Origin of the sequence: Roseobacter sp. HKCC-CH-9351 (assembly GCF_037830295.1) — a bacterium.
Taxonomy (GTDB): Bacteria; Pseudomonadota; Alphaproteobacteria; order Rhodobacterales; family Rhodobacteraceae; genus M30B80.
Genome location: NZ_JBBLYM010000001.1, coordinates 396366 through 451954 on the forward strand (window position 1 = coordinate 396366; position 55589 = coordinate 451954).

At 55.5% G+C, this 55589-nt stretch carries 65 protein-coding genes and 1 tRNA gene (2 of these 66 cut by a window edge); 13 read left to right on the forward strand and 53 right to left on the reverse strand.

The features are described from left to right. From glcF to AAC632_RS02030, 3 genes are all read right to left on the reverse strand, one after another. Positions 1–246, reverse strand: the start of a protein-coding gene (gene glcF / locus AAC632_RS02020) for a glycolate oxidase subunit GlcF (RefSeq protein WP_340299860.1). 1077 nt of this gene lie to the left of the window's left edge; the window shows 246 of its 1323 coding nt (coding positions 1–246); the start codon lies at positions 244–246; the stop codon falls past the left edge of the window. 18 nt (positions 247–264) lie between these two features. Continuing rightward, a complete protein-coding gene (locus AAC632_RS02025; RefSeq protein ID WP_340298782.1) occupies positions 265–1404 on the reverse strand; it encodes an FAD-binding protein in 1140 nt (379 codons plus the stop codon). Between the two features lie 63 nt (positions 1405–1467). Beyond that, on the reverse strand, positions 1468–2907 hold the full coding sequence (locus AAC632_RS02030; RefSeq protein WP_340298353.1) for an FAD-linked oxidase C-terminal domain-containing protein: 1440 nt from the start codon (positions 2905–2907) through the stop codon (positions 1468–1470). Between the two features lie 122 nt (positions 2908–3029). On the opposite strand from AAC632_RS02030, the gene AAC632_RS02035 reads away from it, so the two are divergent. Further along, the gene (locus tag AAC632_RS02035; protein ID WP_340259793.1) at positions 3030–3440 is read left to right on the forward strand and encodes a CopD family protein; all 411 of its coding nucleotides are present in this window, start codon (positions 3030–3032) and stop codon (positions 3438–3440) included. Here the strand turns inward: AAC632_RS02035 and AAC632_RS02040 are convergent. The 4 genes from AAC632_RS02040 to AAC632_RS02055 are packed head-to-tail and all read right to left on the reverse strand — an operon-like array spanning position 3427 to position 10211. Then, on the reverse strand, positions 3427–5517 hold the full coding sequence (locus AAC632_RS02040) for a hypothetical protein (RefSeq protein WP_340298352.1): 2091 nt from the start codon (positions 5515–5517) through the stop codon (positions 3427–3429). The genes AAC632_RS02035 and AAC632_RS02040 overlap by 14 nt on opposite strands. Before the next feature lie 3 nt (positions 5518–5520). Further along, positions 5521–8316: a DUF4159 domain-containing protein gene (locus AAC632_RS02045; protein WP_340298351.1), complete on the reverse strand. Its 2796-nt coding sequence runs from the start codon at positions 8314–8316 to the stop codon at positions 5521–5523. Then, the gene (locus tag AAC632_RS02050) at positions 8313–9209 is read right to left on the reverse strand and encodes a DUF58 domain-containing protein (RefSeq protein ID WP_340298350.1); all 897 of its coding nucleotides are present in this window, start codon (positions 9207–9209) and stop codon (positions 8313–8315) included. The genes AAC632_RS02045 and AAC632_RS02050 overlap by 4 nt, the downstream gene beginning before the upstream one ends. Next, a complete protein-coding gene (locus tag AAC632_RS02055; RefSeq protein ID WP_340298348.1) occupies positions 9210–10211 on the reverse strand; it encodes an AAA family ATPase in 1002 nt (333 codons plus the stop codon). It abuts the gene before it with no gap. 112 nt (positions 10212–10323) lie between these two features. Between AAC632_RS02055 and AAC632_RS02060 the strand changes: the two genes are divergently transcribed. Next, positions 10324–10890, forward strand: a complete 567-nt coding sequence (locus AAC632_RS02060; protein WP_340298781.1) for a DUF1285 domain-containing protein — start codon at positions 10324–10326, stop codon at positions 10888–10890. A gap of 86 nt (positions 10891–10976) precedes the next feature. On the opposite strand, the gene AAC632_RS02065 is transcribed toward AAC632_RS02060, so the two are convergent. Together AAC632_RS02065 and AAC632_RS02070 are read right to left on the reverse strand one after the other, a co-directional pair. Beyond that, positions 10977–11053 (reverse strand) — tRNA-Arg (locus AAC632_RS02065). Between the two features lie 47 nt (positions 11054–11100). Next, complete coding sequence (locus AAC632_RS02070; protein ID WP_340298347.1) at positions 11101–12492, reverse strand: sensor histidine kinase; 1392 nt, start codon at positions 12490–12492, stop codon at positions 11101–11103. 243 nt (positions 12493–12735) lie between these two features. Here AAC632_RS02070 and rpmH point away from each other — a divergent pair, with 243 nt between their 5' ends. The 3 genes from rpmH (at position 12736) to yidD (ending at position 13577) form a co-directional block, all read left to right on the forward strand. Then, positions 12736–12873, forward strand: coding sequence for a 50S ribosomal protein L34 (gene rpmH, locus AAC632_RS02075; protein WP_317657449.1), 138 nt, complete (start codon positions 12736–12738; stop codon positions 12871–12873). Between the two features lie 95 nt (positions 12874–12968). Further along, positions 12969–13328 carry a ribonuclease P protein component gene (gene rnpA, locus AAC632_RS02080; RefSeq protein ID WP_340298346.1) on the forward strand — a complete coding sequence of 120 codons (360 nt, stop codon included), beginning with the start codon at positions 12969–12971 and terminating at the stop codon, positions 13326–13328. Continuing rightward, positions 13329–13577, forward strand: a complete 249-nt coding sequence (yidD, locus tag AAC632_RS02085; RefSeq protein WP_317657447.1) for a membrane protein insertion efficiency factor YidD — start codon at positions 13329–13331, stop codon at positions 13575–13577. It begins immediately after the preceding gene. Here the strand turns inward: yidD and AAC632_RS02090 are convergent. Further along, positions 13559–14083 (reverse strand): DUF3833 domain-containing protein, encoded by a 525-nt coding sequence (locus tag AAC632_RS02090; protein WP_340298344.1) that lies wholly within the window; start codon positions 14081–14083, stop codon positions 13559–13561. The genes yidD and AAC632_RS02090 overlap by 19 nt on opposite strands. 129 nt (positions 14084–14212) lie before the next feature. Here AAC632_RS02090 and ttcA point away from each other — a divergent pair, with 129 nt between their 5' ends. The 7 genes from ttcA to AAC632_RS02125 all read left to right on the forward strand — a co-directional run bounded on the left by ttcA (position 14213) and on the right by AAC632_RS02125 (position 20532). Continuing rightward, positions 14213–15058 (forward strand): tRNA 2-thiocytidine(32) synthetase TtcA, encoded by an 846-nt coding sequence (gene ttcA / locus AAC632_RS02095; protein ID WP_340298780.1) that lies wholly within the window; start codon positions 14213–14215, stop codon positions 15056–15058. A 105-nt stretch (positions 15059–15163) separates the two neighbouring features. Then, complete coding sequence (gene yidC / locus AAC632_RS02100) at positions 15164–16987, forward strand: membrane protein insertase YidC (RefSeq protein ID WP_340298343.1); 1824 nt, start codon at positions 15164–15166, stop codon at positions 16985–16987. Further along, on the forward strand, positions 16984–17730 hold the full coding sequence (locus AAC632_RS02105; protein WP_340299861.1) for an MOSC domain-containing protein: 747 nt from the start codon (positions 16984–16986) through the stop codon (positions 17728–17730). The genes yidC and AAC632_RS02105 overlap by 4 nt, the downstream gene beginning before the upstream one ends. Beyond that, positions 17727–18383 carry a ribosome biogenesis GTP-binding protein YihA/YsxC gene (gene yihA, locus AAC632_RS02110; RefSeq protein ID WP_340298341.1) on the forward strand — a complete coding sequence of 219 codons (657 nt, stop codon included), beginning with the start codon at positions 17727–17729 and terminating at the stop codon, positions 18381–18383. Before AAC632_RS02105 ends, yihA begins: the two co-directional genes overlap by 4 nt. Positions 18384–18473: 90 nt before the next feature. After that, complete coding sequence (gene argB / locus AAC632_RS02115; RefSeq protein ID WP_340298340.1) at positions 18474–19337, forward strand: acetylglutamate kinase; 864 nt, start codon at positions 18474–18476, stop codon at positions 19335–19337. A gap of 41 nt (positions 19338–19378) precedes the next feature. Further along, positions 19379–20029: a ferredoxin gene (locus AAC632_RS02120; protein WP_340298339.1), complete on the forward strand. Its 651-nt coding sequence runs from the start codon at positions 19379–19381 to the stop codon at positions 20027–20029. Next, positions 20026–20532: a SixA phosphatase family protein gene (locus AAC632_RS02125; protein WP_340298338.1), complete on the forward strand. Its 507-nt coding sequence runs from the start codon at positions 20026–20028 to the stop codon at positions 20530–20532. Before AAC632_RS02120 ends, AAC632_RS02125 begins: the two co-directional genes overlap by 4 nt. Before the next feature lie 6 nt (positions 20533–20538). Here AAC632_RS02125 and AAC632_RS02130 read toward each other — a convergent pair whose 3' ends face one another. The 27 genes from AAC632_RS02130 to rpmC form a co-directional block, all read right to left on the reverse strand. Beyond that, the gene (locus tag AAC632_RS02130; protein ID WP_340298337.1) at positions 20539–21339 is read right to left on the reverse strand and encodes an amino acid ABC transporter ATP-binding protein; all 801 of its coding nucleotides are present in this window, start codon (positions 21337–21339) and stop codon (positions 20539–20541) included. Between the two features lie 12 nt (positions 21340–21351). Further along, a complete protein-coding gene (locus AAC632_RS02135) occupies positions 21352–22668 on the reverse strand; it encodes an amino acid ABC transporter permease (protein WP_340298336.1) in 1317 nt (438 codons plus the stop codon). Between the two features lies 1 nt (position 22669). Beyond that, a complete protein-coding gene (locus tag AAC632_RS02140) occupies positions 22670–23866 on the reverse strand; it encodes an amino acid ABC transporter permease (RefSeq protein WP_340298779.1) in 1197 nt (398 codons plus the stop codon). A gap of 98 nt (positions 23867–23964) precedes the next feature. Beyond that, positions 23965–24984 carry an amino acid ABC transporter substrate-binding protein gene (locus tag AAC632_RS02145; protein WP_340298335.1) on the reverse strand — a complete coding sequence of 340 codons (1020 nt, stop codon included), beginning with the start codon at positions 24982–24984 and terminating at the stop codon, positions 23965–23967. A gap of 250 nt (positions 24985–25234) precedes the next feature. Continuing rightward, positions 25235–25948, reverse strand: a complete 714-nt coding sequence (locus AAC632_RS02150; protein ID WP_340298334.1) for an ATP12 family chaperone protein — start codon at positions 25946–25948, stop codon at positions 25235–25237. Next, positions 25945–26628 carry an HAD-IA family hydrolase gene (locus AAC632_RS02155; RefSeq protein WP_340298333.1) on the reverse strand — a complete coding sequence of 228 codons (684 nt, stop codon included), beginning with the start codon at positions 26626–26628 and terminating at the stop codon, positions 25945–25947. The genes AAC632_RS02150 and AAC632_RS02155 overlap by 4 nt, the downstream gene beginning before the upstream one ends. After that, on the reverse strand, positions 26625–27689 hold the full coding sequence (locus AAC632_RS02160; protein ID WP_340298332.1) for an RluA family pseudouridine synthase: 1065 nt from the start codon (positions 27687–27689) through the stop codon (positions 26625–26627). Before AAC632_RS02160 ends, AAC632_RS02155 begins: the two co-directional genes overlap by 4 nt. Beyond that, a complete protein-coding gene (gene crcB, locus AAC632_RS02165; RefSeq protein WP_340259772.1) occupies positions 27686–28066 on the reverse strand; it encodes a fluoride efflux transporter CrcB in 381 nt (126 codons plus the stop codon). The genes AAC632_RS02160 and crcB overlap by 4 nt, the downstream gene beginning before the upstream one ends. Positions 28067–28121: 55 nt before the next feature. Then, the gene (locus AAC632_RS02170; RefSeq protein WP_340299863.1) at positions 28122–29441 is read right to left on the reverse strand and encodes a replication-associated recombination protein A; all 1320 of its coding nucleotides are present in this window, start codon (positions 29439–29441) and stop codon (positions 28122–28124) included. 118 nt (positions 29442–29559) lie between these two features. Beyond that, entirely contained in the window at positions 29560–29979 is a 420-nt protein-coding gene (gene rplQ / locus AAC632_RS02175) for a 50S ribosomal protein L17 (protein ID WP_317657430.1), read from the reverse strand. Between the two features lie 118 nt (positions 29980–30097). Beyond that, positions 30098–31114: a DNA-directed RNA polymerase subunit alpha gene (locus AAC632_RS02180; RefSeq protein WP_317657429.1), complete on the reverse strand. Its 1017-nt coding sequence runs from the start codon at positions 31112–31114 to the stop codon at positions 30098–30100. A 110-nt stretch (positions 31115–31224) separates the two neighbouring features. Further along, positions 31225–31614 (reverse strand): 30S ribosomal protein S11, encoded by a 390-nt coding sequence (gene rpsK / locus AAC632_RS02185; protein WP_317657428.1) that lies wholly within the window; start codon positions 31612–31614, stop codon positions 31225–31227. A gap of 14 nt (positions 31615–31628) precedes the next feature. Further along, on the reverse strand, positions 31629–31997 hold the full coding sequence (gene rpsM, locus AAC632_RS02190; protein WP_317657427.1) for a 30S ribosomal protein S13: 369 nt from the start codon (positions 31995–31997) through the stop codon (positions 31629–31631). A 178-nt stretch (positions 31998–32175) separates the two neighbouring features. Continuing rightward, the gene (locus tag AAC632_RS02195) at positions 32176–32832 is read right to left on the reverse strand and encodes an adenylate kinase (protein ID WP_340298330.1); all 657 of its coding nucleotides are present in this window, start codon (positions 32830–32832) and stop codon (positions 32176–32178) included. Continuing rightward, complete coding sequence (gene secY / locus AAC632_RS02200; RefSeq protein ID WP_340298329.1) at positions 32829–34205, reverse strand: preprotein translocase subunit SecY; 1377 nt, start codon at positions 34203–34205, stop codon at positions 32829–32831. Before secY ends, AAC632_RS02195 begins: the two co-directional genes overlap by 4 nt. A 129-nt stretch (positions 34206–34334) precedes the next feature. Next, entirely contained in the window at positions 34335–34808 is a 474-nt protein-coding gene (gene rplO, locus AAC632_RS02205; RefSeq protein WP_340254027.1) for a 50S ribosomal protein L15, read from the reverse strand. Between the two features lie 106 nt (positions 34809–34914). Beyond that, on the reverse strand, positions 34915–35103 hold the full coding sequence (rpmD, locus tag AAC632_RS02210) for a 50S ribosomal protein L30 (protein ID WP_213675014.1): 189 nt from the start codon (positions 35101–35103) through the stop codon (positions 34915–34917). A 12-nt stretch (positions 35104–35115) separates the two neighbouring features. Beyond that, positions 35116–35679 (reverse strand): 30S ribosomal protein S5, encoded by a 564-nt coding sequence (gene rpsE / locus AAC632_RS02215; RefSeq protein ID WP_317657423.1) that lies wholly within the window; start codon positions 35677–35679, stop codon positions 35116–35118. A 120-nt stretch (positions 35680–35799) separates the two neighbouring features. Continuing rightward, positions 35800–36159 (reverse strand): 50S ribosomal protein L18, encoded by a 360-nt coding sequence (gene rplR / locus AAC632_RS02220; protein ID WP_340298328.1) that lies wholly within the window; start codon positions 36157–36159, stop codon positions 35800–35802. Between the two features lie 11 nt (positions 36160–36170). Next, positions 36171–36704 (reverse strand): 50S ribosomal protein L6, encoded by a 534-nt coding sequence (rplF, locus tag AAC632_RS02225; RefSeq protein ID WP_317657421.1) that lies wholly within the window; start codon positions 36702–36704, stop codon positions 36171–36173. 13 nt (positions 36705–36717) lie between these two features. After that, on the reverse strand, positions 36718–37110 hold the full coding sequence (rpsH, locus tag AAC632_RS02230; protein ID WP_317657420.1) for a 30S ribosomal protein S8: 393 nt from the start codon (positions 37108–37110) through the stop codon (positions 36718–36720). Between the two features lie 13 nt (positions 37111–37123). Then, entirely contained in the window at positions 37124–37429 is a 306-nt protein-coding gene (gene rpsN, locus AAC632_RS02235; protein ID WP_340244635.1) for a 30S ribosomal protein S14, read from the reverse strand. A gap of 21 nt (positions 37430–37450) precedes the next feature. After that, the gene (rplE, locus tag AAC632_RS02240) at positions 37451–38014 is read right to left on the reverse strand and encodes a 50S ribosomal protein L5 (protein ID WP_317657418.1); all 564 of its coding nucleotides are present in this window, start codon (positions 38012–38014) and stop codon (positions 37451–37453) included. Continuing rightward, positions 38014–38319 (reverse strand): 50S ribosomal protein L24, encoded by a 306-nt coding sequence (gene rplX, locus AAC632_RS02245; protein WP_340244637.1) that lies wholly within the window; start codon positions 38317–38319, stop codon positions 38014–38016. Before rplX ends, rplE begins: the two co-directional genes overlap by 1 nt. Position 38320: 1 nt before the next feature. Further along, a complete protein-coding gene (gene rplN, locus AAC632_RS02250; RefSeq protein WP_005621870.1) occupies positions 38321–38689 on the reverse strand; it encodes a 50S ribosomal protein L14 in 369 nt (122 codons plus the stop codon). A gap of 75 nt (positions 38690–38764) precedes the next feature. After that, a complete protein-coding gene (rpsQ, locus tag AAC632_RS02255; protein ID WP_317657416.1) occupies positions 38765–38995 on the reverse strand; it encodes a 30S ribosomal protein S17 in 231 nt (76 codons plus the stop codon). After that, positions 38995–39204, reverse strand: coding sequence for a 50S ribosomal protein L29 (rpmC, locus tag AAC632_RS02260; RefSeq protein ID WP_317657415.1), 210 nt, complete (start codon positions 39202–39204; stop codon positions 38995–38997). The genes rpsQ and rpmC overlap by 1 nt, the downstream gene beginning before the upstream one ends. A 242-nt stretch (positions 39205–39446) precedes the next feature. On the opposite strand from rpmC, the gene AAC632_RS02265 reads away from it, so the two are divergent. Next, on the forward strand, positions 39447–40067 hold the full coding sequence (locus AAC632_RS02265; protein ID WP_340298327.1) for a 2OG-Fe(II) oxygenase family protein: 621 nt from the start codon (positions 39447–39449) through the stop codon (positions 40065–40067). 58 nt (positions 40068–40125) lie between these two features. On the opposite strand, the gene rplP is transcribed toward AAC632_RS02265, so the two are convergent. From rplP to rpoC, 16 genes are all read right to left on the reverse strand, one after another. Then, positions 40126–40539 (reverse strand): 50S ribosomal protein L16, encoded by a 414-nt coding sequence (rplP, locus tag AAC632_RS02270; protein WP_317657413.1) that lies wholly within the window; start codon positions 40537–40539, stop codon positions 40126–40128. A 12-nt stretch (positions 40540–40551) separates the two neighbouring features. Continuing rightward, positions 40552–41259: a 30S ribosomal protein S3 gene (gene rpsC / locus AAC632_RS02275; protein ID WP_340298326.1), complete on the reverse strand. Its 708-nt coding sequence runs from the start codon at positions 41257–41259 to the stop codon at positions 40552–40554. Further along, positions 41259–41639 (reverse strand): 50S ribosomal protein L22, encoded by a 381-nt coding sequence (rplV, locus tag AAC632_RS02280; protein ID WP_317657411.1) that lies wholly within the window; start codon positions 41637–41639, stop codon positions 41259–41261. Before rplV ends, rpsC begins: the two co-directional genes overlap by 1 nt. Before the next feature lie 3 nt (positions 41640–41642). Then, entirely contained in the window at positions 41643–41921 is a 279-nt protein-coding gene (gene rpsS, locus AAC632_RS02285) for a 30S ribosomal protein S19 (protein WP_217777634.1), read from the reverse strand. 3 nt (positions 41922–41924) lie between these two features. Then, on the reverse strand, positions 41925–42767 hold the full coding sequence (gene rplB / locus AAC632_RS02290; RefSeq protein ID WP_340298325.1) for a 50S ribosomal protein L2: 843 nt from the start codon (positions 42765–42767) through the stop codon (positions 41925–41927). Between the two features lie 307 nt (positions 42768–43074). Continuing rightward, positions 43075–43371: a 50S ribosomal protein L23 gene (locus AAC632_RS02295; RefSeq protein WP_317657409.1), complete on the reverse strand. Its 297-nt coding sequence runs from the start codon at positions 43369–43371 to the stop codon at positions 43075–43077. Continuing rightward, entirely contained in the window at positions 43368–43988 is a 621-nt protein-coding gene (gene rplD, locus AAC632_RS02300; protein ID WP_340298324.1) for a 50S ribosomal protein L4, read from the reverse strand. The genes AAC632_RS02295 and rplD overlap by 4 nt, the downstream gene beginning before the upstream one ends. Then, entirely contained in the window at positions 43988–44734 is a 747-nt protein-coding gene (rplC, locus tag AAC632_RS02305) for a 50S ribosomal protein L3 (protein ID WP_340298323.1), read from the reverse strand. Before rplC ends, rplD begins: the two co-directional genes overlap by 1 nt. Positions 44735–44748: 14 nt before the next feature. Next, positions 44749–45057: a 30S ribosomal protein S10 gene (gene rpsJ / locus AAC632_RS02310; protein ID WP_010400227.1), complete on the reverse strand. Its 309-nt coding sequence runs from the start codon at positions 45055–45057 to the stop codon at positions 44749–44751. A gap of 145 nt (positions 45058–45202) precedes the next feature. Then, the gene (gene tuf, locus AAC632_RS02315) at positions 45203–46378 is read right to left on the reverse strand and encodes an elongation factor Tu (RefSeq protein WP_340243653.1); all 1176 of its coding nucleotides are present in this window, start codon (positions 46376–46378) and stop codon (positions 45203–45205) included. Positions 46379–46465: 87 nt separating this feature from the next. Continuing rightward, entirely contained in the window at positions 46466–48589 is a 2124-nt protein-coding gene (gene fusA / locus AAC632_RS02320; RefSeq protein WP_340254012.1) for an elongation factor G, read from the reverse strand. 27 nt (positions 48590–48616) lie between these two features. Then, positions 48617–49087, reverse strand: a complete 471-nt coding sequence (gene rpsG / locus AAC632_RS02325) for a 30S ribosomal protein S7 (RefSeq protein ID WP_317657479.1) — start codon at positions 49085–49087, stop codon at positions 48617–48619. Positions 49088–49099: 12 nt separating this feature from the next. Then, positions 49100–49471: a 30S ribosomal protein S12 gene (gene rpsL, locus AAC632_RS02330; RefSeq protein WP_150420941.1), complete on the reverse strand. Its 372-nt coding sequence runs from the start codon at positions 49469–49471 to the stop codon at positions 49100–49102. A gap of 244 nt (positions 49472–49715) precedes the next feature. Next, a complete protein-coding gene (locus AAC632_RS02335) occupies positions 49716–50663 on the reverse strand; it encodes a DMT family transporter (protein WP_340298322.1) in 948 nt (315 codons plus the stop codon). Between the two features lie 154 nt (positions 50664–50817). Further along, on the reverse strand, positions 50818–51555 hold the full coding sequence (locus tag AAC632_RS02340) for a glycosyltransferase (protein WP_340298321.1): 738 nt from the start codon (positions 51553–51555) through the stop codon (positions 50818–50820). 144 nt (positions 51556–51699) lie between these two features. Then, positions 51700–55589, reverse strand: the 3' portion of a protein-coding gene (rpoC, locus tag AAC632_RS02345) for a DNA-directed RNA polymerase subunit beta' (protein WP_340299864.1). The gene runs 340 nt beyond the window's last position; the window shows 3890 of its 4230 coding nt (coding positions 341–4230); the start codon falls outside the window, past its right edge — the gene reads right to left on this strand; the stop codon is at positions 51700–51702.

Sequence of the window (55589 nt, forward strand, 5' to 3'; positions counted from 1 at the left end):
GCAGGCCAAACAGGACAAGCAGCGGTCAATATGTTTGACGGTCTTTGCGTCTGCTGGGCGCCCAGATTCAAGCATCTCCTTGATCAGATAAATCCGCCCACGCGGACTGTCCAATTCATCGCCCAACACTTGATAGGTTGGGCAAGTGGCCGTGCAAAATCCGCAATGCACACAGGCGCGCAAAATCTCGTTCGAGCGCGCGGTGGCAGGATCGGCAAGCTGTTCTGGGGTGAATGTCGTCTGCATGGCGAAACACGCCCTTCCTTATGCGGCGGGCATGGCCGTGGCCATCAGCCCTGTGTTCAATATTCCTTTTGGGTCAAATTTGCGGCGCAACCCATCTGACAGCGCCGCCAAAGGCGCAGGCTCAGGGTGGAAGGTCGGGATGCGGGCATGCGTGGCCTCAGACGCACGGATCAGCGTAGCATGGCCACCAAATGCACCAAGGGTCTTGCGCAGATCATGCCCTTCGCCAACCAAGGCCCAAATGAGACCGCCACCCCAGTCATAGATCACTTCGCCCTTGATTTTCGCGCCGATTGCAGGCCCGTCACTGGGTTTGCACGAGATGCGCCAGACATCGCCCGTTTGCCCCGCATACGCAGTCACATCGCGTTGATCTTTCCACATCTGGCGCACCAGATCGGGATCAGATATCATCTCCACTTCCCCAAACTCGGCAAGAACGGCGCGTAGGGCATCTGTGCGATAGGCCACGCTTTTGGCAAAGCCTTCAAGACGCAGCATGGTGCGTGACCTGCCACCACGATTGGCGGCATGCGCGGCCCCTGTCACCTCATAGGGTGAGGCTAGGGCACGCGACAGCGCGGCCACGGCGGACTGATCCGACAGCCCCTCAAGGATCAGGCAGGCGCAGGTTTCGACTTCAGGAAGAAGCTTGAAGGAGACTTCGGAAAGAACCCCAAGCGTGCCGTAACTGCCTGCAATCAGTTTCACGAGGTCATAGCCCGTGACGTTTTTCATCACGCGACCGCCATTCTTGATGACGGTTCCCGCCCCATCAACAAAACGCACGCCAATCAAGCCGTCACGCGCGGCGCCCGCTTGAATGCGGCGCGGCCCCGAAACATTGCCAGCAACCACCCCACCGATTGTGGGCGTTCCGTCTGTGCCCAATAGCGCGCGATGATCCATCGGCTCGAAGGGCAGGCGTTGGTTCTCGGCATGAAGCACTGCCTCAATTTCGGCCAATGGCGTGCCAGCTTGCGCGACCAAGGTCAGCGCGCCAGGCTCGTAAAGCGTGATCCCCTTCAAGGCCGCCGTTGACAAAACTTCGCCCGCAACCGCGCGGCCAATCGGGCGTGTGCCACCCCCACGGATCGCCATGGGATGTTTTGCTGCGGCGAGAAAATCGGCCAATTCAGCCTCGGATTTCGGTTGCAACATAGCGCAACGTCCCTTTCATAAGGTAGGCCCCCAAGATGAGATCAGGAGATGAAATTTCGCTTAGGCAGCGTGATCGCGGCGGGTTTCAGTGACCGAAAGCGGAAACACCTTTGCTGGGTTCAAGAGCCATTTGGGGTCGAACACATCCTTCACCCAAAGCTGCGCTTCGAGGTCTGTTGGGTTATATTGCGTCAGCATCAGATCACGCTTTTCAATGCCCACCCCATGTTCGCCCGTCAGGCAACCGCCCACCTCAACACAGAGCTTGAGGATATCCGCCCCAAAAGCCTCGCACAGTTCCAGATCGCCTGGTTTGTTGGCATCAAACAGGATCAACGGGTGCATATTGCCATCCCCTGCATGAAAGACATTGGCAACGCCAAGTCCGTATTCCTTGCTCATCTCGCCGATGCGGCGCAGAACGTAAGGCAAGCTTGAGACGGGGATCGTGCCATCAAGGCACATATAATCATTGATCTGGCCCATCGCACCGAAGGCTGATTTTCGGCCCAACCAAATGCGTGCGGCCTGATCGGCATCTGCTGCCTCGCGCAATTCCACGGGATTGTGGCGCTTGGCAATGTCGAGGATCACATCAAGTTGTTCGCGGATTTCCGCTTCAGATCCTTCTACCTCGACAATCAACAAAGCCTCGCACATCGGGTAGCCCGCCTTGGCAAAGGCCTCAGTCGCCTCGATACAGGGTCGATCCATGAATTCGATTGCCACAGGCAGAACGCCCGCCTTGATAATATCAGAGACGCATTCCCCTGCGACCTCATTGCTGTCAAATCCCATCAATACGGGGCGCGCACCTTCAGGTTTGCGGAGGATACGCAAAGTGGCCTCCGTGACCACGCCAAGCTGTCCTTCGCTGCCGCAAATCACGCCCAATAGATCAAGGCCGCCCGCATCCAAATGCGCGCCACCAATCTCAACGACTGTGCCATCCATCATCACCATCGTGACGCCCAATAAGTTGTTGGTCGTCACCCCATATTTTAAACAATGCGCACCGCCAGAATTCATCCCGATATTCCCCGCAATCGCACAGGCCAATTGGCTTGATGGGTCGGGGGCATAGAAAAAATCATTCGCCTCAACAGCGCCCGTCACGCTGAGATTGGTGCGCCCTGTCTGCACACGGATGAATCGATTGTCGTAATCGGTTTCCAACACCTGTGTCAGGCGCGCCACCCCCAAAATGACGCTATCTGCCGTAGGCAAGGCCCCGCCCGCAAGCGAAGTGCCAGAACCACGCGGAACAACGGGCACACCCTCCTCGTGACAAATGCGCAGCACCTCAGAGACTTCAGCCGTGGACTGGGGCAACACCGCCGCCAAAGGCGGGCAGCGATAGGCCGTCAAAGCGTCACATTCATAGGCCCGCGTTTCATGCGGATCATCAATAACCGCATCATGGGGCAGCACATCGCGCAACCGCGAAATGATCCGCGTGCGCTTGGCCAAAATGGCGGGGTTTGGTTTTGGCATTTCCATAATCAGCCCTCCCTGCGGTATTGGTAAGATTTCTAGACCAATTTGGAGGATTGCGCAAGCAAAAGCCATGCGCGACCGAATTGCCCATAGACGAAACTTAACAAAACAGGCAGCAAGGCAGCATGGATTGGGTCAAAGTCATACATATTCTTTGCGTCATGGGCTGGATGACAGGTATTTTTGCCGTCCCCCGCGCCATTATCTTTTGGAAACGGGAATATGCGCGGCTTGGTGAATTTGGCCCAACAGGCGATCTGACGATTCGCATTTACCGCTTTTCGCTAGGGCTTGGTGTGATTGCGATTGCCACTGGGCTATGGCTTGGGTGGTTTTGGAATTTCGCGCCTTGGGTCTGGGTAAAACTGAGCCTCGTCAGCCTGCTTGGCGCGCATTACGCCTGGACGGGTCGCTTAATCCTGCGCGCCCTAAAAGGCGAGTTCCGCGAAAGCGATTTTTACCTACGGGTCTTTAATGAGGTCAGCGTGTTTGGCGCCATCGCCGTTTTGATCGTGGTGGTCTTTAAGCCCCTCTAAAGCGCCCTTCGCGCAGCCATGCGGCGGCAAGCGCAGCCAAACCTGCGATGAGATACACCCAAACAGGAACAAGCGGTCGGGCGCGCATATCCTGTGTAACAAAGGCATCACGGGCATAAAGCCCCATCCAACCGCGTCCTACTGCACCGCGCCCTTCGGGCACAAGACGCAGATCAGGCAGGGCATCGCGCAGGAAAAACACCACCCCGCCCGTTGCCTCAAGGTGAGGACGAAGAAGATCGCCTGTCGCTATAACCTCGCTAAATTCGCGCGGGTTGGCAGGGCCAATGCCCACAACGATATCTGACAGATCTGCCGCATTTGGATCACTTACGCGGTAAAGCCCATCTTCGGGGGCAAGATAGCTGCCTTCAAACATGCCTTCGGCCGTCTCATGCAATGGCACGGTGATGTCTTCCCCATCTGGCGCTGTCACAATGACTGAGGCAACGCCCGCCCCCATAGTTTGACGGGTAATGCGCATCTCGCGACCATCGGCTTCGGCGCTTAGCGCCTCCTCCTCAAGATCTGGCTCTTTCATCATCCAATGGGCCAGACGGCGCAAAAGCTCTAATTGTGGGCCGCCGCCCTCGTATCCCCGATCCCACAGCCATGCATGATCCGAGGCCAAGAGCGCGACACGCCCCTCACCCACGCGATCCAAGATCAAAAGCGGCGCATCACCTACCCCCTCAAGCACGACATCGCCCGCGTTTGGGGCAACCTCAACTTGCCGGAACCACCGCCCCCATGGCTGATCTGATCCTGCAATGGGTAAATGCGCCGCCTCAAGGCCCCGCGTCACAGGGTGGCGCGCACCAAGGCGGGAAAGATGCGGCACATATGGTTCTTCAAACACGCGCGCGGTCGGCTCGGCGGGCAGAATATCGGCCAAAGGTGAACGATAAAGCGACCCTGCCCCCGCAAAATCAGGGCCTGCCGCCACCAAAACCGCGCCGCCAACGCGGACATAGCGCGCCACGTTTTCAAGATAGATCAGGGGCAATATCCCGCGCCGTTGATACCGATCAAAGATGATCAAATCGAAATCATCAATTTGATCCATGAACAGCTCACGTGTGGGAAAGGCTATCAAGGACAATTCTGACACAGGAACATTGTCGCGCTTTTCAGGGGGGCGCAGAATGGTAAAATGCACCAAATCCACCGCAGGGTCAGATTTCAACAAATTGCGCCATGTCCGTTGGCCCATATGTGGCTCGCCTGAGACAAGCAGCACCGACAAACGATCCCGCACCCCATTGACCTGCGCATAAGCGACATTGTTGCGCGGGGTTAATTCCCCCGCCTGCACAGGCACCTCAAAGCGCACAACGTTCCGCCCTGCATGGGCGAGGTTCAATGTTAATTCAAGCGGCTGCCCAACTGGCACAATCGCGCGTTGAGGTTCGTTCCCGTCAATCGAATAAATCACCTCGGTCTGGCGCGCATCCACCCCATCAGGGAGGGGGCCGAAATCACTGACACGCAATGCGATTTTTACATCTTCGCCCAAAATGCCATAGGCGGGGGCAGTTTCAATTTGAAGGGCGCGATCCCAATCATCCGCCTGCCCCGTGATCAGCGCGTGAACGGGGCCAACGCCTGTGAGCATTGCGTCCAGATCATGCACTTGCCCATCTGTCAGCAAAAATGAGCCTGCAATGCGCTCTTGGGGCAATTCCGCAGCAAGCCCGCTTAAGGCAGACAAAAGCTGCGTCCCTTGATTGCCATCAGCATCGGCCACATAGCGCAGTTCAACCTCGACCCCTTTTGTCTCTAATTCTGCGACAAGGGCTGCAAGCGTGGCTTCGGTTTGGGCGGGACGATCGGCCAAACCTTGCGATGCCGATTGATCCACCACCACTAGGGCGATATCGGCCAGAGGGGCGCGGGTTTCCTCCTGCCAGATTGGGCGCATCAGCGCCACAAGTGCAACCATCGCCGCAACGGCACGATAGGGCCACCCGCGCAGGCCGCGCAGTGCAGCATAGCCCGTGATCATCAACAACACAGCCGCCACAACAGCCACGACCATGGGAGGGAGATAAGGATCAAATAGGATCATCATACCCATCCCTTAATTCCCCAATCTTTGCAGCAAGGCCGGCACATGGGCTTGGTCGGATTTGTAATTTCCAGACAAGACATGCATCACAAGATTGACCCCAAACCGGAGCGCAATTTCACGCTGACGCTCACCCGCATATCCGCGCCCAATGGGCAAGAGTGGGCGACCTGCCTCATCAACCGCCCATGCCGCAGCCCAGTCATTGTCACCAATAATCACGGGGCTCACCCCATCATTGAGCGCGCGAAAGGGCATGCCCTCGGCAGGATCAGGTTCGGGTGGGGCCGCCTCAACCCAAATATCGCGCGAAGTATAGCGCCCTGGGAAATCGGCCAATAAATAGAAGGCGCGGGTCAAAACATGATCCTCAGGGATTGGCGCGAGGGGCGGAATGTCCAAGCCCTGCGCCAAATCCTGCAAACGGCGTGCAGCGGGCGTTGCGCCACCAATGCCGCCAAGATCTCCATCTCGGGTATCGAAAACAATCATGCCCCCGCCGCGCAAATAGGCGTTGAGGCGCTGATAGACATCATCAGAAGGGCGGTTTTGACTTTCTGTCACGGGCCAATACAGGAGCGGGAAAAACGCCAACTCATCGCGCGTCAACTCCACGCCTACGGGTGGGCTCGGCTCAATCGTGGTGCGCGCCCAAAGCGTATCGGACAAACCCTGCAGCCCTGCGCGCGAAATCTCGTCCACCGCATCATCGCCCGTAACGACATATGCCAAGCGCAAATCTTCGGTAGCGATCAGGCCAAACATGTCTTCGGGCGTTAGGGTTTGCGCGTCACTGGGTGCAAAGGGCGCCACCAAGACCACCACAAAAAGCGCGGCTTTGGCCCGCACAGGCAGCCGCCCCGTAACAGCCAAGCTGCCAATCATATCTGCGGCAAGCGCAATCAGCGCCAACAGGAACAACCAAGGCGCAAGGAGCGTTGGTGGGGCGCTTAGTCCCCGTATGACCAACACATTTGCAGGCCAATCTGCCACAGTCAGATCCTGCGAAGATTTGATCACATTTAGAGCCACGCGACCCGTAGTGGTCTGATACAGGCCTGGCGGCATATCGGCCGATAGTGCCCCGCTTTGCAAATCTTCACCCGCAACTGTGATTTCGCCCTGCGCATCATAAAGCGCACCAAACCCGTCCAACACCTGCGCGGAAACAAAGCTAAGCCCTGTGTAATCTTTGCCCTCCGCGCTGATCGGGGGGGTAGAGACAGAGAGCCGCTCTAACATCTGCACAAACAGACCCGACAGCGGCAGGTTTGACCATTCTGCATTGGCGGTCACATGGAATAACACAGCACGCCCTGCCCCCCGTGTCATTTGCGTGACCAATGGCGTGCCATCTTCCAAGGCGGCCAAACTGCGCGCCGCCATATCTGGGCCTGGCTGCGCCAAAACCTGTTGGCTGATCGTAACCTCATCAGGGATGGCAAGGCCAAAAAACGGGGATGTCTCTGGGAAAGGGTTTAGCTTGCGCGGATCGGCCCATGACATCGCCCCGCCCAAAGCACGCCCGCCTTGGCGCAGTTGCACGGGCATCAGTGCATCGGCTTGCATCTCGGCGGGTGACAATGCGGCCATTCGTGGCCCAGCAAAGCGCAGTAACAGGCCACCTTGCTCCACCCATGCCATCAAATCGGATTGGTCTGTTTCCGGCAAACGGGTCACATCAACCAAAATGATCACATCGGGATTTGCGGGCAAAATCTCGGCCAAACCGCCCTCGATAAGATCGACATTCGGGGACAGCGCCTCGCGCAGATAATGGAAGGGGGAAAGCAAGGCCTGCCCCTCTTGAGGGGCATTTGACGCAACCAACCCAATCTCGCGCCGTGCGAGACTGTCATCAATCAATAAACGGGCAGCCGCCTGCAGTTGTCCCGCCACCTCAAAGCGGGTTAGGCGATTGCGCAATTCGGGCGGCAGGGTAAGGGCAAGGTTGGCCTCTACAGCCCCCTCTTCAAAGACCGCTTCAGCCTCAACCAACACGCGCGGCACGCCTGATGGATCAAGCCCAAAGCCTTGCACGAGATAACGCGCCGTTGGCAACGCGGGCCATTCCGCGCGCAAGAGCCTGAGCGTGACACCATCCCCGCCTTGCTCAAGCGGGGCAAGGGCGACCATCCGCGAAAGGTTGTCGCCCGTTTCGATCACGCGCAGCCGCGCCGCCCGCGCCGCCAAAAGCTCAGCCAAGCCCGCGCGTTCACTGCCATGCGCCAATCCGTCTGAAAACCAAAGCCCGTCAAAGGGAATGGATTGCTCTGCGAACCAATCTGACCAAGCGGCATAATCGGGCGCGAAGGGTGCGGGGCGCATCGCAGAGAGCCGCGTGATTTGCTCATCCCCAGAGGTCAGCAGCGCCTCAAGCGAAGCCAGAGGCTGCTCGGTCAGGCTAATGACGACAGCAGCACGCCCATCGCGGATGGCGGCGCGCAAATTGGCCTCTATGGCCTGTTGTTCTGCAGACCAATCAAGCGCGCTTGCCCAACCTCCATCGCGCAAAATCACCAAAGGTGCTTGTGGCGTTTCATCTCCCTCAGACGCAGGCGGGTTCACCACGGGGCCAGACAAGGCCAAGATTAAAAACCCTGCCGCCATAAGGCGTAGCATCAACAGCCACCACGGGGTTTTGGCACTGTCATTTTCTTTATCGGTCAATCCCAGCAAAAAGATCAGCGCGGGGAAGTAAACGCGCGTTGGCTGCGGCGGCACAACGCGCAACAGCCACCAAAGGGCGGGCAACACCGCCAAAGCCGCCAAGACCCACGCCGCCGAAAATCCAAGCGCCCCAATCATTGCCGCGCCTCTGACAAAGCCTGATAGAGGGACATCAACGCCACACTGGCAGGGTGGTCGGTTACATGAGTGAAAAAGGGCCATCCATGGCGCTGTGCCTCGATCATCAGATTGGCACGATGGGCGTCTAACCGCGCTTGATACTCATCGCGCAATACATCTGCCGCTTGCGTCTCGAACTCGGGCCCTGCGGGATGATCTTGGAACAAAACACGCCCCGCAAAAGGGAAGGCCATTTCAGCGGGATCCATAAGATGAAGAATGACACCGCGCGCGCGCGCCTCGGTCGCCTTGCGCAGAACCATGACCAATTCATCCGTTCCCCGCAGAAAATCGGACAGGATCACAATCTTTGCGCCGTTGGGTATAGTCTGCGCAATGACCTCGCCTGATTTTGGGGCAAGTAAATCGCGCGCTAAACCTTCGCGCTGTGTAACCCCTGCACGCGGCGGGGTCTGGCTATTTAACCACCCGACCCGTTCACCTGCGCGCAAAACCAATTCGGCCAAGGCCAACGCAATCACATCAGCGCGCATCCGTTTTTGCGCCATTGGACCCGAGAGAGAGCTATACCGCATAGACTCTGCAGGGTCAGACCATATCAGCAGGCTTTGCGCAGCCTGCCATTCGGTTTGGCGGGCGTAATATCCATCCCCTCGCCCCGACCTGCGCCAATCAATCGCTGTGGCGCTATCCCCTGCTTGGACATGCCGATACTGCCAAAACTCATCCCCCCCGCCTGCGCGGCGGCGGCCATGATCCCCTAAATGCAGGCTGGACGCCAAATGCTCTGCAGCAACCAACAACGCGGGCAAACCTGCCGCATGGGCAGCCGCATCAGCGCGGAGGCGCATGAGATCAGTTGGATCACTATGCGAGGCGCGCGGGGGCATTTAGGCTGCGTGATCCAAAACAAGATCAATTTCGCGGGCCAAGAGAACGGCCAGATCATGGCCTTCGGCCCGCGCGGCAAAACCAAGCGCCATTCGGTGGATCAAAACCGCAGGGGCCATAGCGCGAATATCCTCGACAGAAGGCGCATATCGCCCCTCCATCAACGCCCGTGCGCGCACCGAAACCATTAAGGCCTGCGCGGCACGCGGCCCCGCACCCCAAGCCAAATGCGCCGCGATCCGCGCGGGATCAGCCGTAGGGTCAGGGCGACATCCGCGCACCAAATCAAGGATCATGTCACAAATCCGATCCCCTACGGGCATGTGGCGCACCAAATTTTGTGCCGCAATCAAATCGGCTTCGGTAAAAACTTGGGCTGTTGCCGCCTCACTTGGGCCCGTTGTCGCAATCAATATGTCCCGCTCCGCCGCGCGATCAGGATAGGCCACATCAATGCGCAACAAAAAGCGATCAAGCTGCGCCTCAGGCAATGGATATGTGCCCTCTTGTTCAATCGGGTTCTGCGTGGCCAGAACCAAAAATGGGGCGGGCAATGGGCGTGCAGCACCCGCGATTGTGACCTCTCGCTCCTGCATCGCTTGCAGGAGGGCGCTTTGCGTGCGCGGGCTGGCGCGATTGATCTCATCGGCCATCAACAGCTGACAAAATATAGGCCCCTCCAAAAAGCGAAAGCTGCGCTGCCCATCGGGGCCTGTATCCAAAATTTCGGACCCCAGAATATCGGCGGGCATCAGGTCAGGGGTAAATTGCACCCGATTGGCACGCAGACCCATGACTTGGGCCATCGTGTCGACAAGCCGTGTTTTCCCCAAACCCGGCAACCCCATCAGCAGGGCATGGCCGTTTGACAACATCGCCGCCAAAGCCAGACTGACCACTTGATCTTGACCGATAATGCGTTTGGAAATTTCTGCCCGCGCCCGACCAAGCTGCGCACCAAGCCGATCAATCTCGGATGTCAGGTTTTCAAGCTCAGCCATAGAAATGCTCCGCATAATGATTATGTTGGGGTCGTAACCTGTTCGCTAGTAAATCTAACTATGGCGCCGACCACAAATGGCAAAAGCCCATAGGAGACAAAACATCGTGACCATGACGCCTGAATCCCTGCTTGCCGCCGCGACCAATGCGCAAAAGCAAGGCAAACTGCCCCCTGTTGATCAATGGAACCCACCTTTTTGCGGCGATATCGACATGGAAATTCGGCGTGACGGGACATGGTTTTACAACGGCACCCCGATTGGGCGACCGCGCATGGTGCGCCTGTTTTCAACGATTCTGAATCGGGAGGGGGATAAATATTTCCTCGTGACCCCCGTAGAAAAGGTGGGGATCCGGGTCGAAGATGCCCCGTTCGTAGCACAGGATTTTATTGTGAGAGGCGAGGGCGCGGCGCAAGAGGTGCAATTTACAACCAATGTGGGCGACACCATCAGCGCCAGCGCCCAAAGCCCCATTCGCCTCACCCGCAGCGCGGATGGGGAACCTTCGCCTTACGTTTTAGTGCGGCGCGGTCTTGAGGCGCTTATCGATCGCAAGAGCTTTTATCGGCTTGTCGATCTTGGTGTGGCGCATAACACGGGCGGCGCAGATTGGTTCGGCGTTTGGTCTTGCGGGACATTCTTTCCCTTTATTCCTGTCTCAGAACTCACAACCTAACCCAAAGCTCTACTGGCGTCATGCCGCTGAAACTCAAGCGCAGAGGCGAGACACTACCGACAAACAAACCTAAACTGTAAGGGAAATGGCGCGCTGGGGAGGATTCGAACCCCCGACCCCTTGATTCGTAGTCAAGTACTCTATCCAACTGAGCTACCAGCGCGTGGAGGAGGCTCTTAACGCCCATGTCACCGCAGCGCAAGGGCGAATTCACCCCAAAGGTTGTGAGGGCAGCCAAATTCTAAATTCAGTGCCCTCAGAGGTGCTGCATTCTAAAGTCAGCGCGCCACCATGCCCGCGCACCAATTCCGCCGCTATGGCAAGGCCTAGACCCGAGCCACCTTTGCGCGCGCCGCCTTGGAAAGGTTTGAACAAATGTTCTAGAGCTTTTTCTGGCAGTCCCGGCCCCGTGTCGCGAATACGAATTTCCCACCCGTCTTCATTTGGCGCAGCTTGAGCCGAGATACGGATCACGCCTGCCCCCCCTTGTGCTGCAATGGCCTGCCTTGCGTTACGGATAAGGTTGCTCAACACGCGGAAAATCTGTTCAGCATCACAGCGCAGGGTCAAACCTGTTTCAACAGAGACATCGAATTCAATCGCCTCTGCATCTGGCCCCAACGATTCACTTTCCACCACATCGCGCAGCAGCCCCGCTGCATTCACCCGTGCTAAGGCAGGTGGTGGCTCTTGCGCACGGCCAAAGGCCAAGGTGCCTTCGCAAAGATTGACCGCCCGTGACAAAGATTGCAGCAACTTTGGTGCGGTGCGCTGCACGGCAGGATCATCGCTGCCCTCCAAACGATCTGCCATCAGACTGGCTGTGGTCAGAATATTTCGCAAATCATGGCTGATTTTGGCCACAGCCGCGCCCATCTGCGCAAGATGATCCTTCTGCTTCAGGGCGGCGGTCAGTTGGGTCTGCATCTTGTTCAAAGCGACCTCGGCATCCCGCAACTCATGCAAGCCCGCGCTTGGCGTTATGATGCGGCGGGCATCTTCGGGTGCATCCGCATAGGCGCGCACCTGCCCGACCACGCGGTTCATCGGTGTCACAAGGAAATACCGCACAGAGAAAAATAAAAGCGCTGCCGTGAAGGCAGAAATCACCGCCGACAGGGCAAGGATCCGCAGACCAAACTCGACCATCGCGGCGCGTAAGGGGGCGCTGTGCATGGTCACCTCGATCTCAAGGCCTGCATCGCGCACAGGCGCGCCAATCACGCGGATTGTGCGATCTCTTTGATCCCAAAGCTGCATCATGGCATCGCGGATCAAGCCCAAGGATGGAGGATTGCGTAGATCATAGGTGGTGGCCACAGGTGGGATTTGCGGCGCAGCGAGCACCAGTTCCCGCACCGCGTCCCGCCGCAACACTACGTTTAAAACATCTGCATTGCGCAGCAATTCATCCTCAAGCGCAGGATCAACCATCCCATCATTCGCCAAAAGGGCAAGTGACGCAATTTGCGCCCTCTCAAGGCGCGACAAAAGATAATCCTCACGGAATCGGGCCACCGATGGCACGAAGATCAAAACCTCTGCCAACATTACGAAGCACAGGGTCAAAATCAAAAATCGTCCCGAGAGTGTGTTAAACACGAAACCTTCCCCGCATACCCTCAGCCACATAGATAGTTGTTTTATTGTGGAATTGTAACGCCCCGCGCATATGTTGCGCGATTCTATGCCCATCACAATAAACTTGAGTTAGGTTGCATTTTACCGCGCGCATTTATTGACACGCCGCTTTGCTTTGCGTATTCCGCAAGCCTTATACGGATTCTTTTGGTCGTGTGACTTGCGCGCGTAGGCGCGCGCCGACCAGCAAACTGGAGCAAGCCGATGTCAAAACGGACTTTTCAGCCTTCAAACCTCGTGCGAAAGCGCCGTCATGGCTTCCGCGCACGCATGGCGACCAAAGCAGGCCGCAAGGTTTTGAACGCGCGCCGCGCGCGTGGCCGCAAATCTCTGAGCGCATAAGCGTTTCTCAGGCTTTGAGGGGCAACCCTCAACGCGCCCCTGCCGAGATTTCGTCAGGGGCTTTTTGCATTTGAACGCCAAATCGGGCTTGGATCATGGAAACCTTGCGCAAACGTGCCGATTTCTTACGGGCTGCCAAAGCGGCCCGTGCGCCTGCGCCTGCCTTCTTGCTTCAGGCGCGCAAGCGTGATGCGGATGAGGGCGTGGATCCAAAGGTGATCCGCGTTGGCTATACCTGCTCCAAAAAGATCGGCAATGCGGTGGCGCGTAACCGCGCAAAGCGCCGCTTGCGTGAAATTGCGCGCGACACATTAGCCCTGCATGGGCAAGCGGGGTGGGACTATGTATTGGTGGGCCGTCCCGAAGTCACCTTGTTGCATCCTTTTGTGCAAATGCAGGTAGAGTTGGTCGCAGCCTTATCCCGCATCCACGCGCCGCGAAAGCGGGGGGCGTAGATGCGCATATTGGCATGGATCCTATCTTTGCCTATTCGGGCTTATCGGCTGATTTTCAGTCCATGGGTAGGGTTTAACTGCCGCTATCAGCCGACCTGCAGCGCCTATGCGCTTGAGGCGCTTGAGCGACATGGGCCGATCAAAGGCAGCTATCTTTTGCTGCGCCGCATTGGACGCTGCCACCCTCTTGGCGGATCAGGTTACGACCCAGTGCCACCAAAGGGCGGAGATCAAACCCGTTCGAAATAAATGATGACCTCGCCGATGGTCACGCCAAAGCGCTTCATATAGGCACGGTTGAGCAATCGGTCACCACTCAAGAGCCACATCCAGTCATCAAAGCTGACCCGCAGGGTTTCACCCTGCCCCACTGGCAGGTCAATCGTGTAGGCCCAATTAAAGACATCTCCACGCTCCTCGCCTGTTGCGATGCCGATCACCCCGTCAGCCGTTCCTTGCCATCGTTGTTCGTCCAGCTTTTCCAAGAGCCAAATACGCTGTTCGGTGCTGCCATCTTCATAAACGAAATCTTCGACCAAACGCAGGGTTTCCCCATCCCATGTCCCGTTGATCTTCACCTCAAAGCGGCGGCGCACCTCGCCCAAGACATCCTGAAACTGACCATAGGCCACAAGATCACCTTGAAAAAATTCTTCTAGGTTCAAGGCGCGGGTGCTGAGATTTGGATCATCAAGCGCAGGTTTACCCGTGCAGGCCGTCAACATCAAAAGCGCCGCCAATGCCAATTTTTTCATGATGCCCCGTCCTTATCTGCCTATTTGCGAAGCTAGCGCAAACGAGCAGAAAGCAAGTTTACTTGACGTTTCTGCCTTGCCTCGCCTATGGCAGGCACATCAAAACCGCGTGAAGATGAAGGCCGCACCATGTTGGACGATGCAGAGGATATCCACCCGCTCTTTCACGGCGCGCCCTCAAGCACCGAATTTAAAAAACTGCGCAAGCGGATCATCCGTGAAACCCGCGAGGCGATTGACCGCTACGGCATGATCGAGCGAGGCGCGAAATGGTTGGTCTGTCTGTCGGGCGGCAAAGACAGTTACACGCTTTTGGCAGCCTTGACCGAATTGCAGTGGCGCGGCGTGCTGCCCGTAGAGATTTTGGCCTGCAACTTAGATCAGGGCCAACCTGGATTTCCTGCAACGGTGTTGCCAGAGTTTCTCAAAAAGATGGGCGTGCCGCATCGGATTCAATATCAAGACACCTATTCAATTGTGATGGATAAAGTACCGCAAGGCCGCACCTATTGCGCGCTGTGTTCACGATTGCGCCGTGGCAACTTATATCGCATTGCCCGCGAAGAAGGGTGTTCAGCCGTTGTTTTGGGCCACCACCGCGATGATATTCTGGAAACATTTTTCCTCAATCTGTTTCACGGCGGCAAACTGGCCTCGATGCCACCCAAGCTTTTGAATGATGAAGGGGATCTTTTTGTCTATCGTCCGCTGGCCCATGTCAGCGAAGCGGATTGTGAAACCTTCGCCCGCGCGATGAACTATCCCATCATTCCCTGTGATCTGTGCGGATCGCAAGACGGGCTACAACGCCAAGCCATCAAACGCCTCTTGGATGAGTGGGAAGCCCGCGCACCTGGGCGGCGGCAAAAGATTTTCTCGGCCTTAATGAATGCGCGCCCCTCGCATCTGCTTGACCCTGAATTATTTGATTTCATCGGCCTGACGCGGCGTGCCGAAAATACGGGACAAGACTAGGCCAGATTGGCGCAGTTCTCGCGATATTCGGCGCAAACCCCTTGACCTTTGCGCCGCTAGCCTATTGAACCCGACTGTCAATAAATCATAGGGCATAGCGCGATCATGGAAGATCAGAACAAGAACCTGATCCTGGCCACGGCCTTGAGCTTTCTCGTCATTTTGGTGTGGTTTCTTCTGTTTCCCCCCGAAGACTCACAGGTAACGCAAACGGACGCGGCAGTCGCATCCGATACGACCGCGCCCGCAGATGCCATTCTGCCGCCAAGCGCAGGATCAGGCGACCCTGTTCTGACCGGCGCGGAAGAAACACGCGCCGTGGCTTTATCCTCCTCGGCACGCGTGGCGATTGAAACCGATGAATTGCTCGGCTCAATCTCACTCTTGGGCGGGCGGATTGATGACCTATCCCTGAAAAACTACCGTGAAACGATTGATGAAGACGCAAATATCGTGCGCCTTCTATCGCCAGTTGGCGGCCCAAATGCCTATTACGCCCTTTATGGATGGGCGCCCGGCGGCGCGCTTGATTTTGACCAAGTGCCTGGCCCTAACAGCGAATGGCGTTTGGTCGAGGGCGAAACCCTAACGACCACGACCCCCGTTACCCTTGAATGGGATAATGGCAACGGCCTGGTTTTCAATCGCGTGATCTCGGTCGATGAGAATTTCATTTTCTCTGTAACGCAATCTGTGCGCAACACCACGGGCGCGCCAGTGCGCTTGGCTCCTTACGGTATCGTGGCCCGCCACGGCCTACCCGCAGATTTGCAGAATTTCTTCATCCTTCACGAAGGTGTTGTTCGTAAAGCAGACAGCACTTTGGACGAGATCGGTTATGAAAACGTCACCGAATTCGATGTCATGCCAAGCGAAGGCGCGGCGGCAGAATTGGTGGATGTTGCCGAAAACGGCTGGATCGGTTTTACCGATAAATATTGGATGACCACCTTGATCCCTGGTGCGGGTCAGCCCTTTGTGGCCGCAACGCGCCACGTGGCGGGGGCAGACATCTATCAAACAGAAGCGCGGATGCCCGCAGTTGATGTTGCTGCTGGGGCAACGGCCGAAGTCACCACCATGCTCTTTGCAGGGGCGAAGGAATGGGAAACCATCCGCAACTATCAGGACGCAGGCGGGATTGATCGCTTTCTCGACTCGATTGACTGGGGTTGGTTCTATTTCATCACCAAGCCGATGTTCTGGCTGCTGCACAATCTGAATGTGATGATTGGCAATATGGGTCTTGCGATTATTGCGCTGACCTTCATCGTCAAGGCTGTCTTATTCCCGCTTGCCTATAAATCCTATGCCTCCATGGCGCGGATGAAAGAGCTTCAACCAGAGATGGAGAAGCTGAAAGAGCGCGCAGGTGATGACCGCGAAGCCATGCAAAAAGGCATGATGGAGCTGTATAAGAAGAACAAGGTGAACCCCGCTTCGGGCTGCTTGCCGATTTTGCTGCAAATCCCGATTTTCTTTTCGCTCTATAAGGTGATTTTCGTGACGCTAGAATTGCGCCACGCACCGTTCTTTGGCTGGATTCGGGATCTGTCAGCACCTGATACAACCTCGATCTTCAACCTGTTCGGCCTGTTCCCATGGCCAGCGCCAGAGCCAGGCAGTATCCTTGCGCTGATCTTTATCGGGGTTCTGCCCATCCTTTTAGGCATCTCGATGTGGTTGCAGCAAAAGCTGAATCCAGCGCCCACTGACCCAACACAGGCCGCGATTTTCGCGTGGCTGCCCTTTATCTTTATGTTCATGTTGGGCCATTTCGCGACAGGCTTGTTGATTTACTGGATCGTGAACAACACCCTGACCTTTGCGCAGCAATACACGATCATGCGCCACCAAGGGTATAAGCCAGATCTGTTTGGCAATATCCTCGCCAGTTTCAAACGCGGCGGCGCAAAGAACGCCAAGTGAGCGTCACACTCGACCAAATATGGCGACACCCGATTAAGGGTATTGGCGCAGAACGTATTTCGGGGGCCTTTATGGCCCCCGATTGCGCTTTGCCGCTTGATCGTGCCTATGCGGTCATTGAAGCGGGGGCTGACCCCTTACACGGGCAATGGCAGCCCTGCCGAAATTTCTTGCGCGGCGCAAAGGCCCCTCAGCTTATGGCCATCACGGCCTGCTGTTTGGACAATGGCACAATCCGCCTGTCGCATCCTGCTTTGCCCGATCACATATTCGACCCAAAACGCGACCACAGCGATTTGATTGCATGGCTAGGGGCAATTTATCCGCCCGAGCGACCCGCCCCGATGGCGGTGGTCGCAGCGCCTAAATCAGGCATGACCGATGCGAATTTTGCCTCGATCTCAATTCTAAATCTTGCCTCGCTGCGCGCCTTAGAGGCGCGGGCCGATATGCCACTGGATCCGCGCCGCTTTCGTGGGAATCTTTGGCTTGAGGGTCTAGCCCCTTGGGAAGAGCTTGACCTGATTAGGGCGACCCTCGTGATTGGCGAGGCCCGCCTAAAAATCGTAGAACCAATAACCCGTTGTCGTGCAACTGAAGCAAATCCTGACACAGGGATAAGGGATGTGCCAACTCTGCAAATATTGCAAAGCGGTTGGGATCACAGCGAATTTGGCGTATACGCTGAAACCACCCAAGCAGGGCATATCGCCCAAGGGGATAAAGTGGAGATTATCTGGTGAGTGCAGCCCTGCCTTTCCCGCTGGCCGAAGATGCCGATGAGATCAGCCTCGAGAAGGGGCGGCTGCTGTTTGCGCGCGGTGCAGATTTTGTCAAAGGCGTTGTTGCCATGGATGGCCTGCCCCCAGCAGATCGGCTTGAAATATGCTTTGCTGGGCGCTCGAATGTTGGGAAATCTTCGCTGATCAATGCGCTGACTGGGCGTAAAAACTTAGCACGGGCCTCAAACACACCCGGACGGACACAGGAGATCAACTTCTTCACACTTGGCGAGAGCCATTATGTGGTCGACTTGCCTGGCTATGGCTATGCAGAAGCGCCTGTTGCGGTGGTCGAAAAATGGCAGAAATTGCTCAAGACCTATCTGTCAGGCCGCGTCTCATTGCGCCGCGCTTTCGTGCTCATCGACACACGGCATGGGATCAAGGCGGTTGATGACGAGATCATGACCCTGCTTGATCAATCAGCTGTGACCTTTCAGGTCGTGATGACCAAAGCCGACAAGGTAAAAGAAGCTGAACGCGATAAAATTTTAGCTCAAGTGCGCAAGGCGCTGTCAAAACACCCCGCCGCCTATCCCGAGCTCTTGATGACCTCGTCAGAAAAAGGTTGGGGTATTGAAAACCTTCGGGCCTTGATCGCAGGGCTTGCTTGAGAACAGCCACCTTCACAGCCAAGCCTTCCTGCCTTATGGAAGTAATCGAGCGCGCCCAATATGGCGCGGGATCAGTTTGGAACGCCAAAGATGAAGAAGCAGACAGCCAAAATGCGTGATTTTCTCTCGACCGCCCGCACCTTGAACGAAGCCCTGCCTTACTTGCAGCGCTATCACGGGGCGATTGTGGTGATCAAATTGGGCGGTCATGCGATGGGATCGGATGAGGGGATGGCCTCATTCGCGCGCGATGTGATGCTGATGCGCACTGTTGGGGTGAACCCTGTGGTGGTGCATGGCGGCGGGCCAATGATCAATGAGATGCTTGAAAAGCTTGGCGTGACCTCCACCTTCACGCGCGGCAAGCGGGTCACGGATGCCGCCACGATGGATGTTGTGGAAATGGTTCTATCGGGTCAGGTCAATAAGCGAATCGTGCAGGCGATCAACGCCGAAGGCGGGCGCGCTGTTGGTCTGTCGGGCAAAGATGCCTCGATGATCACCTGCACAATGGCCGACCCCGAACTTGGCTTTGTCGGCGAACCCAGTGAGGTAGACACGACCCTTCTGCGGCAACTCTTTGAGGCCGAGATGATCCCTGTGATTGCCCCCATTGGTGCAGATCGTGATGGTCACAGCTATAATATCAATGGCGACACGGCAGCGGGGGCTATTGCCGCCGCCCTGAAGGCAGATCGCCTGCTGCTTTTGACTGATGTGTCGGGCGTCAAAAATGCCGATGGCGAAGTGGTAACCGAATTGAGCGCCGCCGATGTTGAGGCCATGACCGAAAGCGGGGTCATCGCAGGCGGCATGATCCCCAAAACCGAAACGGCCCTTTCAGCCGTGCGCGCAGGCGTGCGCGCTGCCGTAATTTTGGACGGGCGCGCGCCCAATGCCTGCCTTTTGGAATTGTTCACGGATCACGGGGCAGGATCAATCATCCGCGCCTAGTTTCGCTTGCGCAGCGCAGAGCAATCAGCGCAGGCTAAAGAATGAACCTAACCGACCTTTTACAAGGCGCGCATGCGCGGCACCTTCGCATTTTGGGGCATTTTTCCCCAGAGGACAGTCACGGCCTAGGCCCTGAGGTAAAAACCGTCGTACTTTTAGGGCCTGATGAGCCTCAGTTTTGGTCTGTGTTTGAAGACAGCTCCGAATATCGTGATGGCGCCACTGACCCGATGGATCGCTGGTCTGCGCGGGTCATCGGTGACTGGGCCCACGAGATTGGGGGGGAAGCCTATTTTCCCTTTGGTGGCCCACCCTATGCACCATTTTACCAATGGGCTTTGGCGACAGGTGCGGTATGGCCCAGCCCAATAAGGCTGCTCATCCATGCGCAATCGGGATTGTTTGTCTCCTTTCGCGGCGCACTTGGCTTGCCCTATGCAGTGCCTCAAGCGCCTGCCCAAGACCGCCCATGCGACAGCTGCACGCACCAACCCTGCCGCAGCGCATGCCCTGTCGCAGCCTTTGACAGATCGGGCTATGATACGATCCGATGCCACGACCATCTAAACACAATGGCGGGGGCAGATTGCATTACCAAGGGCTGCAGGGCGCGGCGCGCCTGCCCGATCTCACAAAACTTTGGACGCGTTGAGGCGCAATCACATTTCCACATGCGGAGCTTTCACCCATGACCCTGACGTTGACCTTAATCCGCCATGCAAAATCAGATTGGGGCGATGCAGGGTTGGATGACCATGACCGCCCCCTCAATGCCCGCGGAATAGAGGATGCACCGCGCGTTGGAACATGGCTTAAGGCGCAGGGGTATCGGCCTGATCATGTGCTTTGCTCGACCGCAACCCGTGCTGTCGATACATGGGCGGCGATTTCCCGATGCTTGAGCGGTGCGGAAATCGAAGTTTCTTATACACGCGCGCTCTATCTCGCGATGCCGCCTGATATGCTGAATGTCATCAGGGCCAGTGAGGGCCACACATTGGCCGTCATCGGGCATAATCCTGGTATTGGTAGCTTGGCGCGCTCTCTGGTGGCGACACAGCCCCAACACGAGAAATTTACCCGTTACCCTACAGCTGCGACCTTGGTCGTGGACTTTAACGCAACATCTTGGGCCAATATAGAAATAGGCGCGGGGGTCGCCCGCGCCTTTATCACACCGCGTGACTTGCCCTAAGCGGGATCAGTGACCCAAGATTTGGCTCAAGAACAGCTTGGTGCGGTCATTTTGCGGGTTGGTGAAGAACGGCTCAGGCTCGTTTTGCTCAACAATCTGGCCTGCATCCATAAAGATCACGCGATTGGCAACCTGACGGGCAAAGCCCATCTCATGGGTCACGCAGAGCATGGTCATACCTTCTTCAGCCAATTGGATCATCGTATCCAAAACTTCCTTGATCATCTCAGGATCAAGTGCCGATGTCGGTTCGTCAAACAGCATGATACGCGGACGCATGCAGAGGCTGCGCGCGATGGCCACACGCTGCTGCTGGCCCCCTGACAGCTGCCCTGGATATTTATGCGCTTGATCAGGGATTTTCACCTTCTCAAGGAAATACATTGCCGTTTCTTCGGCATCTTTCTTGGGCGTCTTGCGCACCCAAATTGGGGCCAATGTGCAGTTTTCCAAAATGGTCAAATGCGGAAACAGGTTGAAATGCTGAAAGCACATCCCGACCTCGGAACGGATTTTGTCAATGTTCTTGAGGTCATTTGACAGCAATGTGCCATCCACAGTGATGGAGCCCTTTTGATGCTCCTCCAATGCATTGATGCAGCGGATTAGCGTAGATTTCCCCGAGCCAGATGGCCCACAGATGACGATACGTTCGCCGCGGTTCACAGTGAGGTTGATGTCCCGCAAAACATGGAACGAACCATACCATTTGTTCATATCGCGAATTTCAACCGCCACCTCATCGGTGACTTTCATCTGCGAACGGTTGATCTCACGATCTTGGATGGAGGGGGTGGCTTCACTCATATCGGCCTCTCCTTAATGACGATCCGTTGCGAGCTTACGCTCAAGATATTGCGAATAGCGGGACATCGCGTAGCAAAACACAAAGAAGCAAAGCCCGATGAAGATGAACAATTCCCAGTAAATCCCGTTCCATTCGGTCGTGGCGCGGATTGCGTTAGACAAACCGATTGGGTCAAGCAAACCGATGAACACCACGAGGGTTGTGTCTTTGAACAAACCTATAAACGTGTTCACGATGCCCGGAATTGAGATTTTCAAAGCCTGAGGCAGGATGATCAAGCGCATGGATTGCCAGTAATCCAAGCCCAGACTATCTGCCCCCTCATATTGCCCGCGAGGCAGGGCGGCCAAACCACCGCGCACAACCTCGGCCATATAGGCAGCGGCAAAGAGCGTGACCATGATAATCACGCGGAGCATCAGGTCAAAATTCGTTCCTGGAGGAAGAAAATAACTCAACAGAAGAGACGCCGTGAAAAGCCATACTATGAGTGGGACGCCACGAATGGTCTCAATAAATATTATCGAAAATTTATTAATGATGAACATGTCAGACTGACGTCCAAGTGCCAGGAGTATCCCGAGCGGCAATGACAATATTATGCCCGTAATTCCGATAATCAGCGCTAACATGAACCCGCCAAAATCCTTGGATTGGATATTTTCAATTCCAATGGGCAAAATGCCATCGGCCAATCCGGTTAGCGGGGCAACCCCAAAGCGCCAATAGATCAGCGGCACAAGGATACTCGCCACGATACCCGCCAAAGCCCCGAATTGCCGTGTGATCTGACCATAGGCCAGCCATGCCAAAACAAAGCCCAGAGCCGTTAGGATTGGGCCCCAAATCGACCCGCCCCATAACAGCCAGTAGCAAATGAACGGCGATATTGCAGAAAAAACCAACAAGTTGCGGCCACCAAAGTTATACAACACGGGAGCGACGGCCATGAAAAACACAACCAATGCCACAACAGGGCGCCAATATGCCTCGGCAGGGTAGAAACCAAATAGAAGTTGGTTCCAACGTTCGCTCAATACGGCCCAACAGGCGACATTGCGACCATCAGCATAAAGCGCGTCACGCACCTCACGGCATTCACTCAGTGAATTTGCAGTCCAAATGCCATAGGCGAACCATTGGAAAACATGGCTGACCACCCAATAGATCGCGACCAAAGACAGAACTGTTAGAATTGTATTGAACGGGCCAGAGAACAGATTTTCGCGCGCCCATTTCATAAGGCCGGCTTCCGAGACAGGTGGCGCCTGTTCAGGCAGCATTTCGGTGCGCACATAAGAAACGGAGCTTTTCACAGAATTTGCCATCTCAGCGCTCCTTCAACTTAACGGCGTTGTTGTAGACATTCATCACGCCCGAAATAATCAGGGATGTGACCAAGTAAAAGACGCCCAAGAGTAGCATCCCTTCTAGCTCGCGGCCTGTTTGATTGATCGTGATCCCACCCAAGGTAGACCGCACATCCATATAACCCACAGCAATCGCCAAAGAGGAGTTCTTGGTCAGGTTAAGATATTGCGAAATCAGTGGTGGGATGATCACGCGCAAGGCCTGCGGCAGGATCACCAAATTCATCGTGCGGTTGGGGCGCAGGCCCAAAGCATAGGCCGCCTCGGTTTGCCCGCGTGACACCGCCAAAATCCCTGAGCGCACAATCTCTGCGATGAACGCACCCGTGTAGAGCGACAACGCAAACCACAAGGCAATCAGCGAGTTGCGCACCTGTAGGCCACCCGTAAAGTTGAACCCACCCAATTCAGGCATTTGCAGCGTGACTGGCCCGCCCAGAATGAAGTAGAAAACAACCGAAGGCACAAAGAACAAAGCCACAGAAATCCAGAACACAGGTAGGATTTGACCAGTAGCTTCTTGTTTTTTGCGCGCGTAGCGGCGGAAGGCCCAAATGGCAAAGAGCGAAGCAACAAACACCGCCACAAGCAGGGTTGAGCCCTCACCCCAAATCGGACGCGGGATAAAGATACCGCGGTTTGTAATCGCGATACTGTCGAACAGGATCATGGAAGCATCTCCGCCTTCGCGGAAATCGCGCGGCTGTGGGGTGGCTTCGGTCATGACGGCGAAGATCACAAGGATCCACAACAGCAACGGCACATTGCGGAACCCTTCCACATAAACCGCCATCAAACGCGCTATGATCCAGTTTTTTGAAAGACGTAAAACGCCTGCTATCACACCAATAATGGTGGCAAGAAAACAACCCAGAAACGCGACAAGTAATGTGTTGAGCACACCGATGATTGCAGCACGGCCATGAGTTGAGTCATTGGTGTAATGGATTAAGCGCTGATTGATATCGTACCCAGCTCTATTTAACAAAAATCCAAAGTTAAAATCTTTTCCAAGAGCTTGGAGGTTCTGTACCACGTTGATACTTAGTTCGGTAAGACCAAGCATGATTAACATAAAAGCAAATACTTGGATTGTAGTACTACGATACCTGCGATCGTAGAGCAGATTTGAAAGTTGGTTCCTATTCAAAATGATGGCCTACCGCTTGATAAAAGAAAAGCGCATTAACAGCGCTTAAATACCCCATGGGAAAAGTAAGTCGGCGATATAACCGCCGACTTACATTGTTTACATCAACGGAAGGGCGGGCTGTACAACAGACCACCGTCAGACCACTGAGCATTCAAACCGCGTGCAATCCCAATGGGAGTAGACTCGCCAATGTTGCGAGCGAAAGACTCTCCATAGTTACCGACTGCGGAAATCACGTTTACGGCCCAGTCAGCGTCAAGACCCAGCATAGCGCCAAGCTCACCCTCTGTACCCAACAAACGGTTCACTTCGGGATTGTTCGTTGGTGAGGCGGCAAGCTCCGCTACGTTTGTAGAGGTAACACCGAGTTCTTCAGCTGTAATCATCGCGTTTAGCGTCCAGCGCACTACGTCACCCCAATCGTTGTCGCCATGACGCACCAAGGGACCGAGAGGTTCTTTGGAAATGATTTCGGGCAATACCACGTGCTCGCCTGGATTTTCAAACGTTGCACGAGTTGCAGCAAGGCCAGAGGCGTCTGTGGTGTAGATATCGCATGCTCTTGCCAAATACTGCTGTTGTGCTTCAGCATTGGTTTCTACAGGAACAGGCTCGTAGCTCATGTTATTGGCAGAGAAGAAGTCTGCCAAGTTTAGCTCTGTTGTTGTACCAGTTTGAATACATACCGTCGCACCGTCAAGCTCGAGCGCCGACGACACGCCGAGGTCGGTCGGTACCATAAACCCTTGGCCATCGTAGTAATTTACACCGGTAAATTCTTGCTTGAGGTCTACATCGCGACTAAAAGTCCACGTGGTATTGCGAGCCAACATGTCAATCTCACCAGACGCCAAAACGGTGAAACGCGTTTGGGTCGTTGTGGGGACGAATTCTACAGCCATTGGGTCACCGAGCACCGCAGCTGCAACCGCCCGGCACATGTCTACATCGAAGCCTTCCCACTCACCGCTAGCATTTGGAGCCGCAAAACCGGGCAAACCGGTGGAGACACCACACTTTAGAACACCAGCGCTTTGAACTTGCTCCAGCGTTTGCGCACTAACCACACCGCCAGCTACTCCAGCCGCAGCCACCGTGGCCAGGAATACAGATTTTTTCATATTTACCTCTTCCTATTGGACCGCCCTTTTGGGCTGTTTCCTCAATGGCCGTAAGACCACCTTCATATCATTGGCCCGCAGAGGCGAGCCAGTGCCGGTTAGTTGGGCAAATATACCGCCCAAGGTCAAGGCTTTAAGCTAGGTTTACGAAACGTAAAGCCTAACTTTATAGCAGCCGTTCGTGGGATGCTTGCTGCTTGGGCAGATTACATATTCATTAAAAAACAAGGCCTCAACCTGCCCCAAGGGCCTAGTGCCCGTCTGCAAGTCTGTAAAAATGTGCTGCGTGAAGAAAAGCGTCCTTTTTCTTCGCGGCCACATCCAAGGCTTCTTCGTCTTCGCCCCAAAGCTCTGCCTGAAAATTTTCATCGATTCGCGACAGATTCCATGCTTCTTGCGGCGAGAACTGGCCTTTCGCCACGGCAAGCCCCAATAGGGCTGAGCCAGAGATGGAAATCAGGTCATGCAATGCGGTCAAAGAAAAATTATCAAACTGCGAGAGAATCTGATGCACCCGATCAAGGCTATCTTGCGGTTGCGGCACGGGCAAAACGCCGATTGTGACGATCAAGGGCGCGTTCAACTCGCTCGCAGCCCAGTCCAAAACGGGTCGCCATCCCGCCTCCTGGCGTGTGGCCAATTCCTGTGGGTGATCAGCCCTGTGACAGAGTAAATCTGTCTCAGCATAGGCCGCTAGCATTGCCACAACCTCTGGCTTTTGTGCGCTGACCTTATCAATCGCGGCATTTGCCGACCGTGTGACAGGCATGGTGAGGGGATTAATCTCTTCGGCTTGGGCCGTCCATTCTGCTGCAATCGCCTCGGCCATGGTTTGGGTTGGCACAATCAGCGGCGCCTTAAGCGGTGTTTTGACGGCCCGTGTGTCCAAGTGAACCGTATAGCCACCTTCCAACGTTTCAACGCTGGCAGATGTCCAAAAACGGCGGGCTTTCCATTCGCTCATGTCAGGCTCCAAATTCGTTCAAGGGCAGCGGGCAAATCACCAAAGCGCTGCAAAATGGGGTCGGCTCCAGACTGCCGCAAATCCTCTACGCTGTGATACCCCCAAGAGACGCCTATAGCCTGTGCGCCTGCGGCCTTCGCCATTTCGACATCATAGGTGGTGTCACCGATCACCACGGCCCGCGCAGCGGGCACATCACATTCAGACAAACAGGCCTTCACCATCGCGGGATGTGGCTTTGAGGGGTGATCATCGGCGACCTGAACGGAGGCAAAATAGGGTCGCAGCCCGTGTTGATCCAAAATATGTTCCATCCCCCGCCGTGACTTGCCAGTCGCAATAGCCAAAACAAAGCGCGGGTCAGCCTGCAGTGTCTCTAGAACTGAGATCGCCCCCTCAAACAACGGCGACAAGGCCGCGCCATCCGCGCTGAGGCGCAATGATTGAAAGGCCGCCTTATACCCTTCGAGCAAATCGGCGTGCATCTCGGCACTATGATCAGGCGCAAGGCGCAGCATGGCCACGGGTAGCGATAGGCCTACGATTGACAAGGTCTGCGCACGGCTTGGCGCAGGCAAATCAAGGCCGCCAAATGCCGCCTCCATCGAAGCTACAATATGTGCCTGACTGTCGATTAACGTGCCATCGACATCGAAAATGATCAGATAAGGCGCAGTCATCCAAGCTCATCATAAAACGGGTCAACGGGCACATCTTCGGCGCGCCAGTCGAACAAATCCCATGTGCAGGCCATGTGATCAGGCAAGGCTGCGGTTAGCGTGAGATCCCGTTTGGTGAAAGGGTGACGGAATTTCAGATAGCGCGCGTGAAGATGCAGCTTGCGGCTGATTTCACCCCCCAATTGCGCGCCCCATCCATCGCCCAAATTTTCCTGACTGCTGCCGCCATATTTGCCATCCCCCACGATCGGGTGGCCAAGTTCTGCGATATGGGCGCGCAATTGATGGGTGCGGCCAGTAATCGGCACCATCGCCACCCATGACACCCGCCCCCCAAGCGCAGAGAGCGTTGCATAATCCGTCTCGGCCCGCTTGGCCCCATCGGTGGTGGCGATTTCAGACGGATGAAGGCAGCGCATCTTTTCGCCTTCGCCCCCTTTGCCATGGCCTGCGGCCTTTACCAATCCAAACTTGATTTTACCCATTCGGGGCAAAGGCGCGCCTGCAACGGCGGCCCAGTAAATCTTGCGCGTCTCACGATGGCGAAAGGCATCGGTGAGAGCCTGCGCGGCTTGCCTGCTGCGCGCCAAGAGCAAAACGCCCGATGTGTCCTTATCCAAGCGATGAACAAGGCGCGGCTTATCCTCACCCTCGCGCGCAAGACAGGCCGCCAACGCATCAGCGTGCCGCCCCCCTTGCCCGCTGCCGCCTTGTGTGGGCAAACCTGCGGGTTTGTTAATCGCAATCAGATGATCATCTTGATAGATGACCGCGCGGCGCATCATCGCGGCATCCGCGTCCGAGATGGCCGATTTCTGCACCCGCGGCGCGCCAAGCGCATCTTCGGGCATTGGGTCAGGCAAGGGGGGGATGCGCACCTCCTGCCCAGATTGCAGGCGTGTTGCGGGTTTCACGCGCCCACCATCGACACGGATTTCACCTTTACGGCACATCTTTTCAATGCGGCCTTGCGGGATATGCGGGAAAAGGCGGCGGAACCACCGATCAAGCCGCTGGTCCGCATCTGCATCCGCGACAGCCAAAACCTGAACACCCATCATGGCAGCGCCACCCGTGTCAGCATCAACCCCAAGAAAATCGCAACGAGAGAAAGGATGACCGAGCCCAGAATATAGGCCGCCGCCAACCCTAAATCGCCCCGCTCATAAAGCGTGATGACCTCAAGCGAAAAGGAAGAAAATGTTGTAAACCCGCCCAAGATCCCCGTCATGACGAAAGGGGATAAATGGGTCAGCCCGCGCTGTGCGGCAAGGCCCACAAAAAGACCCATCAAGAAAGAGCCAAGAATATTGACCGAGATCACCCCAACGGGAAAAGCGGTCGGCCCAAGCGCACGATGTAGACCTACGCCAACAAGATAGCGCAGCGATGCACCAATCGCGCCCCCAAGGGCCACCTGAAAAACTGTCCAAATCATGGGTGGCTCTTTCTGCCCCTGCCTGTCTGTTGTCAACCAAAAGCCGCGGCACGGGTCACTCATCGCGGTTTCGGTCGCGCCTAAGCTTCGCAAAATATGCTACCCGCTTTCCAAGATCGCGCTCAAACCCACGCTCTACAGGTTCATAGAAACTGGGGCGCGTGATTGTATCGGGAAAGTAATTCTGCCCAGAAAACCCATCTTCAGTATCGTGATCATAGGCATAGCCTGCGCCATAGCCCTGCTCTTTCATCAGCTTGGTTGGGGCGTTTAAGATATGCTTCGGCGGGGCAAGCGATCCTGTCTGCGCCGCCAATTTACGCGCGGCCTTATAGGCGACATAGGCGGCATTCGATTTTGGCGCGAGGGCCAGATAGATCACAGCATTGGCCAAGGCCAGCTCACCCTCGGGCGAGCCCAAACGCTCGTAGCTTTGCCACGCGGCCAAACACACCTGCTGCGCCTGTGGGTCAGCAAGGGCAACATCCTCTACCGCCATACGCGTCAGACGGCGCGCCAAGAACCGCGGGTCTTCGCCCCCCTCCAACATGCGCGAGAACCAATAAAGAGCCGCGTCTGGATCAGACCCGCGAATGGATTTGTGCAAAGCAGAAATCAGGTTGTAATGGCCATCGCCCGACTTGTCATATTGAGCGGCGCGGCGCTGTAGCCGCGCAGAGAGCGTGGCCGCGGACACCCCCGCATGGTCGGGCCATGCAGCCACCTGTTCGATGAGGTTTAACATGGCGCGCCCGTCCCCATCGGCCATGGCAATGAGGGCCGCTTGAGTTTCTTCAGGTAAGGCCAAATCGCGCGCCAATTCGCGCTCAGCCCGTGCCAAAAGGGCGCGCAGGTCGTCCTCGCTAAGGCGGTTCAAGGTGAGAACCTGCGCGCGTGACAGCACAGCGGAATTGATCTCAAAACTTGGGTTCTCGGTCGTGGCCCCCACTAATAAGATTGTGCCATCCTCCATCAGGGGCAAAAAACTATCTTGTTGGGCTTTGTTAAAGCGGTGGATTTCATCCACGAATAAAAGCGTGCCCTGCCCCGCTTTGCGGCGCAGCTTTGCGGCATCGAATGTTTTGCGCAGCTCTGCCACGCCAGAAAAAATCGCGCTGATCTGCTCAAAGTGGAAATCCGTCTCGCGCGCCAAAAGCCGCGCAAGCGTGGTCTTTCCCACACCAGGTGGCCCCCAGAAAATCAACGAGGACAGCACCCCGGTATCCAGCATCAACCGCAAACTGCCCTCAGGCCCTAGCAAATGCTGCTGACCAATCACATCCTTCAACTCGGACGGGCGCACACGATCTGCCAAGGGGCGCATAGCCTGCGCCTTTGGGGAGGGGTCTGGATCAGATTGAAAGAGCTCACTCATGGCCAAAGCCTAGCCTTTGCAGGGGCAGAGGAAAATCCCCCATGCGCGGTCGCACAAAAAGAAAACCCCCCGCGATTGGCGCGAGGGGTTTTCAAAACTATTCGCAAAAGGGGTGTGCTTATTCAGCAGCCGCTTCTTCTGCAGCAAGGCGCGCACGATCTGCGGCACCTTTTGCTTCGGGATCACGATCCACGAATTCGATGATGGCCATTGGCGCCATATCACCATAGCGGAAACCCGCCTTGAGAACGCGCACATAGCCGCCCTGACGCTCCGCATAGCGGGGGCCAAGAACTTCGAACAATTTCTTTACATGGGCGTCTTGCTTCAGCGCAGCAGCCGCTTGACGGCGTGCGTGCAAGTCACCGCGCTTGCCCAATGTGATCAGCTTCTCAACCACACGGCGCAGGTCTTTCGCCTTAGGCAAGGTGGTTTTGATCTGCTCATGCTCAATCAATGAGCCAGCAAGGTTCGAGAACATCGCTTTGCGGTGTTCATGGGTTCTGTTCAGACGGCGATAGCCAGATCCGTGACGCATGGTTAAATCTCCTTCATTTCATGCTTTGTCCGAGAGCCGTGCGTTGCGTCTCTCTCCTTATTGGGGCGGGATGCCCGGGGGGTGCGAGAGGCGCGCATCACGCGCGCCCCTTGCGAAATCAAAAATTGTCTTCGTATTTCTTGGCCAGCTCTTCGATGTTGTCTGGCGGCCAATCAACGATATCCATTCCCAAATGCAGACCCATGCCAGACAGCACTTCCTTGATCTCGTTCAAGGATTTGCGGCCAAAGTTTGGTGTGCGCAGCATCTCGGCTTCGGTTTTCTGAATCAGATCACCGATATAGACGATGTTGTCGTTCTTCAGGCAGTTTGCAGAGCGAACCGACAATTCCAACTCGTCCACCTTCTTGAGAAGCAGCGGGTTGAATTCGAGATCATCATCATCATCCTGACGACCTGCGGCTTCTGGCTCGTCAAAGTTGACGAAGATCTGCAATTGATCCTGCAAAATACGTGCAGCATAGGCCAAGGCATCCTCAGGGGTGACCGAGCCATCTGTTTCGACTTTGACAGTCAGTTTGTCATAATCGAGAACCTGACCTTCACGGGTCGGCTGCACGTCATAGGATACTTTCTTGACGGGCGAATAGATCGCGTCAATCGGGATCAGACCAATTGGCGCATCTTCTGGGCGGTTCTTATCTGCAGAGACATAGCCTTTGCCCGTGTTCACCGTCAGTTCCATGAAGAAATCCGCGCCGTCATCCAAGTGACAGATCACGTGATCCTTGTTCAGAACTTCGATACCTGCGCTTTCGGAAATGTCGCCTGCGGTGACAACCTTAGGCCCTTTTGCGGTCACGGAAAGGCGCTTTGGCCCCTCAACTTCCATGCGCAAGGCCACGCCTTTAAGGTTGAGAACGATGTCCGTTACATCCTCGCGCACACCAGCGACCGAGGAAAACTCGTGCAAGACGTTGTCGATCTGCACAGAGGTGATGGCCGCGCCTTGCAGCGAGCTCATCAAAACGCGGCGAAGCGCGTTGCCAAGGGTCAGACCAAAGCCACGCTCAAGCGGCTCGGCAATCGCTGTTGCCTTGCGCGCAGGGTCGGTGCCAGGGTTTACAACCAGCTGGGTTGGCTTGATCAGTTCTTGCCAATTCTTATGGATCATTGTGGAGCCTCCATTCCTGTCGCTGACCGATCCAAGGCCAGAGACGCTCGAGGATCAAATAACCACTCAGGCCGCGTGACGCGCACGCGGCCCAAGAAAAATCGCACGTGTCACACGCGGCGACGCTTTGGCGGGCGGCAGCCATTGTGCGCGATTGGGGTCACGTCGCGGATAGACGTGATCTGAAACCCAACAGCGGCCAAAGCACGAAGTGCGGATTCACGACCAGAGCCTGGCCCCTGCACTTCAACTTCGAGTGTTTTCACACCATGTTCCTGTGCCTTGCGGCCCGCATCTTCTGCGGCCATCTGCGCGGCATAGGGGGTGGATTTACGGCTGCCTTTGAACCCCATCGTGCCAGCAGACGACCAAGAGATCGCATTGCCCTGCACGTCAGAGATCAGGATTTTTGTGTTGTTGAACGAGCTGTTCACATGCGCCACACCGGCAGCGATGTTTTTACGTTCTTTGCGTTTTACGCGGGTCTTGTCACGAGCCATTTATCTGCCTCCCCTTACTTCTTCTTACCCGCGATTGCCTTTGCAGGCCCCTTACGGGTTCGCGCGTTGGTGTGGGTGCGCTGACCGCGCACAGGCAGGTTGCGGCGATGACGGAGGCCACGATAGCACCCCAAATCCATCAAACGCTTTACGTTCATCTGAACTTCACGGCGCAAGTCACCTTCTACGGTGAAGTTCGCATCGATATGTTCACGAATTTTCAAGACTTCGGCGTCAGACAATTCATTCACGCGGCGCGCAGGGTCGATCCCTACGGCTTCGCAGATTGAATATGCGGATGATTGGCCAATGCCAGTGATATATGTCAGCGCAATGGGAACGCGCTTGGCTGTGGGGATGTTGACCCCTGCGATACGTGCCACTTATCTTTCCTCTCGTTGCGGTTCCGTAGCCCCAGAACCTTTTTTCACAACCAAAAGGTCTTGCTGCAAAAAAGCCGCAAGACCTTTTTCGATTTATCGGGCGGCATCCACCCGATGATTCCCTTAATGGGAAGCCTGCGCATAGGCTTTTTCCCTTCCCCCGTCAAGGGGATAGGGGTTAAGATTTGGGCTGATCCAATATGGCTGCGATGCCGCTTGCGACCGCATCAATCTCGCCCAAACCATCCACCGCCTGCAAATGCCCCTTGGCATGGTAGTAGCCAATCAGCGGCGATGTCTTTTTGTAATATTCCATCAGGCGCTGTCGCAGACTGTCTTCATTGTCATCCGCGCGGCGCTTGAACTCGGTACCGCTACAGGTGCTGCAGGTGCCATCGGCACGAATTGGTTTGGTGATGTCATTATACACCTCACCGCAACCACCGCAGGTTGAACGCGCCGTGATCCGCGCCACAAGAGCCTCATCATCCACACGCATTTCAATCACGGCATCAAGTGCAAGACCCATCTCGGCCAGCAATGCCTCAAGCGCATCTGCCTGTGCCAAGGTGCGGGGAAACCCGTCAAAGATGACGCCGCCAGCAGGGCCAGCATCTAGTTTCTCGCGGATCAGGCCAATGACAATCTCATCCGTCACCAATTCACCACGGGCCATCACATCGGCGACCCGTTTGCCCATTTCCGTGCCAGAGGCCTGCGCCTCGCGCAACATATCCCCAGTGGAAAGCTGAACCATGCCACGCGCCTCAACCAAGCGGCGCGCTTGGGTTCCCTTACCCGCGCCTGGGGGGCCGAGAAGAATAATCGCAGTCATTTGCGCTGTGGCGTGCGGCGCTTGGCACGCCCCGCGCCCGTCCCTTTGCGGCCACGCAGTTGAGATCGCTCAAGCAAGCCCTCGTATTGATGGGCCAGCAAATGCGATTGGATCTGCTGCACCGTATCCATGCCGACCGAGACGATGATCAGAATGGATGTGCCGCCGAAATAAGCCGTGATTGACAAGTTCGAGCGCACAATCTCGGGCAAGAGGGCGACTAAGGTCAAATACCCTGCACCAAGCACAAGAACACGGTTCACAACATATTCCAAATATTCCGAAGTGCGCTGACCAGGACGGATGCCCGGGATAAACCCATTTTGGTTTTTCAGATTGTCCGCCACATCATCGGTCTTAAAGGCCACGTTCAGCGTGTAGAAATAGGTGAAGAAAATCAGCATACCTGCAAAGAACAGCAGATAGAGGGGCTGACCGGGGCCAAAATTTGCAAGGATCCATGACAGAACTGGCCCTGCCGCCTCACTGCCCGAAAAGGTCGTCATGGTTGTTGGCAACAACAACAAGGATGATGCGAAGATCGCTGGGATCACGCCCGCGGGGTTAACTTTGATCGGCAAATGACTGCTGCCGCCATCATAGACCTTCATGCCGACTTGGCGGCGGGGGTATTGGATGTGGATCTTGCGAAGGCTGCGTTCCATGAACACCACGAAAAACAGCGTTGCGATCAACATCACAATCACGCCCAAAACCATAGGCGTCGACAAGGCACCAGAACGGCCCTGTTCAAAAAACTGCGCCAGAGCCGCAGGGATTTCTGCGATGATACCAACAAAGATGATCAGAGAAATGCCGTTACCGATGCCGCGCTGCGTGATCTGCTCGCCAAGCCACATCAGGAACATCGTGCCGCCCACAAGGGTGATCAGACAGGCCGCGCGGAAATACCAACCCGGATCCGAGGCAAGACCGCCCGACTCCATGCTGACGGCCAGACCATAGGCCTGCGCGGTTGCCAAGGCGACCGTGCCGTAGCGCGTATATTGGTTGATTTTCTTACGGCCCTGTTCGCCCTCTTTCTTCAACTGCTCCAAGGCAGGCACCATCGAGGTCATCAGCTGCACAATGATCGAGGCCGAGATATAGGGCATGATCCCCAATGCGAACACACCCATGCGGCTTAGGGCGCCGCCTGTGAACATGTTCAAAACACCGCCCAGACCTGCAGAGGCCGCGTCAAAGAAATTGCGCAACTCTTGTCCGTCAATCCCTGGAACAGGAATATAGGTGCCGATCCGATAAATGATCAAAAGACCAAGCGTGAACCAAATGCGCTGGCGCAATTCGGACGCTTTGCCAAACGACTTCCAACTCAGATTAGCCGCCATCTGTTCAGCTGCTGAAGCCATACCGCCCCTCATCATATATTGCGCCGCAAGACCGAGCTTGCGATCTTGCGGCGCGAAAAACCCTGCCCTTGATGTATGCGGCTCAGCCGCAAGTCTCAAGGCTCATCTTGGTCGAAAGCCTGCGGCAGATTACTCTGCCGCTGCTGGTGCCGCTACGTTGAGCTTGCCACCTGCTTTTTCAACAGCTTCAACCGCTGCTTTGGAAGCACCTGTGACAGTGATCGTTACTTTCTTCGAGATGTCACCTTTGGCCAAAACGCGGATGCCGTCCAACTTGCGGCGCACCAAGCCCGATGCAACCAATGCATCTTCGGTAATTTCTGCTTTTGCGTCCAATTTGCCCGCCTCGAGGAATTTCTCGATCAGGCCCAAATTGATGACAGCGAATTCTTTACGGTTTGGCTTGTTGAAGCCACGCTTTGGAAGGCGCTGATAGAGGGGCATCTGACCGCCTTCATAGGCGTTGATGGCCACACCCGAACGGGATTTCTGACCTTTGATACCACGGCCACCCATTTTACCTTTGCCAGAACCAGGGCCACGACCAATTCGCTTGGCTTTCTTGGTTGCACCTGGGTTATCGCGCAATTCATTCAGTTTCATGTCGCTACTCCTTTAGCCGGAATTGCCACCCGAGCGACCGTGGCGGCAAACGCGGCACAATGATCAAAAGCGCCCCAGAAAGCTGGGGCAGGATTAAGGGCGCGGATTACCCGCGCTCCTCAATGATTTCTACCAGATGCGGGATCTTGTTGATCATGCCACGCACGGAAGGGGTATCTTCCAACTCGCGGGTTTTGTGCATCTTGTTCAAACCCAAACCAATCAGCGTTGCGCGCTGATCTTGAGGGCGGCGGATCGGCGAGCCGATCTGTTTTACAACGATAGTTTTAGCCATTGCTCACTCTCCTCAGGCGTCTGCCGCAACTTCGGCTTCGGGCTTGCGCAGGATGTCGGCAACTTTCTTGCCGCGGCGCGCAGCCACCTGACGAGGCGAGCTTTCCTGACGCAGACCATCAAGGGTTGCGCGGATCATGTTGTAAGGGTTCTGCGAGCCCAATGATTTCGCAACAACGTCCTTGATGCCAAGCATCTCGAACACGGCGCGCATTGGACCACCCGCGATGATCCCCGTCCCTTCAGGGGCGGTGCGCATCACGACATTGCCTGCGCCATGACGGCCCTGCGCATCGTGGTGCAGGGTGCGGCCTTCGCGCAGAGGCACGCGAATAAGGTTGCGCTTGGCTTGTTCGGTTGCCTTACGGATCGCTTCAGGAACTTCTTTGGCTTTCCCTTTGCCAAAGCCCACACGACCACGCTGGTCACCGACAACCACCAGAGCGGCAAAGCCGAAACGCTTACCACCTTTTACGGTCTTCGATACGCGGTTGATTGCGACCAGACGGTCGGCGAATTCTGGGGTTTCTTCGCGCTCTTCGCGGCGACGGCCCCGACGTTGTTCACGTTCTGCCATGTTTGGCATCCTTCAGTTCTGGCGCATCCCGCGCGCCTGTTTTGGTCAATCGCAGTGAGGGGCACATGAAAGGCCCTCTCCCCGATCATCGAGGCGGCACTTGCGCGCCGCCTACATGGATTAGAACTTCAAACCACCTTCGCGGGCTGCGTCAGCCAAAGCTTTGACGCGGCCGTGGAACAAGAAACCGCCACGGTCGAAATAGCATTCCGACACGCCCGCTTTCTTTGCACGGTCTGCAATCGCTGCGCCCACTTTTGCGGCCGCTTCGACATTGTTCTTGCCAAGAACGCCCAGATCTTTTTCGAGCGAAGATGCCGAGGCCAAAGTCACGCCTTTTACATCGTCGATCAACTGAACGCTGATATTCTTGTTCGAGCGGTGAACAGAGAGGCGCGCGCGCCCGTCTGCCATTTTCCGCAGCTTGTTCCGAACGCGCAGGCGGCGCTTGAGGAACAGTTCTCGTTTGCTGTTTGCCATCTTCGTCGCCCTTACTTCTTCTTACCTTCCTTGCGGAAGATATATTCGCCCTTATAGCGGATCCCCTTGCCCTTGTAAGGCTCGGGCGCACGCCATTCGCGAATGTTTGCTGCAACCTGACCGACCAATTGCTGATCAATCCCTTCGATCACCACTTCGGTTGGCTTTGGTGTTGTCACCGTCACACCTTGTGGCACTTGGAAATCCACATCGTGGCTATAACCCAAGGACAGTTTCAGAACATTGCCTTGGATAGCGGCGCGATAACCCACACCTGTGATCTCCAGCTCTTTCTTGAAGCCATCCGTCACGCCAGTGACGAGGTTCTGAACCATCGAACGGCTCATACCCCATTGCTGGCGCGCACGCTTGGACTTGCCGCGTGGTGTCACATCAACCGCGTTGTCATTGACTGCGATTGTGACATCATCGGTGGCGGTAAAGCTACGGGTGCCTTTTGGCCCCTTCACCTCGATCGTCTGGCCAGACACAGTGGCTGTTACACCACCAGGCAGTCCGACCGGTTTTTTCCCAATACGAGACATGCTTCAGGCCTCCTTAGAATACGGTGCAGAGAACTTCGCCGCCGACATTGGCCTGACGTGCATTCGCATCGGACATCACACCTTTGGAGGTGGAGACGATGGAAACACCAAGACCTTGCCGAACCTGCGGAATATCCTGCACGTTCATGTAAACACGACGACCGGGGGTGGATACGCGCTTAATCTCGCGGATCACGGGGCTGCCTTCATAGTATTTCAGGCTGATTTCCAGCGCAGGATGCCCTGCGGCATCAGAGGTGCGCTCGTAGCCGCGGATATAGCCTTCATCGGCCAACACATCCAAAACCCAAGCACGCAGCTTGGAAGCGGGCGTCACGACTGTGGACTTGCCACGCATCTGCGCATTGCGGATGCGGGTCAGCATATCACCAAGAGGATCATTCATCTGTCAGACCTCCTTACCAGCTCGACTTAACCATGCCGGGGATTTGGCCGTTCGAGGCCAATTCACGCAGCATGATACGCGAGACTTTCAGCTTACGGTAATAGGCCTTTGGGCGCCCCGTGAGCTGGCAACGGTTATGAAGACGAGTGGCGGAGCTGTTACGTGGCAGCTCTGCCAGTTTCAGACGAGCTTTAAAACGCTCTTCCATCGGCTTCGATTCATCATTCGCGATTTCTTTCAGCGCGGCACGCTTTGTTGCGTATTTCGCAACAAGCTTTTGGCGCTTAACTTCGCGTGCAACCATGGACTTCTTTGCCATTGTTCTACTCTCCTCCCGCGATCACGAATTGAAGGGCATGTTGAAATGCTTCAACAGCGCCTTGGCTTCCGCGTCAGTTTTCGCGGTGGTGCAAATGATAATGTCCATTCCCCAAACCTCGTCGACCTTGTCGAAGTTGATTTCAGGGAAAACGATATGTTCTTTGATGCCCATGGCGTAGTTGCCACGGCCGTCAAAGGATTTGCCAGACACGCCGCGGAAGTCGCGGATGCGCGGCATAGCCACAGTGATCAGACGATCAAGGAATTCATACATGCGGTCGCCGCGCAGGGTAACCTTTGCGCCAAGAGGCATATCTTCGCGAACACGGAAGCCCGCGATGGATTTCTTTGCCTTGGTCACAACGGCCTGCTGGCCTGCAATCGCGCTGAGGTCTTCCTGAGCGGATTTGACTTTTTTACTGTCACGCACGGCTTCGGCGCCTGCGCCGATGTTCAGAACAATTTTATCCAAACGTGGGATTTGCATATCGTTCTTATAGCCGAACTCTTCCTTCATCGCAGGGCGAACAGTCGAAGCAAAAGCCGCCTTCAGGCGTGGGGTATAGTTTGCCGTATCAAGCATTAGATGGCCTCCCCCGTGGTTTTGGCGATACGCACCTTCTTGCCGTCTTCAACCTTGAAGCCAACACGGGTGGGTTTGCCGTTTTTGTCCAGAAGCGCCAGATTGGACAGGTCAATTGGCATCGCCTTTGGAAGGCGGCCGCCTTGGCCCTGTGCAGATTGGCGGGTGTGACGGATGGCGATGTTCACGCCGTCCACGATGGCTTTGTTGGCCTTTGGCATAACGGCAGAGATTTCACCCTCTTTGCCCTTATCCTTGCCAGCAAGCACGACGACCTTGTCGCCCTTTTTCAACTTGGCAGCCATATTACAGCACCTCCGGAGCGAGCGAGATGATCTTCATGAAGTTCTTCGCACGCAACTCACGCACAACTGGCCCGAAGATACGGGTGCCAACAGGCTCGTTGTTGTTGTTGAGGATCACGGCCGCATTGCGGTCGAAACGGATGGCTGTGCCATCTTCGCGGCGTACTTCTTTTGCGGTTCGCACGACAACGGCCTTCCGGACATCGCCCTTCTTTACACGACCGCGTGGGATGGCTTCCTTAACGGAGACCACGATGATGTCACCCACCGAGGCATATTTCCGCTTGGATCCACCCAGAACCTTGATGCACTGAACTCGGCGAGCGCCAGAGTTGTCAGCTACATCCAGATTGGTCTGCATCTGGATCATAGTGGTATCTCCCGACCTTTGGGGGCGCCGATGCGGACATTACCCCCAGGGTTTCGTTAAACTGAAATTCAGCGCTTAGTTTGCGATGACTTCCCAGCGTTTCGACTTCGAAATTGGCGCACATTCCTGAATGCGGACGATATCGCCAACTTTGAATTGGTTCTGCGGATCGTGGGCCCGATACTTCTTGGACTTACGAACCGTCTTCTTCATCACTGGGTGCGTAAAGCGGCGCTCTACAGACACGGTGACGGTTTGTTCATTCTGATCAGAGGTGACAACACCTTGCAGGATACGTTTGGGCATTAGTTGGCCTCCCCTGCGGCTGCTGCTGCCTTCTGAGATAGAATCGTGTTCACACGGGCCACGTCACGGCGCACTTGGCGCATACGGGCGGTGTTTTCCAATTGGCCAGTGGCCTGTTGGAAGCGCAGGTTAAACGCTTCCTTCTTCAACTGAACAAGCTGATCACGCAGCTGGTCAGGCGTTTTATCACGTAGGTCTTGCGCGTTCATCGCGTTGGTCTTCCTTTTCAACAATCAACGGAGGGCCGCAAAAAGCGTCACCCTGATTCCGTTGGAGTAGGTGGATAAGGGCGGCACATACGCGCATCTTGGGCATATGGCAACCCCACGGGGGAATTTATCCGCGTTTTTCAAAGGCGGTTGTGGTCTGCCCTCGCCCCGCACCTAGACCTAGGCTATGGTTCCGTCATCCGCTCCGCGCGGCTTGGCGCATCTTGATCTAAGGAAGGCCTATGGCACAGATATCATCCTTATTCGTCACACTCCTCTATCACGGCAATCTGCACGAGGCAGCCCCTCACCTTGATTTGGCCGAGTTAGAGCAATCTTGCCTGGTTATCGCAGAAGATGACGAAGCAGGTCAAACATGGTGCGAGGAAAACGGATATCCTGGATATACGTCCTATGCCTCGCTCACCGATCTGCCTTGGCGCTTTCCGATCTTTGCGGATTTGGTGAAAATTCTCGATCATCATGTCGCTGAATTCGTCAAGGATTTGGAATTCGATCTGGATGGCCGCGCTCTGATTCTTGAAGATTTATGGATCAACATCCTGCCCGAAGGCGGCACGCATAGCTCGCATATTCATCCGCATTCGGTGATTTCGGGGACGACCTATGTTTCAATGCCCGAAGGTGCATCGGCGTTGAAACTGGAAGACCCGCGCCTGTCGCGCATGATGGCGGCCCCAACGCGGGCCAAGACCGCACGCGCAGAATTACAGCCCTTTATCTATGTAAAACCGAATGTCGGTGATGTGCTGCTATGGGAAAGCTGGTTGCGCCATGAGGTGCCGATGAATATGGCCGAGGATGAGCGGATCAGCGTCAGCTTTAATTATCGTTGGGACTAAAGAAAAACCCCCGCAGATTGCTCTGCGGGGGTTTTGATTTTCACAAACGAAACTGAAATTACCAGTCTTCGCGTGCCACGGTGCGTGTTTTGATTGGCAGCTTCATCGCGGCAAGGCGCAGCGCCTCGCGTGCGATTTCTTCGTTAACGCCGTCAATCTCAAACATAACGCGGCCTGGTTTGACCTTGCATGCCCAGTAATCGACCGAACCTTTACCTTTACCCATACGCACTTCGGTTGGTTTCGAAGTTACAGGGGTGTCAGGGAAGATGCGGATCCATACACGACCTTGACGCTTCATGTGGCGTGTCAGGGCGCGGCGGGCAGCTTCGATCTGGCGCGCGGTAACGCGCTCAGGCTGAAGGGCTTTCAGGCCAAAAGTGCCAAAGTTCAGGTCAGACCCGCCTTTTGCTTCACCCTTGATGCGGCCTTTGTGCATCTTGCGGAATTTTGTGCGCTTTGGTTGCAGCATCTGTCAAACTCCTCAGCGATCACGGCGCGGGCGTGGTGCCCCACCGCTATCCTGCATTTCGGCCAAACGGCGATCACGCGCCGATGGATCATGCTCAAGGATTTCACCCTTGAAGATCCAGACCTTGATCCCAATGATCCCGTAAGGTGTGGACGCTTGTGCATGCGCGTAGTCAATGTCTGCGCGCAATGTGTGAAGCGGCACGCGGCCCTCACGATACCATTCGGTGCGGGCGATTTCAGCGCCACCCAAGCGACCAGCCACGTTAACACGGATACCCAAGGCACCCATGCGCATCGCGTTCTGCACGGCGCGCTTCATTGCGCGGCGGAACGAAACGCGGCGCTCAAGCTGCTGAGCGATGGACTCTGCCACCAATGCCGCATCAACTTCTGGCTTGCGCACTTCAACGATGTTGAGGTGCAATTCGCTGTCGGTCATTGCGGCCAGCTTTTTGCGCAGGCCTTCAATATCCGCACCTTTTTTCCCGATAATAACACCAGGGCGAGCGGTGTGGATGGTGACGCGGCACTTGCGGTGCGGGCGCTCGATGATGACTTTGGAGACACCAGCTTGCTTGCACTCTTTCGCCACGAATTCACGCATACGCAGATCTTCGAGCAACAGGTTGCCGTAATCCTTGGTGTCCGCATACCAGCGGCTGTCCCAAGTGCGGTTGACCTGCAGGCGCATGCCAATTGGATTTACCTTATGACCCATTACGCTTGCTCCTCGACCTGGCGAACCTTGATGGTTAGTTCAGAGAACGGCTTGTGGATGCGGCCAAACCGACCACGGGCACGTGGACGACCACGCTTCATGATCAGGTTCTTGCCAACATATGCTTCGGCAACGACCAATTCATCCACATCAAGGCTGTGGTTGTTTTCAGCATTCGCAATGGCAGACTGAAGGCATTTCTTCACGTCAATCGCGATGCGCTTGTTGGAAAAGGTCAACGCGGTCAAAGCCTTGTCAACTTTCTTCCCACGGATCATTTGCGCGACGAGGTTCAATTTCTGCGGGCTTGTGCGCAACATGCGCAGTTTTGCCATCGCTTCATTGTCCGCCACGCGGCGGGGATTCTTATCCTTGCCCATGGCTTACTTCCTTTTCGCTTTCTTATCCGCAGCGTGCCCGTAATAGGTGCGCGTTGGAGAATATTCACCGAATTTCTGACCGATCATGTCTTCAGTGACGTTCACGGGGATGTGCTTTTGCCCGTTATAGACACCAAAGGTGAGGCCAACGAATTGCGGCAGGATGGTTGAACGGCGCGACCAGATTTTGATCACTTCGTTGCGCCCAGACTCCCGCGCTTTTTCTGCCTTCTTGAGGACGTATGCGTCGACAAAAGGGCCTTTCCATACAGAACGGCTCATCTATTAACGCCCTTTCTTCTTGGCATGACGCGAGCGGATAATCAGCTTCTGCGATGCCTTGTTCTTGTTGCGGGTGCGTGTGCCCTTGGTATCCTTACCCCATGGGGTAACTGGCGTACGGCCACCAGATGTGCGGCCTTCACCACCACCATGTGGGTGATCGATTGGGTTCATCGCAACACCACGGACGCTTGGACGCTTTCCCATGTGGCGGACGCGGCCCGCTTTACCAAGGTTTTGGTTCGAGTTGTCAGGGTTTGACACGGCACCAATGGTTGCCATGCATTCCTGACGCACCAAACGCAATTCACCAGAAGAGAGGCGGATCTGAGCATAGCCACCGTCACGACCAACGAACTGGGCATACGTGCCCGCCGCGCGTGCGATTTGGCCACCCTTGCCGGGCTTCAATTCGATATTGTGAACGATTGTCCCGATGGGCATGCCCGAAAATGGCATTGCGTTACCGGGCTTAATATCTGCTTTTGCAGAGGCGACAACCGCATCCCCAACAGCCAAACGCTGTGGCGCGAGGATATAGGCCTGCTCGCCATCGCTGTAGCGGAGCAACGCGATGAAGGCGGTGCGGTTAGGATCGTATTCGATCCGTTCAACCGTGGCTGTGACGTCAAATTTACGACGCTTGAAATCCACGATACGATAGAGACGCTTCGCGCCACCACCGCGGCGGCGTGCGGTAATCCGTCCGGTATTGTTCCGACCGCCCTTTTTCGTCAAACCCTCAGTCAAGGATTTGACAGGACGTCCTTTCCACAGCTCCGAACGGTCGATCAGCACCAGCCCGCGCTGGCCCGGCGTCGTCGGCTTATACGACTTAAGTGCCATGCTTTCTGTCTTCCGTTTGCTAACGGCAGGTAATTAAAAACCCACCTATGTTGTAAGTCCCCCGAATTGGGTGACCGATAAATGAGGGCCCCGAAGGTCCCAGTGAAATGTCGTTCATGCGAACAACAGCAAAGCCCCAGACGAATCTGGGGCTATCGCGATGGCGCTGTGTAGGAAAGTGAAGCCCCAAGGTCAAGGCCCCTTCCCGACTGTGCAGCCGCCTTTGCGATGAACAAGGCCCCAACCGCATCCGCAGTCGGGGCCTCGCTGAGGTCAGATCAGGCAAAACGCCCGAACGTGGGACAGATCAAAGACCTGTGGCCACGTCGATTGTGTTGCCTTCTTCGAGCGTTACATAGGCCTTCTTGACATCCTTACGGGTGCCCGCGATGCCACGGAAACGCTTGTTCTTGCCTTTGGTGACAGTTGTATTGACCGCTTTCACCTTCACACCAAACAGGCTTTCAACAGCCTCCTTGATCTGGGGTTTATTCGCATCAATCGCAACTTCGAACACAACCGCATTGTTCTCGGAGGCCATAGTGGCTTTTTCCGTGATGATCGGGCGGCGGATCACGTCATAATGTTCTGGCTTAGTGCTCATTTTAGGCGAGCCTCCAGTGCTTCGACACCCGCCTTCGTCAACACCAGAGTGTCGCGCTTGAGGATGTCATAGACATTCGCGCCCATGGATGGCAGCACATCGAGACCCTCGATGTTGCGCGCCGCTTGGGCGAAGTTCGCATCAACCGTTGCACCGTCAATGATCAAGGCACGCTTCCAACCAAGGTTCTTCACCTGCTTGGCCAATTGTGCGGTTTTCGCCTCGGCCATGGCCGCTGCTTCGATGATCACCAACTCGCCTGCCGCCACTTTGGCAGACAAAGCGTGCTTCAGACCAAGCTTACGAAACTTCTTAGGAAGCTCGTGCGCATGGCTGCGTGGGGTTGGGCCTTTGTAAATGCCACCCTTACGGAAGATCGGCGCCTTACGAGACCCGTGGCGCGCGCCACCAGTGCCCTTTTGGCGATAGATCTTCTTGGTCGAATAGCTGACTTCAGAACGGGTTTTAACCTTGTGCGTGCCTGCCTGCGCCTTGTTACGCTGCCAACGGACAACGCGGTGCAGGATGTCAGCACGGGGCTCAAGACCAAAAATGTCATCGCCAAGATCAACAGATCCCGCTTTGCCACCGTCCAATTTAATGACGTTAAGTTTCATTATGCTTCACCTCCCTCGGCGGGGGCGTCCTCTGCGGGGGCCTCGATTGCAGGCGCAGCTGCGGCGGCGGCGGATTTCAAAGCAGCAGGCAAAACAGCATTCTCAGGGAATGGCTTTTTCACCGCGTCTTTGATGGTCACCCAACCACCTTTGGTGCCAGGAACAGCGCCTTTGACCATGATCAGGCCACGATCTGCATCGGTGCGAACAACTTGCAGGTTTTGAGTGGTGACGCGCACCGAGCCCAAATGGCCTGCCATTTTCTTGCCCTTAAACACGCGACCAGGATCTTGACACTGACCTGTCGAACCATGCGAACGGTGGCTGATCGAAACGCCGTGAGACGCACGCAAACCGCCAAAGTTATGGCGCTTCATCGCACCCGCGAAACCTTTACCGGTCGAGGTGCCAGACACGTCAACGAATTGACCTTCGAAATAATGGTCTGCAGTGATTTCTTCACCAACGGCCACCAAATTCTCAGGGTCAACACGGAATTCCGCAAGCTTACGCTTAGGCTCAACCTTTGCAGCGGCGAAATGGCCGCGCATTGGCGCCGAAACGCGCTTTGCTTTTGCGGAACCTGCACCGAGCTGGATGGCAGTGTAGCCATCTTTGTCAGTGGTGCGCTGTGCCACAACCTGAAGACCATCCAATTGCAAAACAGTCACAGGGATCTGACGACCATCTTCCATGAACAGGCGGGTCATACCCAATTTTTTAGCGATCACTCCAGAGCGCAACATATCCGATGCCCCCCTTAGACCTTGATCTCGACATCCACGCCAGCGGCGAGGTCGAGCTTCATCAATGCATCCACAGTCTGTGGTGTTGGATCAACAATATCCAACAGACGCTTATGGGTGCGAATTTCCCACTGGTCGCGGCTCTTCTTGTCGATGTGAGGCCCACGCAGAACAGTGAATTTTTCGATCTTGTTTGGCAGCGGGATAGGCCCGCGCACCTGTGCACCCGTCCGCTTGGCGGTGTTCACGATTTCCTGCGTGCTGGCATCCAGAACGCGGTAATCAAACGCCTTGAGGCGGATACGGATGTTTTGGCTTTGAATGGCCATTACTCTGATCCTTTACGATTGAGAGGAGGGCAATGTGTCACCACATTCCCTCGTCGAACCGGTTTCAATTTGGGTGCGAAATTGCACCCAGCGGGTGAAGATGGCACGCGGGGTTTCCCCCGCGTGCCAATCTCAAATCTTAAGCGATGATTTTGGAGACCACGCCTGCGCCGACTGTGCGGCCGCCTTCGCGGATGGCGAAGCGCAGACCATCTTCCATCGCGATGGGGGCGATCAGCTCGACTTCGAACTTCAGGTTGTCGCCAGGCATAACCATTTCCGTGCCAGAAGGCAGGGTCACAGTGCCGGTAACGTCCGTGGTGCGGAAGTAGAACTGAGGACGGTAGTTCGCGAAGAATGGGGTGTGACGACCACCTTCTTCTTTTGTGAGGATATAGGCCTCAGCTTCGAACTTCGTATGTGGCTTCACAGAACCTGGCTTGCAGAGAACCTGACCACGCTCAACGCCCTCACGGTCGACACCACGCAGAAGCGCGCCGATATTGTCGCCCGCTTCACCACGGTCAAGCAGCTTGCGGAACATCTCAACGCCTGTGCAGGTCGTCTTGGAGGTGTCGCGGATACCAACGATCTCAATCTCGTCACCCACATTGATCACACCACGCTCAACACGGCCCGTCACAACTGTGCCGCGGCCAGAAATCGAGAACACGTCTTCAATTGGCATCAAGAATGGCTGGTCAACTGCGCGTGCAGGCGTTGGGATGTAGCTGTCAACAGCTTCCATCAACGCGCGGATCGAGTTCTCACCGATCTCTGCGTCACGGCCTTCCATCGCAGCCAAAGCAGACCCTTTAACAACAGGAATGTCATCGCCAGGGAAGTCGTAGGAAGACAGAAGCTCGCGGATTTCCATCTCAACAAGTTCCAACAACTCTTCGTCATCAACCTGATCGACTTTGTTCATGTAAACAACCATCGCAGGGATACCAACCTGACGACCAAGCAAAATGTGCTCGCGCGTCTGTGGCATAGGGCCGTCCGCCGCGTTCACAACCAAGATCGCGCCGTCCATCTGCGCCGCACCGGTGATCATGTTCTTCACATAGTCAGCGTGACCAGGGCAGTCCACATGCGCGTAGTGACGCGCATCTGTCTCATACTCAACATGCGCAGTCGAAATCGTGATCCCACGCGCCTTCTCTTCAGGTGCGCCGTCAATCTGATCATACGCCTTAAAATCACCAAAATACTTCGTGATCGCCGCTGTCAGTGTCGTCTTGCCGTGGTCAACGTGACCAATCGTGCCAATGTTCACGTGCGGCTTATTACGTTCAAACTTTTCCTTTGCCATGATGGCCTCCTTGTCTTGTTCAGAGCGGCGGGAAACTGCCCGCCCTACGGTTGGTGGGTAGGGCGGGGTTCACCCCGCCACCCTGGTTTAGGCGTATTTCGATTGAATCTCGTCCGAGATGTTCTGCGGAACAGGATTGTAGTGATCGAACAGCATGGTGAACTGCGCGCGGCCCGAAGACATCGAACGCAGAGTGTTGATGTAGCCAAACATATTCGCCAACGGAACGAAGGCATTGATCGCAACAGCGTTACCGCGTGGCTCTTGGCCAGAAACCTGACCACGGCGCGATGTCAAATCGCCAATGATCGACCCTGTGTATTCTTCAGGGGTGACCACCTCGACCTTCATCATCGGCTCAAGCAGTTTCGCGCCTGCTTTTTTCAGACCTTCGCGCATACACATACGAGATGCGATTTCGAAGGCGAGAACGGAGGAGTCCACATCGTGGAATTTACCGTCCAAAAGCGCGACTTTGAAGTCGATCACAGGGAAGCCTGCGAGCGGGCCAGAGTCCATAACAGACTGGATGCCCTTTTCAACACCGGGGATGTATTCCTTAGGAACAGCACCACCAACGATGCGCGACTCAAAGCTATAGCCTTCGCCAGGTTCAGTTGGCGTGATTTCCAACTTAACTTCGGCGTATTGACCCGAACCACCCGACTGCTTCTTGTGGGTGTAGGTATGCTCAACCGCGTGACCAATGGTTTCGCGATAGGCCACCTGAGGCGCACCAATATTCGCTTCCACTTTGAATTCACGCTTCAGACGATCCACCAGAATGTCGAGGTGCAATTCGCCCATGCCCTTCATGATGGTCTGGCCTGATTCAAGGTCAGTTTCCACACGGAAGGAGGGGTCTTCTGCCGCCAAACGCTGAAGACCTTGAGACATTTTCTCTTGGTCGTTCTTTGTCTTTGGCTCAATCGCGATCTCGATCACAGGATCGGGGAAGGTCATGGTTTCGAGAACCACAGGATCTGCCGCATCACAAAGCGTGTCACCTGTTGTGGTTTCTTTCAGACCTGCCAAGGCGATGATGTCGCCTGCAAAGGCCTCATCAATCTCTTCGCGGTTGTTGGAGTGCATCATCATCATACGACCAACACGCTCTTTTTTGCCTTTGGTCGCATTGAGGATAGAACCGCCCTTTTCCAATTTGCCCGAGTAGATACGGGTAAAGGTCAAGGAGCCAACAAACGGGTCGTTCATGATTTTGAACGCCAGACCTGCAAAGGCCATGTTGTCATCTGCGCGGCGTGCAATGTTACGAGTTTCCGTCTCATCGCCTGGCTTAAAGCCCATGTAGTCGACCACATCGAGAGGGCCGGGCAAGAAGTCAATCACAGCGTTGAGCAAAGGCTGAACGCCTTTGTTCTTGAACGCAGAGCCGCCCAATACAGGCACAAAGCTCAAGGACAAGGTGCCTTTACGGATCAGCTTGCGCAGGGTCGCGATGTCTGGCTCGTTGCCTTCGAGATAGGCTTCCATCGCCGCATCGTCCTGCTCAACCGCATTCTCGATCAGGATCGAGCGCCACTCGTCAGCCGTATCCTGCAAGTCAGCGCGGATTGGCTGGCGCTTCCAAGATGCACCAAGGTCTTCGCCTTCCCAAACCCATTCTTCCATCGTGATCAGGTCGACAATGCCTTCCAGCTTGTCTTCGGCACCGATGGGGAAGTTCACAGGAACAGGTGTTGCACCTGTGCGGTCTTTGATCATCTTCACGCAGTTGAAGAAGTCAGCGCCGATCTTGTCCATCTTGTTTACGAACACGATACGGGGAACCTTGTAGCGATCCGCCTGACGCCAAACGGTTTCCGTCTGAGGCTCAACGCCCGCGTTACCATCAAGCAAGCAAACCGCTCCATCGAGAACAGCCAAAGAACGCTCAACTTCGATGGTGAAGTCAACGTGTCCGGGTGTGTCGATGATGTTATAGCGGAACTTCGTGTCCGAAGTGCCTTCCGCGGATGGGTCTTCTTGCCACTGCCAGAACGTGGTGGTCGCAGCGGAGGTAATGGTGATCCCACGCTCCTGCTCCTGCTCCATCCAGTCCATGGTGGCCGCGCCATCATGCACTTCGCCGATCTTGTGCGAGCGGCCTGTGTAATACAGGATACGTTCTGTGGTTGTGGTTTTGCCCGCGTCAATATGGGCCATAATCCCAAAGTTGCGGTAGCGCTCCAGCGGATATTCGCGTGCCATCTGGTGGTCCTCAGGCTAGAATTAAAATTACCAACGATAATGGCTGAACGCTTTGTTCGCATCCGCCATCTTGTGGGTGTCTTCACGTTTCTTGACGGCTGCGCCGCGTGCGTTGACCGCATCCACCAATTCGCCTGCAAGGCGCTCTTCCATGGTGTTTTCGTTACGAGCACGGGCCGCGTTGATCAGCCAGCGGATCGCAAGCGCTTCACGGCGCTCGGGGCGCACTTCAACGGGAACCTGATAGGTCGCACCGCCCACACGGCGGGAGCGCACTTCAACAGCAGGTTTGATGTTGTCGAGCGCTTCGTGGAACACTTCCACAGGCGCGCGCTTGAGACGCTGCTCAACGCGATCAAACGCGTTGTAAACGATCTTTTCTGCGACCGATTTTTTACCATCGATCATCAGATTATTCATGAACTTTGTCAGAACACGATCACCAAATTTGGCGTCGGGCAAAACTTCGCGTTTTTCAGCGCTGTGACGACGGGACATGTCTGTATCCTCTTACTTCGGACGCTTCGCGCCATATTTCGAACGACGCTGACGGCGATCTTTAACGCCCTGCGTATCAAGCACACCGCGCAGAATGTGATAACGCACACCTGGAAGGTCTTTCACACGGCCGCCACGGATCAGAACAACAGAGTGCTCTTGAAGGTTGTGCTTCTCACCAGGAATGTAGCTGATGACCTCAAAACCATTCGTCAGGCGCACCTTGGCAACCTTACGCATAGCCGAGTTCGGCTTCTTTGGCGTCGTGGTGTAGACGCGTGTGCATACGCCGCGCTTCTGCGGGCAGGATTCCAAGTGCTGCGACTTGGAGCGTTTTACTTTGGGCTGCCGTGGTTTACGGATCAGCTGTTGAATCGTAGGCATTCGGTTCCCCGTCTTGCTCATGTCAAAGGGCATCTTGCGTATGCAAAACACCAAAACCGCAAGCGCCCTTTCCCTACCTGGAGGCCGCCGCGGTGGAATTCTCAGAGGATCGAGGCATCAAATCGCCTGGATCATGACCACTCAGTTCTGTATCTCGGGCAAGCTCGCGCAAGGCGCAAAATGCCACTCATGGCGCGGCGTATAGGGGGAATCGTATAGGGTGTCAACAGCGGCAGGGTCTGCGCTAGTCCCGCTGCATTTGAGACGGGCCAGATATTGGGGCATCGGCCACTGCGGTTGCCGTCAGCGAGGCCGCCAACCGTTCAGCACGGCGCGCCACGCGATGTTCACGCAGTAGCGTGAAAATGCCCGAGGCCACGACAATCGCAGCCCCAATTAAAGTCAAAAGATCGGGCCAATCCCCAAACACGAAGAACCCCAAAATCAGCGCCCAAACAAGGGCTGTATAGCGAAACGGCGCGACCACGCCAATTTCACCCACGCGCATGGTCATGATAGAAAACAGATAGCCCCCAATGATGCAGATTGCAGCGCCAATGATATAGGTCGCCTCAATCATGTTGATCGGTTGCCAATCTTCACTGATGGACAAAACCCCACCCGATAGGCCAACTGCAATGGCCGTGATAAAGGCCACACCCATCGAGGGGGCCTCGGGTGACAAGCGGCGGGTCAGAAGATCACGAATGGTCACGAAACCCACAGTCATCAGCGCATAGATGGAGTAGATAGTGAACCCCTCACCCCCGGGTTTTACGATCAGCATGACACCCGCAAAACCAACCGTAATGGCCAGCATCCGCCGCCACCCCACAGGTTCGCAGAACACGAGAAAGGCAACCAATGTCACACTTAGCGGCAGTGCCGCCAGAATTGCGGCAACATTGGCCAAGGGCATATGGATCAATGCAATCATAAACGTGATCATGGCGGCTATTTCGGCCAATATGCGGCCGATCACCTTGCCGCGATCCACAGGTGGAATGTGAAAGCGCAGCTGCCCCATCCACCAAAGCAAGGCCACCATCATAATGGCTGTCAGAAGCCCCCGCAAAAAGATCATCTGAAACAGTGGCACAGTCTGGGTGACCAGTTTCACCAATGTATCATTGAGCGTAAAGGCGGCCATGGCGCCAGACATCAGCAATGCGCCCTTGATATTGGGTGTCAAAAACCGCGCTCCTTGGTGGTCTGAGCGAAAATCTAGGCTCAGTCATCGTCACTAGTGGGGTCACTTTCGCGCAATCGTGCAAGCGCAGCAAGGATCTTGATCGGTTGCAGCGCAAAGCGGTCGCGCATCAGGGTTTGTGCTTTGGTGATCTCCATCAACTCGGCAGTGGGGGGATAGAACGATCACTGTCATTCACCCCATGCAGCGTACGCACGAACATCATATCATTTGGATCGCACCATGTGCGCACATTGGCCGCAATCTTGCGATGGTTCCACCGATAAACATTGGCGAGACTGTCATTATGCGTGACCATCGCGCTGGCCAATCCCAAAGGGCCGATTTCCGAAAATTCCCAATAGGGTTTTTCTTGGAAATTCATGTTCCAATAAATGCCACGATGAAAGGTGATGGCGGCAGGGTTGTCTTCATCAGCCCACCCCAGTTTCAACAACTGATCTGCGACCGCGCGGGTCTTGGCGATATAGTCACAGGCCACGGCATCATCAATGCGAAACCCCGTGATGAATTTCGAATGCCGATCCCACCCACGCCGAAAGGCGCGGCGGGTGGAGTTTAGAGGCCCCGCTGCCTCAAGGGTGCAAACCTGCAGGAAGGGATAAGGGGCCATCAAATCCTTCAGACGCCGCCACCACCGATAGGGCATCGTATCCGCAATCAAAGCGATCAATTTGAAATCCTGATCCGTTTGAGCGGCCAAGGACGGGAGGCAGATTTGTTCAAACAACACAAATCGCTGCTTCATGCGCGCAGGATCATAGAGCATGGCCTCTAGCGCCCATTGCTCCATAGTGGCCGAAGCAAAGCCACCTTCGCCCGCATAGGAAAAACGGCAGACGCCCACAATCTGATTGGATAAATCCTTGGCCATATGCCGCTTTCATTCCCAGTTTAGGACCCCAAGCTTACGGGATGGGCACGCATCGGGAAAGAGGCGGTATAAAAAAGGAAACGCCCCATTGCGAGATCGCAACGGGGCGCTTCAATAGCTTACTGCGCACAGCGCAAGACGCTCTTACTGTTCGCCTTCGCTTGCAGCGTCTGACGCGGCATCGGCCAGATCTGCTTCGCTTGGTGCAGCAAGGGCTGCAGCGGCTTCTGCCTCAGCGCGGGCCGCCTCAATTACCTTGTTGTCACGCTCGGCTGCGATGCGGCGAACGCGCTGTGTCGCGCCGCCTGTGCCCGCAGGGATCAAGCGACCCACGATGACGTTTTCCTTGAGGCCAACCAACTTGTCACGCTTGCCCTGCACCGAAGCCTCGGTGAGAACGCGGGTTGTCTCCTGGAAGGACGCCGCAGAGATAAAGCTACGAGTCTGCAAGCTGGCCTTAGTGATACCAAGCAACACGGGCTCACCTGTCGCTGGACGACCACCACGGGCTTCGACTTTGGCGTTCTCCTCATCGAATTCCGCCTTGTCGACATGCTCACCCTTCAGCAGCGTTGTCTCGCCTGAGTCGAGGATTTCAATCTTCTGCAGCATCTGGCGCACGATCACTTCGATATGCTTATCGTTGATCTTCACACCTTGCAGACGATAGACGTCCTGCACCTCGTCAATGAGGTAATCTGCCAAAGCCTCGATCCCCATGATCCGCAAAATATCATGCGGCGCAGGGTTGCCGTCCATGATGTAATCGCCCTTCTGAACGAAATCACCTTCGACAACGGGGATGTGCTTGCCTTTTGGAACCATGTATTCCACGGGCTCCATTGACTCATCAACAGGCACAACACTGATGCGGCGCTTGTTTTTGAAGTCACGGCCAAAGCGCACATAACCATCAACCTCTGCGATGATGGCGTGGTCTTTTGGACGGCGGGCTTCGAACAATTCCGCAACGCGCGGCAGACCACCGGTAATGTCCTTGGTCTTTGCACCTTCGCGCGGGATACGGGCCACAACATCACCCGCCTCAACAGATTGGCCATCTTCCACCGAAAGAATGGCGTCCACCGACATCGGATAGGTCACAGGGTTGCCCTGATCATTGCGCACAGGTTCGCCATCGGCACCTACGATCAAGATTTCGGGCTTGAGTTCATTGCCCTTTGGCGCAGCGCGCCAATCCATCACGATCTTCTGGGTCATGCCAGTCGCATCATCGGTTTCATCGCGAACTGCGATGCCGCTGACGAGGTCGACATATTTCACTGTGCCCGATTTCTCGGCGATGATTGGAAGGGTGTATGGATCCCACTCAAACAAGCGGTCGCCACGAGACACTTTGGCGCCCTCGGCCACATGCACCTTGGTGCCGTATCCCAGTTTGAACGCGGCGCGCTCGACCCCGTTATCATCAATGATAGCAATCTGCATATTGCGGCCAACAACGATCACATCGCCTGCGGCGTTCTTCAGCGTGTTGGCGTTGCGATACTCAATTTTGCCTTCTTGACCAGCTTCTTGGAAACTCTGCTGGCCACCTTGTGCAACCCCACCAATGTGGAATGTGCGCATCGTCAGCTGCGTGCCAGGTTCACCAATGGACTGAGCCGCGATGATACCGACCGCTTCACCCACGTTTACACGGGTGCCGCGTGCAAGGTCACGACCATAGCAGACGGCGCAAACACCCTCTTCCGCCTCACAGGTCAAAGGCGAACGGATTTTGATCGAAGCCAGACCGGCGGCTTCCACCGCATCTGCCTTGCGCTCGTCAATCAGCTCACCCTTGGAGACGATCACTTCGCCCGTTGCAGGTGCGATGACGTCTTCGCCAGCCGAACGGCCCAAAATCCGCTCTGCCAATGAAGAGACAACCTCGCCATCATTGATCGCTGCTTCAGCGGTAATTGTGGCATCAGTGCCGCAATCGACCATACGCACGATACAATCCTGCGCCACGTCCACCAAACGGCGGGTCAAGTAGCCCGAGTTCGCCGTTTTAAGCGCCGTGTCAGACAGACCCTTACGGGCGCCGTGGGTCGAGTTGAAGTATTCAAGAACGGTCAGACCTTCCTTAAAGTTCGAGATGATTGGCGTCTCGATGATCTCGCCCGATGGTTTGGCCATCAGACCGCGCATACCACCCAGCTGCTTCATCTGCGTCACAGAACCCCGCGCGCCCGAGTGGGCCATCATGTAAACGGAGTTTGGTTCGGACTCTGCGCCATTCTCATCGAATTTCTTCGCAGAGATGGTCGCCATCATCGCGTCAGTGACTTTGTCATTGGCCTTTGACCACGCATCAATCACCTTGTTGTATTTCTCACCTTGGGTGATGAGACCGTCCATATATTGCTGTTCAAATTCCTTCACTTGGTCGCGGGTTTCATCAACCAACGTCCATTTCGTGTCAGGAACAACCATGTCGTCCTTACCGAAGGAGATACCAGCACGGAACGCTTCACGGAAACCAAGGCTCATGATCTGGTCACAGAAAATGACGCTCTCTTTTTGACCGCAATAGCGATAGACAGTGTCGATGACCTGCTGCACTTCTTTTTTGCGCAGCAAGCGGTTCACCAATTCAAACGGCGCTTTTGCGTTTAGCGGCAGAAGCGCGCCAATGCGCAAGCGGCCAGGCGTGGTTTCAAACCGCTGATAAACCTCGTTGCCCTCGTCATCAATTTGCTTGATGCGCGCGGTCACTTTGGCGTGCAGATGCACCTCACCTGCGGTCAGGGCGTGCTCGACCTCCTCGATGGAGGAGAAGGACATGCCTTCACCCTTCATGCCTTCGCGTTCCATGGTCACATAGTAAAGACCCAAAACCATGTCCTGAGACGGAACAATGATCGGTGCGCCGTTTGCAGGCGACAGAACGTTGTTCGTGGACATCATCAAAACGCGGGCTTCAAGCTGCGCTTCAAGGCTCAATGGAACGTGAACGGCCATCTGGTCGCCGTCAAAGTCTGCGTTAAACGCAGAACAGACCAAGGGGTGCAGCTGAATAGCCTTACCTTCAATCAAGACAGGCTCGAACGCCTGAATGCCCAAGCGGTGCAAGGTCGGCGCGCGGTTCAAAAGAACAGGATGCTCGCGGATCACTTCGTCCAAGATATCCCAAACTTCGGGGCGCTCTTTTTCAACCAATTTCTTGGCTTGCTTGACTGTCGAAGACAGGCCCTTGGCTTCAAGGCGCGAATAGATAAACGGCTTGAACAGTTCCAACGCCATTTTCTTTGGCAGGCCACACTGGTGCAGTTTCAACTCTGGGCCCGTCACAATGACCGAACGACCCGAGAAGTCGACCCGCTTACCCAAAAGGTTTTGACGGAAACGACCCTGCTTGCCCTTGAGCATATCAGACAGCGATTTCAGCGGGCGCTTATTGGCACCTGTGATCACGCGACCACGGCGGCCATTGTCAAACAACGCATCCACAGATTCCTGCAACATCCGCTTTTCGTTACGGATGATGATGTCAGGTGCCCGCAATTCGATCAGACGCTTCAGACGGTTGTTGCGGTTGATCACGCGGCGATAAAGATCGTTCAAATCCGATGTCGCGAAACGACCACCATCAAGCGGCACAAGCGGACGCAATTCTGGTGGGATCACGGGGATCACTGTCAGCACCATCCATTCTGGGCGGTTGCCAGACTCGATGAAATTTTCAACGATCTTGAGGCGCTTGATGATCTTCTTCGGCTTCAACTCACCGGTGGCTTCCTTAAGGTCTTCGCGCAACTGTGCTGCTTCGGCCTCAAGGTCGATATTGGCAAGCATTTCGCGGATCGCTTCCGCGCCGATATTCGCTTGGAACGCATCCGACCCATAGGCGTCCTGCGCATCCAGGAATTCTTCTTCGGACAAGAGCTGACCATAGCTCAGATCGGTCAGACCTGGCTCAATCACCACATAGTTTTCGAAATACAGGATCCGCTCCAGATCGCGCAGCGTCATATCCAGCATCAGACCAATGCGGGATGGCAGCGACTTCAGGAACCAAATATGCG

Coding starts and splice junctions, on each gene's coding strand:
- AAC632_RS02340 (WP_340298321.1), bottom strand. CDS start 51,555: ATGGCCAAGGATTTATCCAATCAGATTGTGGGCGTCTGCCGTTTTTCC.
- AAC632_RS02145 (WP_340298335.1), bottom strand. CDS start 24,984: ATGAAAAAATCTGTATTCCTGGCCACGGTGGCTGCGGCTGGAGTAGCT.
- AAC632_RS02060 (WP_340298781.1), top strand. CDS start 10,324: ATGACGCCTGAATCCCTGCTTGCCGCCGCGACCAATGCGCAAAAGCAA.
- rplE (WP_317657418.1), bottom strand. CDS start 38,014: ATGCTTGATACGGCAAACTATACCCCACGCCTGAAGGCGGCTTTTGCT.
- AAC632_RS02195 (WP_340298330.1), bottom strand. CDS start 32,832: ATGACTGCGATTATTCTTCTCGGCCCCCCAGGCGCGGGTAAGGGAACC.
- rplQ (WP_317657430.1), bottom strand. CDS start 29,979: ATGCGTCACGGATCTGGCTATCGCCGTCTGAACAGAACCCATGAACAC.
- crcB (WP_340259772.1), bottom strand. CDS start 28,066: ATGATTTGGACAGTTTTTCAGGTGGCCCTTGGGGGCGCGATTGGTGCA.
- rplP (WP_317657413.1), bottom strand. CDS start 40,539: ATGCTGCAACCAAAGCGCACAAAATTCCGCAAGATGCACAAAGGCCGC.
- AAC632_RS02035 (WP_340259793.1), top strand. CDS start 3,030: ATGGATTGGGTCAAAGTCATACATATTCTTTGCGTCATGGGCTGGATG.
- argB (WP_340298340.1), top strand. CDS start 18,474: ATGAAGAAGCAGACAGCCAAAATGCGTGATTTTCTCTCGACCGCCCGC.
- rnpA (WP_340298346.1), top strand. CDS start 12,969: ATGGAAACCTTGCGCAAACGTGCCGATTTCTTACGGGCTGCCAAAGCG.
- rpsS (WP_217777634.1), bottom strand. CDS start 41,921: ATGAGCCGTTCTGTATGGAAAGGCCCTTTTGTCGACGCATACGTCCTC.
- yidD (WP_317657447.1), top strand. CDS start 13,329: ATGCGCATATTGGCATGGATCCTATCTTTGCCTATTCGGGCTTATCGG.
- AAC632_RS02055 (WP_340298348.1), bottom strand. CDS start 10,211: ATGGCTGAGCTTGAAAACCTGACATCCGAGATTGATCGGCTTGGTGCG.
- AAC632_RS02045 (WP_340298351.1), bottom strand. CDS start 8,316: ATGATTGGGGCGCTTGGATTTTCGGCGGCGTGGGTCTTGGCGGCTTTG.
- rpsK (WP_317657428.1), bottom strand. CDS start 31,614: ATGGCTCGTGACAAGACCCGCGTAAAACGCAAAGAACGTAAAAACATC.
- AAC632_RS02120 (WP_340298339.1), top strand. CDS start 19,379: ATGAACCTAACCGACCTTTTACAAGGCGCGCATGCGCGGCACCTTCGC.
- AAC632_RS02050 (WP_340298350.1), bottom strand. CDS start 9,209: ATGCCCCCGCGCGCCTCGCATAGTGATCCAACTGATCTCATGCGCCTC.
- rpmC (WP_317657415.1), bottom strand. CDS start 39,204: ATGAACGCGCAAGACCTACGTGATAAAACGCCTGACCAGCTGCGTGAT.
- AAC632_RS02030 (WP_340298353.1), bottom strand. CDS start 2,907: ATGGAAATGCCAAAACCAAACCCCGCCATTTTGGCCAAGCGCACGCGG.
- AAC632_RS02170 (WP_340299863.1), bottom strand. CDS start 29,441: ATGAGTGAGCTCTTTCAATCTGATCCAGACCCCTCCCCAAAGGCGCAG.
- rplR (WP_340298328.1), bottom strand. CDS start 36,159: ATGGCAAACAGCAAACGAGAACTGTTCCTCAAGCGCCGCCTGCGCGTT.
- rpmD (WP_213675014.1), bottom strand. CDS start 35,103: ATGGCTAAAACTATCGTTGTAAAACAGATCGGCTCGCCGATCCGCCGC.
- ttcA (WP_340298780.1), top strand. CDS start 14,213: ATGTTGGACGATGCAGAGGATATCCACCCGCTCTTTCACGGCGCGCCC.
- rpsH (WP_317657420.1), bottom strand. CDS start 37,110: ATGAATGATCCTCTTGGTGATATGCTGACCCGCATCCGCAATGCGCAG.
- fusA (WP_340254012.1), bottom strand. CDS start 48,589: ATGGCACGCGAATATCCGCTGGAGCGCTACCGCAACTTTGGGATTATG.
- rpsE (WP_317657423.1), bottom strand. CDS start 35,679: ATGGCAGAACGTGAACAACGTCGGGGCCGTCGCCGCGAAGAGCGCGAA.
- rpmH (WP_317657449.1), top strand. CDS start 12,736: ATGTCAAAACGGACTTTTCAGCCTTCAAACCTCGTGCGAAAGCGCCGT.
- AAC632_RS02040 (WP_340298352.1), bottom strand. CDS start 5,517: ATGGGTATGATGATCCTATTTGATCCTTATCTCCCTCCCATGGTCGTG.
- AAC632_RS02265 (WP_340298327.1), top strand. CDS start 39,447: ATGGCACAGATATCATCCTTATTCGTCACACTCCTCTATCACGGCAAT.
- AAC632_RS02130 (WP_340298337.1), bottom strand. CDS start 21,339: ATGAGTGAAGCCACCCCCTCCATCCAAGATCGTGAGATCAACCGTTCG.
- AAC632_RS02295 (WP_317657409.1), bottom strand. CDS start 43,371: ATGAGCACTAAGCCAGAACATTATGACGTGATCCGCCGCCCGATCATC.
- rpsC (WP_340298326.1), bottom strand. CDS start 41,259: ATGGGTCATAAGGTAAATCCAATTGGCATGCGCCTGCAGGTCAACCGC.
- AAC632_RS02150 (WP_340298334.1), bottom strand. CDS start 25,948: ATGAGCGAATGGAAAGCCCGCCGTTTTTGGACATCTGCCAGCGTTGAA.
- AAC632_RS02155 (WP_340298333.1), bottom strand. CDS start 26,628: ATGACTGCGCCTTATCTGATCATTTTCGATGTCGATGGCACGTTAATC.
- rplV (WP_317657411.1), bottom strand. CDS start 41,639: ATGGGCAAGGATAAGAATCCCCGCCGCGTGGCGGACAATGAAGCGATG.
- AAC632_RS02180 (WP_317657429.1), bottom strand. CDS start 31,114: ATGATCCATAAGAATTGGCAAGAACTGATCAAGCCAACCCAGCTGGTT.
- rplX (WP_340244637.1), bottom strand. CDS start 38,319: ATGGCTGCCAAGTTGAAAAAGGGCGACAAGGTCGTCGTGCTTGCTGGC.
- rplD (WP_340298324.1), bottom strand. CDS start 43,988: ATGAAACTTAACGTCATTAAATTGGACGGTGGCAAAGCGGGATCTGTT.
- secY (WP_340298329.1), bottom strand. CDS start 34,205: ATGGCTTCAGCAGCTGAACAGATGGCGGCTAATCTGAGTTGGAAGTCG.
- rplO (WP_340254027.1), bottom strand. CDS start 34,808: ATGAAACTGAATGAATTGCGCGATAACCCAGGTGCAACCAAGAAAGCC.
- AAC632_RS02160 (WP_340298332.1), bottom strand. CDS start 27,689: ATGATGGGTGTTCAGGTTTTGGCTGTCGCGGATGCAGATGCGGACCAG.
- rpsN (WP_340244635.1), bottom strand. CDS start 37,429: ATGGCAAAGAAGTCCATGGTTGCACGCGAAGTTAAGCGCCAAAAGCTT.
- rpsQ (WP_317657416.1), bottom strand. CDS start 38,995: ATGCCCAAACGTATCCTGCAAGGTGTTGTCACCTCTGATCAGAATGAA.
- rplF (WP_317657421.1), bottom strand. CDS start 36,704: ATGTCTCGTATTGGGAAAAAACCGGTCGGACTGCCTGGTGGTGTAACA.
- tuf (WP_340243653.1), bottom strand. CDS start 46,378: ATGGCAAAGGAAAAGTTTGAACGTAATAAGCCGCACGTGAACATTGGC.
- AAC632_RS02135 (WP_340298336.1), bottom strand. CDS start 22,668: ATGGCAAATTCTGTGAAAAGCTCCGTTTCTTATGTGCGCACCGAAATG.
- rplN (WP_005621870.1), bottom strand. CDS start 38,689: ATGATCCAGATGCAGACCAATCTGGATGTAGCTGACAACTCTGGCGCT.
- rplB (WP_340298325.1), bottom strand. CDS start 42,767: ATGGCACTTAAGTCGTATAAGCCGACGACGCCGGGCCAGCGCGGGCTG.
- rpsG (WP_317657479.1), bottom strand. CDS start 49,087: ATGTCCCGTCGTCACAGCGCTGAAAAACGCGAAGTTTTGCCCGACGCC.
- AAC632_RS02125 (WP_340298338.1), top strand. CDS start 20,026: ATGACCCTGACGTTGACCTTAATCCGCCATGCAAAATCAGATTGGGGC.
- rplC (WP_340298323.1), bottom strand. CDS start 44,734: ATGTTGCGCTCTGGAGTGATCGCTAAAAAATTGGGTATGACCCGCCTG.
- rpsL (WP_150420941.1), bottom strand. CDS start 49,471: ATGCCTACGATTCAACAGCTGATCCGTAAACCACGGCAGCCCAAAGTA.
- AAC632_RS02090 (WP_340298344.1), bottom strand. CDS start 14,083: ATGAAAAAATTGGCATTGGCGGCGCTTTTGATGTTGACGGCCTGCACG.
- yidC (WP_340298343.1), top strand. CDS start 15,164: ATGGAAGATCAGAACAAGAACCTGATCCTGGCCACGGCCTTGAGCTTT.